The organism is Pseudomonas sp. FW300-N2A2, from assembly GCF_017351735.1.
Lineage (GTDB): Bacteria > Pseudomonadota > Gammaproteobacteria > Pseudomonadales > Pseudomonadaceae > Aquipseudomonas > Aquipseudomonas migulae.
Map to the genome: position 1 here is coordinate 1 of NZ_JACNDU010000010.1, position 57,671 is coordinate 57,671.

The window sequence follows — 57,671 nt, forward strand, 5'->3', positions numbered from 1 at the left end:
TATCTGCGTATGCAGGTAGGGGTTTTGTTTTAGTAGAAGTCACCAATTTTGCTGGCACGTTACAACGTAACGGGCTGGTCACAGAATTTCTTGACGACCATAGAGCATTGGAACCACCTGATCCCATCCCGAACTCAGCAGTGAAACGATGCATCGCCGATGGTAGTGTGGGGTTTCCCCATGTGAGAGTAGGTCATCGTCAAGATTGAATTCCGAAACCCCTGTCTGCTAACGCAGACAGGGGTTTTGTCGTTTCTGGCTCGCTAATATCCCGATAGGCCGCCTTCAAGAAACAAAAAAGCCAGCCCCTGAACATCAAGGGCTGGCTTTTTTGTATGCCGAGTATTTAGAACTGGTAGCTCACTGTGGCGGTTTTCGATCAGTTGCCCACCTGGCGCACAAATTGATTGAGCACATCGCTCAAAGCTCCGGCGGCAATGTTGTAGCGCTGGCTGCTGACTGCCGCTCCAACGTCACCCACCATCGGGTTCGGTAGCGCAGTTGCACTGGCAAGGTTTGCGGAAGGATGGCCAGCAGTTTGTCGGTGTCCTCCAACCGGAAGACACCGGACAGCCGCAAGTCGGCGATATCTGTTGCGCACGTCAGATAACCAAGGCGGTAGCGCCCGACCTCATGCAGGAAATCGCCAAGACGCATGTTGCGGGTGACGATCAGACCGTCGACCCAGGCGCCGACATCCATGGCCTGCGGTGGTGCCAAACGTGCCCGCTGATGATCAATCACATAGTTCTGACCGGCCTGCACCTGAATCGGCATGCCATCGGCAGGCAGTGGTGAATGGATCGCGACCATGCCGCTGGTCACGCTGAGCCGCGTGCAGTCCGCTTCCAGGCGAAGGATGAAACGTGCGGCGACGCCCTCATACACACCGTGGTGACTGTGCACGCGTAGCGGTCGATCCAGTGAAGATCCTTCATCGGCCCCGCCGCACGTCACGATGATTTCGCCACGGGTCAGTTTGATCAGGCGCTGGTGCGCGGTGTAGTCCAGATCCACTGAGCTGGCGGTGTTCAGTTCCAGTCGCGTGCCATCCGGCAGCTGGAAACCACGGCGCTCGCCCGTAGCGGTGGCGAAATCCGCGGTCCACTGTTGCCAACCCGTCAGATCCCTGCCGAGCCATGCTGCCGATCCCATCAACAACGCACCCGACAACAGTTTCAAGGCCTGACGCCTGCCCAGTCCTTGAGCACTGTTTTCCAGCGTGTTGAAGGCAACGTGGGCACCGGGTACCGCATACAGATTGTTGCTGAGTTCAGCGTGCAGCGACTGCACCCGTTGCCAGGCCAGTTCGTGCTCCTGATGTTCTGCCCGCCAGACATCGCATTGCTGGCGCAGCCTGGAATTGCTCGCGTTGTTTCGCAAGCGCAGCAGCCAGTGGATGGCTTGTTTGACCACCTGTTGATGAGGTTCGCCACGCCGACCCAGTGCAGGATTATCCACAGGCATCATGTTGGGTACCGCAGCAGGTAGCAGTGATAGAGCGCATCAGCGACATAGCGCTCCACCGAACGTCACAAATGATAATTACTCGCATTGTTGTCAAGGGTCGGGGAATTTGCAACTGCCGCTCGAACAACCGTCATCACACCAATGCTACTCAAGCGCTCTAGCACGCCGTTCGGCGGGTATCTGACGGAAATACCGGTCATTTCGTACATGCCCCTAAGATTTATCCCGCCTGTGCCGACAGACTGGTGAGACATGCGTGCACCAAAGTAGAGCGGCCATAGAGCCGCTTGAGCTGTACATGGAATGTTGCAACCCGGAACGCATCCCCACTTTCTGCATAGAAGCCCTATGAAATGAATCTCAAGTTCAGCCATAAAATCCTGTTGGCCGCCTCCGGCGTCGTGGTGCTGGCTTTTGCGTTGTTCACTTTGTACAACGACTATCTGCAGCGAAATACCATTCGGCAAAACCTCGAATCCTCCGTTCAACAAGCCGGCGACCTGACCGCCAGCAGCGTGCAGAACTGGATGAGCGGCCGCGTGCTGGTGCTGGAAAACCTCGCGCAAAACGTCGCTCATCAAGGCGCCAATGCCGATCTGCCGGGGCTGGTTGATCAGCCGGCCTTCACCTCCAACTTCCAGTTCACGTACGTCGGCCAGACTAATGGCGTGTTCACTCAGCGCCCTGACGCGAAGATGCCGGATGGCTACGATCCGCGTCAGCGTCCCTGGTACAAGCAAGCGGTTGTCGCTGACAAAACCATGCTGACCCCGCCTTACATGGCGGCCGTCGGTGGGTTGGTCGTGACCATCGCCATGCCGGTGAAAAAGAATGGCGAGTTGCTTGGCGTGGTCGGCGGTGACCTGAGCCTGGAAACCCTGGTGAAGATCATCAACTCGGTGGACTTCGGCGGCATTGGCCATGCGTTTCTGGTCAGTGCCGACGGCCAGGTGATCGTCAGCCCGGACAAAGACCAGGTCATGAAGAACCTGAAGGACATCTACCCCAACGCCGGCCTGCGCATCGAGAAGGGCAATCAGCAAGTCACCCTGAACAATCAGGAACGCATCCTCTCGTTCACCCCGGTCAACGGTTTGCCGAATGCTGCGTGGTACATCGGTCTGTCGATCGATAAGGACAAGGCCTACGCACCATTGAGCCAATTCCGCACCTCGGCGTTGATCGCGATGTTTATCGCTGTCACCGTCATTGCGGTGCTGCTGACCCTGCTGATCAACGTGCTGATGCGCCCGTTGACCACCATGGGTCGTGCGATGCAGGACATCGCCCAGGGCGAAGGCGACCTGACCCGTCGACTGTCCGTGGAAAGCAAAGATGAATTCGGCGAACTCGGCGGCTCCTTCAACCAGTTCGTGGAGCGAATTCACGCGTCGATTTCCGAAGTGTCCTCGGCAACCCGGCAGGTCCATGACCTGTCGCAACGGGTGATGGCCTCGTCCAACGCGTCGATCGTCGGTTCCGACGAACAAAGTGCGCGCACCAACAGCGTGGCGGCGGCGATTAACCAGTTGGGCGCCGCCACCCAGGAAATCGCCCGCAACGCCGCCGACGCTTCGCAGCATGCAAGCGGCGCGAGCGAGCAGGCCGATGACGGTCGTCAGGTGGTGGAAAAAACCATTCTGGCCATGACCGAGCTGTCGCAGAAAATCAGCCTGTCGTGCACGCAGATCGAAACCCTGAACGCGAGCACCGACAACATCGGGCACATTCTCGATGTGATCAAAGGCATCTCCCAGCAGACCAACTTGTTGGCGCTCAACGCCGCCATTGAAGCGGCACGCGCCGGTGAAGCCGGTCGTGGTTTTGCGGTGGTGGCGGACGAGGTACGCAACCTGGCGCATCGCACGCAGGAGTCGGCCGAGGAGATTCACAAGATGATCACGTCGCTGCAGGTCGGCTCACGAGAAGCGGTGACCACCATGAACGCCAGTCAGGTCTCCAGCGAAGAGAGCGTTGAAGTGGCGAACCAGGCGGGTCTGCGTCTGGTCAGCGTGACGAAGCGCATTGGCGAAATCGATGGGATGAACCAGTCGGTGGCGGCAGCGACCGAGGAGCAGACGGCGGTGGTGGAAACCCTCAACGTCGACGTTAACCAGATCAATCTGCTGAATCAGCAGAGCGTGGCCAACCTCAATGAAACGTTGAAGGATTGCGATGCATTGTCGTTGCAGGCGAATCGGTTGAAGCAGTTGGTTGATAGCTTCAAGATCTGATTCAGGTTTGTCAGACCGCGTTATCGTTCAATCGCGAGCAGGCTCGCTCCCACAGGGATCATCATTGTTCATATGGGCTGTGTTCAATGAAGGTCCAATGTGGGAGCGAGCCTGCTCGCGATAGCGATGGATGAATCACCGTCGAAGTAAAGTCCTACGCAAACAACTTCAACACATTATTCATCGCATCATCGGCAAACCCCTGCACAAAATCCTTGAACCCCGGCAGCGCCTCGGCGCCACCCTGAGCCGGCTCGGCGATGATGGTCCATGTTGCTCGGGACTTGCCTTCACCCAGCACCTCAACCGTCATCGCCGCCCACAAATTGGCCACGCCCAAGGTGTTGTAGATCGTGGTCCAGGTCATGCTCCGCGCCTGGTCATCCCGCGAATTGAGTTGCTCGACCACCAGGTTGCCGTCCTTGAAAAATTTCTTGCGCAGCGATGACACGCCTTCGCCGGTCGTCTCGATGTGCGACAACGCCGGGATGAATTGATCGAAGCCGGCAAAGTTGCCGACCACCGCCCAGACTTTTTCGGCCTGCGCCGGCACGTCCACCGAAGACACGACGAGGCAGCCTTGCGGGTTTTTGATCAGGGTATCGGGTTGCAGGTTTTTCATGGTTTTGCTCCGCTTGAGTGATTCAGATGAAGTTGATTTCTTTGAGGTAGTCGCAGCCGCGACGCAGCAGCGCCGGGGATTTTTCCGGGTAGTGCGCGCCCATCTGCCGCACGCCGGCCTGAGCGTTGTCATGGCCGATCATCGAGATGTCGCCGATGTCTTCTTCGAAGCCGTTGAGGTAAAAACCGAGCACGCCGAACAGCGCGTTGTCGCTATCGACCCGGCCCAATTGCTGCTGCCAGTCGGAGACGCTGACCATGGAGAATTCCCGACCCGCCTCACGGAAGGACGCGACGTAATCGTCCCAACTCAGCGGCTCGGGGTTGTGCAGGTTGAACACCGCTTTTTCCGCTGAATATCGGCTGGCGTGGAAGGCGATGAAACGGGCGAGAAAGTCCACCGGCATCAGGTCGAAATTCAACGCGAACTCCGGCACCTGGCCGAGCTGGATCGAGCCTTTGAGCATCAGCATCAAACGGTTTTTGTGCGGCTGGCAGACGCCGCTCAAGCTGTTGAAACTGATGTTGCCGGGGCGGTACAGATTGACCCGAACCCCGCGCTCCCGAGCCCTTTCCAGGATCCGTTCGCCGACCCACTTGGACAGGTTGTAGCCATTCTTGATGTAGATCGGCGGGGTCTGCGCGGCGGGCAGTTCGAGCACCCGGCCATCCGCGGAAATCGTGCTCGAAGCCGACAGCGTCGAGACGAAATTGAAGATTTTTTTACTGCGTCCTTCGCACAGGCGCAGGCACTCGAAGATTGGCTCGACGTTGTCCCGCGCCAGCGACTCGTAATCCAGCACGTGATTGACGTTGGCGGCGTTGTGCACCAGCGCGCCGTACTCGCGATCCAGGCGCTCATAAACATCCACCGCAAGCCCCAGCGAGGGCTGTGTGATGTCCGCCGAGTAAACCCGCACCCGGCTCAAATCCAGATGCTCCAGGCGGTTTTCCCGCAACGCGTGGGCGAAGCGTTCCGCCGCCGATTGCCCGCTGCCATCGCGCACCAGACACGCCACTTCGCTGGCGCCCCACGCCAACAACGCTTCGACAATATGCACACCGACAAAACTGTTGGCGCCGGTGACGATCACCTTGTGTACATCACCCATGCGACTGACGGGCAGCGGCTCGATATCCAGCTCGCGGAAGGCATCCGCCATGGCCTGTTCACTCAGCACTTCCTCTGTGCCGGAGCCGCGCACCAGTGTCGCCAGTTTCGCGATGGTCGGCAGTTCGATGAAGCGGTTGATCGAGATGCTGCGACCGAACTCTTCACGCAGGCGCAACAGCATGCGCGACAGCAGGATCGAGTGGCCGCCCAAATTGAAGAAACTTTCGTCGGTGGAAATGTCGCTGGACGGCAACTCCAGCAGCTCGGCCCAGATCTCCAGCAGCAGCGCTTCATCGGCACTGGCCGGCAAGCGTCGCTCGGTGTTTTCGGCGATGCTGACGGGCAGCTCCAGCAGGGCCTTACGATCGACCTTGCCGTTGCTGGCAAATGGCATGCTCGCCAGTTCGGTCCAGGCGGTGGGCTGCATGTAGTCCGGCAGAAACTGGGTGGCGTGTGCTTTCAGCGCTTCACGCGCCGCGCCGGGTAGCGCTTCCTGAGGCTGGGCGAGGAACGCCAGAATCCGCCGTTGGTTGTCGATGACCACGGCCACCTGGCGGTACAGCTGACTGTCGCGCAGGCAACGTTCGATCTCCTCCGGCTCGACCCGAAAGCCGCGAATTTTCACCTGATTGTCCCGGCGTCCGCACAACTCGATGCCAGCGTCGGTCCACTTCGCCATGTCGCCGGTGCGGTAGGCCCGCAGGTGCTCACCGCTCGGCAGGCTCACGTTCAAATAGCGCTCGGCGGTCTGTTGCGGGTTGTTCAGATAACCCAGGCACACACCGGGCCCGACGATGTACAACTCGCCGACGGTCTGTTCGACCACCGGTTGAAAATCCTCGTCGAGAATCAGCACCTGACTGTTGGCAATAGGCGCGCCGAGGGTGCGATTGGTGTCGCCGGCGCGCAGTTGTCGCGCGGTGATCAGCACCGTCGCTTCGGTCGGGCCATAGAGGTTGTAGAGGTTGCCCTGGCGGGTGAGCTGCTCGATGACATAGGGCTCGCACACATCACCACCGGTCATCACATGATCCAGCACCTGCAACTGCTCCAGCGGCAGAATGCTCAACAAGGCTGGTGGCAGAAACGCGTGGCTCAAGCGTTGGTGGCGGATCAGTTCCACCAGTTGCAGCGGATCACGGCGTTGATCGTCGCTGGGCACGATCAGCTCGGCGCCCTGCAACAGGGTCGGGAAAATATCGATCAGCGACGAGTCGAAACTCAACGACGAAAACTGCAGCGCCCGGCTCTGCTCCGTCAGTTGCACATAGTCGGCGTACCACGCGGTGAAGTGCGCGAGGTTGGCCTGGCTGAGCAACACGCCTTTGGGATGGCCGGTGGTGCCGGAGGTGTAGAGCGCCATGCACGGCGCATCGAGGTCCGGGCGCTGGCGCATCAATGGTTGGTCGAGATCCACGCTGTCGATGGCGATCGCGCTGATGTCCAGGCTGAGCATCTCGGATGCAAGAGGATGCTGCCCGTCGTGCAGCAGCAACACCGCACCGGCATTCGACAGAATGTAGTGCTGACGTTGCAGCGGATGGCTCGGCTCCAGCGGCAGATACACCGCGCCGCTGCCGAGAATCGCCAGAATCCCCGCATACAACGCGCTGCATTTCGGCAGGCAAATGCCGATCACCCACGGCCCGTCGAGTTGTTCGAGCATTGGCTGCAAACGCTGCTGGATGGAGCGGCTGTGAGCATGCAGCTGGCGATAGCTGAGGGACGTGCCGGCAAGGTTCAGCGCCGGTCTTTCGGCGGACTGCATGAAGCGCTGCTCAAGCCGCTCGATCATCGGCACTTGCGCGAGTTGCAGCAACCGAGGATCAGCGGTGGAATTGAGCCGATGGACGAAGGCCAGGCGCTCCAGGAACCGCAGGCTTTCTAGCCGCTCGAAATGCACCGGGGTCGCTGGCTCGGCCAATAGAAAATAGTCGGCGTCCCGCGAAAAACGACTGACCAGCAGCGCTACATGATCTACCAGTTCCGCTACCGCCCGCACACGCAATGCCTGGCCGTTGCCCGAAGGTTCGTCGGCAATCGGCACGCGCGTGAGCAGCGTCGAACCGTGCAGGCATAGCAAGTCCAACGTCACAAGACCTGAAGTTTGCGGTTCGCCGATGCCCAGTTGCAGCGTCAGTCGCGATGTCGCGCCGAAGTCCTCTAACGGCAGGCTTGTGTCGTCGATCAGCAAATCGAACGGTCCCGCCGCAGGCTGACCAACTGCCTCAAGCCGCATCAGTGAATGACCGTGTTGTTCGAGCTCCAGCGCCAGGTCGGTCAGGGCCTGGCTCTGCCCGATGAGCAGAATGTCGAGACGTCTCATGATGTGCTCCTCGTTAAACCAGGTAGTCGCTCAGGGCTTCTTGAACGCACGGCGAATCGAGCAGCGAACTGCTGCGGAAAAACCGCACGATGTTGGCGACCAACGGGTGATGGCGGTTGATCGGGAAGGCCAGTCCCGACACCTCGCGCTTGAGTGCGGCGCGCGCGGCTTCGCTGATCTGCAAGGAATCGATCAGGCGGAAGTCGAACGACTTCTGAATGTCGTTGGTCAGGTAATGGCCGATGAACACCGGCAAAATCTGCGCGATGCATTGGCGGTCTTCTTCGCTTGCGGTGTGCCAGTAGATGCGCACCAACCGCGCCCAGAAGCCGGAGTGACGACCCTCGTCGAGCAGATGGTCAGCCATCAATCCCTTGATCGATTGCTTGACCGTGTCGTCCTTGGCAAACGCCGCCACGTCGCCGGTGACGGTGTTTTCGGCGATGGCTACGCAGATCAATTCCACGGCACTGCGCAGGTGTTCCGGTGCGAGTGCCACGGCGGCCGGAATCGCCCGGCTCAGTTCGATTTCATCCGGCAGGTCGATGGGTGTGATGCCCGTCATGGCGACGGTTTGCTGCATGAAATCCATCGCCACCAGCGCGTGGTAATCCTCGTCCACCACCACGGTCATGGCGTCGTACCGGCAGGCGAACGGGAAGGCCACGGCAAAGCGGTTCTTGGCGATGCTGCGCGCGGTTTTGTCGACGATCTCGGTTTCGAAAATCACCACGTCGTTGATGAATTTGTAGAGCGTCTGCACCAGGGCGAAATCCCGTTGCTCCGGGCATTCGCGCAGAAAGGTTTCGCTCAATACCAGCGGTTGGCGACTGAGCGGGTAGATCAGCTTTTCGTCGTTCTCCAGCACGCGGCGCGGTCGGGTGCGGATGGTCGCGCGGCTTTCCCAGGCGTCGGCGAAGGATTGGTAGTCGGCGGCATTCATGCGTTCACCTCCGCCAACGGCTCGCTCATGCTCAGACGCAGGCCGTCCCACAGGGCAATGCGGCTTTCCACGGCGGCGAGGGCGCTGGCGTAGACGTCTTCTTCGCGTTGCGGATCGCCATTGACCAATCGCGCGAGGAGTTTTTCCGCTGCCGGGCCGTGGTCTTCGGAATCGACTTCGATGTGCCGTTCCAGGTAGTAACGAAAGGTCGGCGCTTGCTCAATGCCGATGCCCCAATCGTCGAGAATCCGCTGGAACATCTGCGGAATCACGCTCTCACGACCGTGCAAAAATGCCGCTGCAACACTGTGGCCGGGTGCATGCAGCGCGGTGTGCAAGGTGTGGCGCACGAACTGCGCAGCGGCCGGGTCAACGTCCACGCTCTGCAATGCCACGTCATAACTCACGCCTTCTTGCTGCAGCGCCACGAAGCGTTCGATGACGGCCGTGCTGGCCCCCACTTCGCGCATCGCATCGAGGTACAACTCGAAATGGCTGTAATGGCCGTGGGCCGGACGATCATCGGACTCTTCACCAAGCACGATCTCGTTGATCAGGCGCGCCGCTTGCGGATCGCTCGGCGGCAGCCAGGGCAACTGAACGCAGGTCAGTTCCTGTTGCAGGCGCTTGGTCAGCGACATGAAATCCCATACCGCAAACACATGGGATTCCATGAAGCGTTGAAGTACCGAAAGCGAATGTATTTCAGAGAAAATCGGGTGCGCGCTAAGTTCTGCTTTCTTCTGATTAAGACGGTCTTTAGTCGATTTCATGGCGAGCCTATAAGTGGTCCGGAGTGAGGTGTGATCAATAACTAATGAGTGCTTTAAGAAGTCTGATGGCGAGCGGATGCCTCAAATGAATTGATCGGTATTAGTTGCATGTAAGTCTTATGGCTAAGGGGTTGCAGCCAGTAGCCAGTAGTGGCGGAGAAAAACTAATACACGAATAAAGTGCTGGGCAAGTTATTTTTATACTATTTTAAAGTTTAACTTTTTCGAGCGTGACAAGTTTCAATAAGACTTTTTGAATAAGTTTTATTTGGGCGTAGTTGCTCCTTTCGGCTTATATAAGTCGAAATCGAAATAAAGAGTGAATGCCTCACTCGAAGCAACTTTCTAAGGGTGATCGTTAGTGTGATTTGAGGGGTGGAAGTTGGCCGGGACGCCGATGCTTCCTTTCCCGTGGCAAGACTCCTTCCTTAGGTTCTTGATGCGGGGACTGCGCCGCTCATGCGGTGCGTCGCCCGTTTGTTATTCGTTGGCAGCCCAAGAGTGAGCGTAAATCAAGGCAGCCGCTATCACCGACGCGTCATAGGGTCAGTGCAAGGGGCGGGTTTGGCAGAAAGGATGTGCAGGCGCGGCAAGCGCGGGCGAGCAGGTCGACCTGCTCGCGCCGTTGCCGGGGTGATTTATTTCGAGGTTTTTCTGCTTTGTGCTTCGGGGCTTTCGAGATAGCGGGTGATGACCTCGACGCCTCGGTTGAGGTGATGTTCGAGCAGCTTCACCGAACGCTCGATGTCGCGGTCTTCCACCGCCCGCAGCAGCGCACGGTGATCTTCCTGGGACAGTTTGCCCAGGCCCATGGCTTCCAGGTTGAAGCGCAGGAAGCGTTCCTCTTCGTTCAGTCCGTCTTCGACCAGCCTCAAGAGCCGACGGTTAGGCGCCTTGCAATACATCGACATGTGGAACAGGCGGTTCAGCCGGCCGATTTCGGTGTAATCGTGTTCCGTTTCCAGTTCGTCGATGTAGCGGGCGGCCTGCTCGAAGTCTTCGTTGGTGAGCAAAGGGATCGACAGGCGCAGGGCTTCGGACTCCAGAAGGATGCGCAATGCGTAAGTCTCGACGGCGTCGCCCTGAACCAGTGGCGCGACCACCGCACCTTTGTGGGCGACCACGTTAAGCAGCGCATGGGCTTCGAGCTGGCGCAAGGCTTCACGGACCGGCATGCGGCTGACACCGAACAGGTCGGCCAGGTCTTGTTGGCGAAGGGCCGTGCCGCAAGGAATGCGACCATCGAGAATGGCGGCACGCAGGGTCTCTTCGATGACCGAGCGGGCCAAATGCGCGGGAATCGGCCCGTTGACCTTGATACTGCTGAGAGGGTTGGGCTTCTGTGTCACTACAACGCACCCTGAATGACTGAGATAATTTGGATCCAAGAGGACACTAGTGACTGCCTGACAGGTTGTCAAACGCACACAGGGTCACACTTCAAGTTTAGTCGGCCCGCAGTGATCTCACCGTGCCATTGTTATTTAACAGGCTAACCTTCAACATCAATCGATTCCACCTGCCCACCCTGGATGCCTCGCATTGGCGGCACGTTTCGCGATCCCTCGGACCTTGCGCTGGTTGTGCTGCGCGTTGCTGCTGGCCGGTGTCATTTCGGGCGGCCTGCACGCCGACTGGGATTTTTCCCTGATCAGCCGTCGGGCGCAGGCGTTGTACGGGCCATTGGGCGAGGGTCAGCAGCGCATCGATGCCTGGCAGCAATTGTTGGCAACGCAGAAGCAACTCAGTGAGCTGGACCAGCTCAATGTGGTCAACCAATTCTTCAACAAACAGATGCGCTATGAAGAGGACATCGACCTGTGGCACGAGGTCGATTATTGGGAAACCCCGATCGAAGCCCTGTGGAAAGGCGCCGGTGATTGCGAAGACTTCGCCATCGCCAAGTATTTCAGCCTGCGCCGCCTCGGCGTTTCCAGTGACAAGTTGCGCATTACTTACGTAAAGGCCCTGAGCCTCAATCGCGCGCACATGGTGCTGACCTACTACGCCAGCCCCGACGCCATGCCGCTGGTGCTCGACAGCCTGATCGATGCGATCAAGCCCGCCAGCCAACGTACCGATCTGTTGCCCGTCTACGCTTTCAATGCCGAAGGCTTGTGGTTGCCGGGTGCCAAGGGCAACAAGAAAGTGGGCGATACCAAGCGGTTGTCCCGTTGGCAGGATGTGTTGAAGAAAATGCAGGCGGAAGGATTCCCGGTCGAAACGATTAACTAGGAGCACGCGCTCAGATGTCTTTGTTCAAACAGCTATTGATCGCTATTTGTCTGTTCCTGGTGGTCGCCTTCACCGGCAGCTTCATGGTCAGCCTCGAGAGCTCGCGCACCCAGTACGTCAACCAGTTGCGCTCCCACGCCCAGGACGCCGCGACGGCGTTGGCGCTGTCGTTGACGCCGAACATCGATGACCCGGCGATGGTCGAGCTGCTGGTCAGCTCGATCTTCGACAGCGGTTACTACGCGAGCATCCGCGTGGTCGATCTGTCGAACGACAAGACGCTGGTCGAACGCAACGGCATCCCGGCGGTCACCAATGTGCCGGACTGGTTCATCAAACTGATCGGCCTGGAACCGGCGGGTGGCGATGCGATTGTCAGCCGTGGCTGGGAGCAGGCCGCGCGGGTCGAAGTGGTCAGCCATCCGATGTTCGCGCTGGCCAAGCTTTGGCAGAGCGCACTGGGCAGTCTCGGCTGGTTGCTGCTTTGCGGTGCGGTGAGTGCGGCGCTCGGTGCGTTGCTGTTGCGCCGGCAATTGAAACCGCTGGACTACATGGTCCAGCAATCCCACGCCATTGCCCGCCGCGAATTCCTCAGCCTGCCGGACCTGCCGCGCACACCTGAATTGCGCCGGGTGGTGCAGGCCATGAACCAGATGGTCGAGAAGCTCAAGGCGTTGTTCCAGGAGCAGGCCGAACGCAGTGAAAAACTGCGCGCCGAGTCCTATCAGGACAACCTGACCGGGTTGGCCAACCGGCGCTATTTCGAGATGCAATTGAACGCGCGGGTGAGCAATCCGGAGCAGGCGAGTTCGGGTTATTTGCTGCTGCTACGGGTCAAGGACCTCGCCGGGCTGAATCAGCGCCTAGGTGGTCAACACACCGATGATTTGTTGATAGCGGTCGGCGAGCAACTGTCCCGCGAGTGCGCCAAATACCCCGAAACGCTGAACCTTGTCACGCGGATCCGTGGTGGTGAATTTGCCGTGCTGGCGCCGGGATTGCTGCGCGCAGAAGCGCTGCAACTGGCGCAAAACCTCGACAGCGCCTTGGTCACCCTGCATGCGACCGGCGCCACCGACGTGGCCGCCGTGGCTTTCATCGGGCTGGCGCCGTTTGTGTATGGCGACGCCCCGCAAGCGGTGCTCGGGCTGGCGGATCAGGCACTGGCGCAGGCCGAAGGCCAGGGCGATTCCCGATGGGTGTGCCTGGACCGCGCAACGTCGGCCCCTGTCGGCGATGATCATCATGCCTGGCACAGCTTGCTCGATCTGGCGCTGAGTCAGCAGCGCTTCGAGCTGTATTTCCAGCCGGTGGTGGCCAGCCAGGACACGACGCTGGTGCTGCATTACAAAGTGCTTTCACGCCTGATCGACGAGCAGGGCCAGGCGATCCCCGCCGGCCGGTTCTTGCCGTGGCTTGAGCGTTTCGGCTGGGCCGCGCGCCTGGACCGCCTGATGCTGGAGCGGGTGCTCGAGCAGATGGCCGACCATGAAGCGTCGTTGGCGCTGAACCTGTCCTCGGCGACGCTGGCCAATCCGCAGGCGCTGAGTCAACTCTTCGATATTTTGCGGGCTCATTCCAGTTTGGGGTCGCGGCTGACGCTGGAGATCGGCGAGGAACAACTGCCGGAGCAGACTGAGCTGGAAGAGCTGACACGGCGACTACGTGAACTCGGATTCTCGTTGAGCCTGCAACACTTTGGCGGGCGCTTCAGCATGATCGGCAACCTGGCACGGCTCGGGTTGGCGTATTTGAAGATCGACGGCGTTTACATCCGCGCGATTGATCAGGAGAGCGACAAGCGTTTGTTCATCGAGGCGATTCAGCGGGCGGCGCACAGCATCGACTTGCCGTTGATTGCCGAGCGGGTCGAGACGGACGGGGAGCTGGCGGTGATCCGCGAGATGGGGATTTACGGTGTGCAGGGGCAGTTGTTTGGTGAGCCCAAGCCTTGGGAGTGATCAGATCTGAAGATCGCCATCGCGAACAACCCGGTAAACACTGTAGGAGCCGGCTTGCCGGCGATGGCGTCAGCACAGAAAACGACAAAGGTTGGATCAGATCAACCCCGAATCATCCTCATCCACCAGATTACTCAACCCACCCAACGCTTCCCGGGCCTGTGACCGGTCCATCAGTTTGGCCTGTGCGGCGGCCGGCAGGTCGGTGACGCGGATCACGCCCTTATCGGTCAGCACCTGAATCAGGTCGTCGAGTACCCGGATCATGTCCAGGTCACTTTGCCTCAATTGCTTGAGTTGTTTGATTTGCTGAAGTTGTTTGTGGCTGGTCGCCATGACTTCGCTGGCAAACCAGGCTTGAAGATCGGGATGGTCGGCCGGGAGTATTTCGGTAGACCCGGCATAGGCCTCGGTTTCCACGCGCATCAGTTGGCCGTCTGCATTGCGTTGCACGTAGAACATTGAGCATCCCTCATGAATGACCCGCATAGGTCTGTCAGCAGCATAGCCAACGGAGCGGTGCCTTGATGTCAGGCCGTGGCAAAACATGCTTATGAACTAAGTAACTAATTGATTTAAAAGATATATACGAAACAACTAAACGTCTGTTCGTTAATTGCCAGGGTAAATGGTCCGCTTATTGCTCCGTTGTTACTTGTGTTCGTGATGTTGTCAGCGACTGAATGAGCCTGCCATTCGGCGCCAAAATGAGCGGCCGTTCAGGCTTGAGTGGATAATCGCGCGCCGTCCGGTCGAGCCGTTTTTTCGGTGAATGCATGCATAGATCTGCAGCCAAAAAAACAGCGCCAAGTCAAAAAAATGGCGATTAAAAAATAATTTTGATCGCGATTAAGTATTACGCTAGTGTAGTTCAAAATATTGACGATATCATTTTAGTGGCTCACCTCGACGGACCGTCACGAGCTTCGTGTTCTATCTCAGTAAGCGCCTCGGGCAGTCTATGAATCGTACAGACGATATATCGAACCTGTTCAACAGGTTCGGGGCAAGTGCGGACAGCTATCTCGAATTCGATAGCCATTTTGACTACAAAGAAAAGCCGTTGGCGCTGGTGCCGACTACGCCTGTGTCCGTGGTGATTGAAGCCCCTCAGGCCGCTATTGAGGTGGTTGAAGCCGCACCGGTCGAGCGCGCGCTCCATGACGAGGCTGAACTGCCGCCCGTCAAAATCCCCCAGGTTGCTGCGCCGCTTCGCCATTTACTGGCCGAGGTCGCGCTGGCGCGTCAGGCAGAAGCGCAGGCACGCAACGAAGAGGCGCTGCGCCAGGTGCTGCCTCATGGCCGTCCGAGCAAAACCAAGGCGCATGTCATCGCGTTGATATCGGGCAAGGGCGGTGTTGGCAAAAGCACCCTGGCCTCGGCGCTGGCCACCCTGTTGCGGGTTGAGCACGGTCAGACGCTGGCCATCGACCTCGATCCGCAAAATGCCTTGCAGCATCACCTGGGTGCCGAGCCGGATGTAGCGGGCATGGCCAACGCCAGCCTGCAGGGTGAAAACTGGAATTCACTGCTGTTGGCCGGGCCGGCAGGCTCATTGTTGCTGCCTTATGGTGCGGTCACTGAAGATGAGCGCCGGACGCTGGAACGCTATCTGGAAAACGATCGATTCTGGCTGGCCCGTCAGCTGGCGAACATGGCGCTGGGCGAAAACGACGTGGTGATTCTCGACACACCACCGGGTCGTACGGCTTACCTGGACCAGGCCTTGATGGTGGCTGATCAGGTGCTGGTGGTGGTGACCGCCGACGCCGCGTGCTTCCTGACACTGGACCCGATGCAGCGCTTGCTCGACGAACGCAAGGCCCGGGGGCAGGCTCCGCAGTGCAATTACTTGATCAATCAGTTCGACGCCTCCCGAGCGTTTTGCCGGGATATGCAAGAGGTGCTCAAGCGCCGTCTCGGTAATGATCTGCTGGGGGCCGTGGCGCTGGATCACAGCATCGGTGAGGCGTTGGCGTACGGTCAAAACCCATTGCTGGAACCGGGCTTTTCCCCGGCCTGCCGAGACATGCGAGTCCTGAGTGACACGCTCAAGGTGCAATTGAAATCGATGGATATCGCGGAGTCGTACGCTTCGTGATTACAGCCTCAGCTCCCGATACCGAAGCCCTGACGCGATCGCAGCGTTGGGCGCAGGCGCTGTCCGAACGCGTGGACAGTTTGCCCAAGGCATTGCGTCGAGCGTTGATCCTCGGCGTCACGCTGATGTGCGCGCTGATGGCTGTTTTTATCATCACGGTGCCGTTCGATCTGTATTCGCAGTGCTTCTTTGCGGCGGGTTGCTTCGCCACCGCGTTGGTGCTGCGCAAGATTCCGGGGCGCCTGACGGTGATGGTGCTGATCGGTTTGTCACTGACGGCATCCCTGCGCTACCTGTACTGGCGGCTGACGTCCACCCTCGGTTTCGAAGGCTGGCTGGACATGCTGTTTGGCTACGGCCTGGTCATGGCCGAGCTGTACGCGATGATCGTGCTGGTGTTCGGTTACATCCAGACCGCCTGGCCACTGCGCCGCAAACCGATATTGATGAGCGGCCCGCCCAGTGAATGGCCGACGGTCGATGTGTTCATCCCGTCGTATAACGAAACACTGGATATCGTCAAAGTCACGATCTTCGCCGCTCAGGCCATCGACTGGCCTCGCGACAAGCTGCGCGTGCATGTTCTCGATGACGGGCGCCGCGAAGACTTCCGCGAGTTCTGCGGGCAGATCGGCGTCAACTACATCGTTCGTGACAACAACCGCCACGCCAAGGCAGGCAACCTCAATGAAGCGTTGAAGGTCACCAGTGGCGAGTTCGTGGCGATTTTCGACGCCGACCACGTGCCCACGCGCTCTTTCCTGCAGGTGAGTATCGGCTGGTTCCTCAAGGACCCGAAGCTGGCGATGCTGCAAACGCCGCACTTCTTTTTCTCCCCTGACCCGTTCGAAAAAAACCTCGACACCTTCCGTTCCGTGCCGAACGAAGGCGAGCTTTTCTACGGCCTCGTACAGGACGGCAACGACCTGTGGAACGCGACCTTCTTCTGCGGTTCCTGTGCCGTCATCCGCCGTGAACCGTTGCTGGAAGTTGGTGGCGTGGCCGTCGAGACCGTGACCGAAGACGCCCACACGGCGCTCAAACTCAACCGTGCTGGCTACAACACTGCGTACCTGGCCATTCCTCAGGCGGCGGGCCTGGCGACGGAAAGCCTGTCGCGCCACATCAGCCAGCGGATTCGCTGGGCACGGGGCATGGCGCAAATTTTTCGCACCGATAACCCGCTGTTCGGCAAAGGCCTCAGCCTGGGCCAGCGTCTGTGCTATGTGAACGCGATGCTGCACTTTTTCTATGGTTTGCCGCGTCTGGCGTTCCTCACCGCGCCGCTGGCCTTTCTGATTTTCGACGCGCGGATCTACCACGCTTCGGCCTTGATGATTACCGCTTATGTGCTGCCGCACATCCTTCACGCCAGCCTGACCAACTCCAGTATTCAGGGGCGGTTCCGCCATTCGTTCTGGAACGAGGTCTACGAGACGGTACTGGCCTGGTACATCATGGGCCCGGTGCTGATGGCGCTGGTCAATCCCAAGTTCGGCGGCTTCAACGTGACCGACAAGGGCGGGATCATCGACAAGAAGTACTTCGAATGGAAGCTGGCGCGCCCCTACATCATCCTGCTGAGTTTGAACGTCGTCGGCATGATCATCGGTGTGGTGAAGCTGATGGAGGGCGCGGACGATGCGGCGACCACGATCCTGATCAACCTGGCCTGGACCGTTTACAACATCATCATCACCAGCGCCTCGGTGGCGGTGGCCAGTGAAACCCGGCAGATGCGTTCCGAGCCGCGGGTTGCGGCGGCGTTGCCGATGCGCCTGACCCGTGCCGACGGCAGTGTCATCGAAGGCACCACTCTCGATTTCTCGCAAAAAGGCCTGGGCTTCCGTTTGCCTGACGGGGTGACGGTTCCCCAGGGCGAGCGGGTGCAGATCTCGCTGTTTCGCAATCAACACCTGAGCGTGTTCCCGGCGGTGATTGTGTTCAGTCGCGGCACCGTTTTGGGCGCGCAGTTCGATCAGTTGACGCTGCGCCAGCAAAGCGAACTGGTGCGCCTGACCTTCTCGCGCGCCGACACCTGGGCGTCGACCTGGGGCAGCGGTCAGGTCGACACGCCGTTGGTGGCGTTGCGTGACGTCAGTGCCATTGGCCTGCGCGGTATCTACGAACTCTTCAAGGCCACGGTCCTGGAAGCGCGGGCCTGGCTGCGCAACCGTCGTCCACCCCCACCCCTCTTAGAAAACGTTCTGGACAAGTGATGAACTCGAAGTCTTTCGCTGTCGGTAACCTGCGCGGCGTTCGCCGTGTTCTGGCTCGTGCGACCTGCACCTTGCTGGCGTTGGGGAGTGGTGTCGCGGCGTTCGCCGAAACGGTGCCGGCGACCAGTGCCACGGCAGGTGCCGGCAACTACAGCCTGACGCTCAAGCAGCTGGGCCGGAATTATCCGATGACCCTGCGCGGCGTCGAGTCCGCCGACAGCGTCAACTTCGACGTGCGCGCCGATGCGATCGTGACCGGCGCACACCTGACGTTGCAATACACCTATTCCCCTGCGCTGCTGGCCGACCTTTCGCAGATCAACGTGATGGTCAACGATGAGGTGGCTGCCAGCCTGCCATTGCCCAAGGAAAACGCCGGGGCGATGCAAAAACAGGTGGTGGAGATTCCCGCTCACCTGATCACCGAGTTCAACCGTTTGAGCCTGCAGTTCGTCGGCCACTATTCGATGAGTTGCGAAGACCCGCAGCACTCCAGCCTGTGGGCCAGGATCAGCAACAACAGTCAGCTCGACATTCAAGTGTCGCCACTGACCTTGCCGGACGATCTGGCGATCCTGCCGTTGCCGTTTTTCGACCGTCGGGATGCGCGTCAGCTGAGCTTGCCGTTTGTGTTTGCCGCTGCGCCAGACAACAGCACCCTGGAAGCCGCCGGCGCACTGTCGTCGTGGTTCGGCGCCCAGGCCAGCTATCGCGGCGCGGTGTTTTCCTCGCGCTTCAACCAACTGCCGGCCAGCGGCAATGCCGTGGTGCTGCTCAGTGGTCCTGATGCGCTGCAACTCGGTGGTTTGACGCTGCCGGCGGCGACAGGGCCGACCCTGACGCTGATGAGCAATCCCAACGATGCGAACGGCAAATTGCTGGTGATCACCGGTCGCGACGGGGCGGAACTCAAGCGCGCCGCGACGGCGTTGGTGCTGGGCAGTCAGGCGTTGTCGGGCAGCCGCGTGGTGATCGACCATCTCGACAACGTGCAGCCACGCAAGCCGTACGATGCACCGAACTGGTTGCCCACCGATCGTCCGGTCAAGCTGGGTGAGTTGATTGCGGCCAAGCAATTGAATGTCGCCGGCTACAACCCCGGCGAGATCACCGTGCCGCTGAATTTCCCGCCGGACCTGTTCACCTGGCGCGACGAAGGCGCACCGCTGGACCTCAAATACCGCTACACCCCGCAGGAGAAATCCTCCAACTCGTCGTTCATTGTCAGCTTCAACGACGGGCTGATTCAGTCTCGCAATCTGCCGTCCCAGGACAAACTCGACAGCGGTGTGCTCAGCGCGCTGAAGACCAACGACAGCCTGGCCCGCGAAGTTCGTGTGCGCCTGCCGTTGAACTCGGTCGCCCTGCAATCGCGCCTGCAACTGCGCTACATGTTCGATTACATCAAACAGGGCGAGTGCGGCGACATCATCATCGACAACATGCGCGGCAGCGTGGACCCGGAATCGACCCTGGACCTGCGCGGCTACGACCACTTCATGGCCATGCCCAACCTCGGCGTGTTCAAGGATGCAGGCTTCCCGTTCACCCGTTTGGCCGACCTGTCGCAAACCGCCGTGGTGCTGCCGGACAACGCCGGGGCTACTGACCTGGATGCCTACCTCACGGTGCTCGGACGGTTTGGCCAGTCCACCGGTTACCCGGCCACCGGTGTACAGGTGACGCAAGCGGCGCAGGTCGCGACGGCTGCCGACAAGGATCTGCTGGTGTTGGCGTCCGGTGCCAACCAGCCGTTGCTGACCCAGTGGGCCGACCGTCTGCCGGCGGCCGGGAATGACGGTAAGCAACGTTTCGAACTGTCCGACTTGCCCATGCGCGTACGGGATTGGTTCAGCCCCGACCCGGATGCCAACCAGCGCAAGGCGCGGCTGGCCATGGCGTTTTCCGGTGGGCAGCGCAGCACGTACCTGACCGGTTTCGAGTCGCCGCTGAAGAGCGGTCGCAGCGTCGTGGTGATTGCCAGCGACCGGCCGGAAGGCCTCACCGAAGCGACCAAAGCCTTGGTCGGTGGCGAAGAGTACACCCAGTCGATCCAGGGCAGCCTGGTGGTGGTTCGCGGCAAATCCATCGAGGCGCTGGTGGCGGACGAGCAGTACTACGTCGGCGAACTCGGGCCGTTCAAGTACGTGCAATGGATGTTGTCGCGGCATGTGGGCTGGATGTTTGCGCTGACCGGGCTGGCCATCGTGCTGCTCAGTGGTCTGGCGTACGTGTCGCTGCGTGCCCGCGCCAAACGACGTCTTGAGGTGTGATGAGCGTGCCCGCCTTCGCCCGTAAACGCCCGTGCCGTGCCGCCGTGATCGCGTTGTCGACGCTGCTGCTGGCATGGCTGCTGCCCGCCACCGCCCAGGCGCAACGTTGCGAGGCATCGACCTGGCCGTTGTGGCAGACGTTCGTCGAGCACTTTGTGCAACCCGACGGGCGTGTGCTGGACGCCAGCACGCCGCAACGTCACAGCTCGTCTGAAGGTCAGTCGTATGCCATGTTCTTCGCCCTGGTGGCGAATGACCGGGTCACCTTTGACAAGCTGTGGCGCTGGAGTCAGGACAACCTCGCCCAGGGCGATATCAAGAACAATCTGCCGGGTTGGTTCTGGGGCCTGGACGAGCAGGGCCAATGGCGCCTGCTGGACAGCAATTCGGCGTCAGACGCCGATCTCTGGTTCGCCTACGCGTTGCTCGAAGCCGGGAGGCTTTGGCAGAGCGACGCCTACACCCAGGCGGCGCGCCAGATCCTGCACAACGTCGCCACCCAGGAGGTCGAGGACCTGCCGGGGCTTGGCAAAATGCTGATGCCGGGAAAATTCGGATTTATCAAACCCGACCTCAACAAGCCTGAGCTGTGGCAGCTCAACCCCAGCTATCTGCCGATTCCGGTGCTGCGCCGATTCGCCGACATCGATCGCAACGGACCGTGGGCGGAAATCGCCACGAACACCGCGACCCTGATCAAGGCCGTCAGCTACAAAGGCTTCGTTGCCGATTGGGTCAGTTATCGCCGCACCGGGCCGGGCAAGGGCGAGTTCATCGTCGACCCCATCAAGGGTGAATTGGGCAGTTACGATGCGATCCGCACGTACCTGTGGGCGGGCGTGATGCCCGTCAAGGACCCGCTGCGCAAACCGCTGCTCGGCAGCCTGGGCGGCATGCTCGCCGCCACGCTCGCCGACGGTGTGCCGCCGGAGAAAGTCCAGGTGCTCAGCGGTCAGCACAGCGGTGCCGGCCCGTTCGGTTTTTCCGCCGCGCTGCTGCCGTATTTCAAAGCACTGGGCAATCCGTCGCTGCAACAGCAACAGGCCTTGCGCGTGCAGCAACTGATGGCCCAGACCCTGACCCCCGAAGCGGTCCAGGCAAAGCAGCCACCCTATTACTTTTTTGTACTGAGCCTGTTTTCGCTGGGCTACATGGACAACCGCTACCACTTCCTCGATCACGGGAAGTTGCAACCGATGTGGGAGAAGCAATGCCAGCGCGCCGTCACGCCATAGCCTTCGGGGTTTTCGCCGCCCTGATCCACAGCAGCAGCTTTGCCGAGCTCAATGGTGCCGGCAAGGCGCTGCTGCAACAGGGGCAATACTGGCAGGCACAAGGTGACCAGGTCCGGGCCACCGAAGCCTGGAAAAAACTGCTGCTGATCGATCCGCAGCAAGCCGATGCGATTTACGGTCTGGGCTTGCTGGAGCTCAAGGCCAACCGTCCTGCGGGTGCCAATCGCTACCTGGATCAGCTCAAGCAATCCCATCCCGGCGAATCGCAAACGTTGTTGCTGGAACAGGCCATCGCCTTGCAGAGCGGCAACAATCTCGATCAGTTGGAGCAGGCGCGCCTGCTGGCAACGGCGGGCGAACTGGACAAGGCCATGCCGATTTATCGGCAGATTTTCGCGGGCAAGGCACCTCAAGGGGAGCTGGGCCTGGAGTTCTACAACTACCTCGGTTACTCGACCGGTGGCTGGGCCGAGTCGCGCCAGGGCCTGGAGCGTTTGCTGCAACAAAGCCCGGACAACGCCAAGATCAAACTGGTGTTGGCCAAGCTGCTGCTGCGTAACGAAGCGACACGTACCGACGGTATTCGTCGCTTGGGTCAGCTGTCGACCTTGCCCGAGCTGGGCGGTGAGGCTACTGAAAGTTGGCGCGAGGGTCTGGTGTGGCTGGGTTCGCCACGAGCGGCGGAGATCCCGCTGTTCGAGGAGTATCTCAAGGCCAATCCGGATGACGCCGAGATTCGCACGCAAATGAACAGCCGTGGCACGGCCGCCGTGGCTGCCCAGCAGAATCCGAACCTGGCACGCGGTTTCAAGGCGCTTCAGGACAACCAGCTGAATGTCGCCGAGCAAGCCTTTCTGGCACGACTCAAAGAACAAGCGCAGGACGCCGACGCGTTGGGCGGCCTGGGGATCGTTCGTCAGCGTCAGGGCCGCTTGAGCGATGCCAATGAACTGCTAAAGCGTGCCGCCGGCCGTGGCGGCAACCCGCGCTGGCAAGCGGCGCTGGAGAGCAATCGCTACTGGGATCTGCTGGGCCAGGCTGACAAGGCCAAATCCGACCATGACCTGGTGCGGGCGCGCAGCCTGTTGCAACAGGCCATCGCCAGCAAGCCGCGACAAGTCGAAGGCTATGTCGCTTTGGGTGGTGTGCAAGCGGAGCAGAACCAGTTGGACAATGCCGAGGCGAGCTATCGTCAGGCACTGACCCTGGACAATGACAACCCTGCGGCCCTGCTGGGGCTGATCACCGTGCTGGCGCAAAACGGTCAGGCCAGCCAAGGGTTGCGAATGATCGAAGGGCTGAACCCGGCCCAGCAAAAACGCCTTGGCGATTTGCGGCCATTGCGTGCCGCCGTCGCGGTCGGCCAGGCGAAAAATGCCGAGCGCAGCGGCGACCTCAACGGCGCGATTGCCGCGCAACAGGAAGCCGTGCGCAACGACCCGCAGAATGTCTGGACGCGCTATGACCTGGCGCGTCTGTACGTGCAAGCGAAGGCCCCGGACAAAGCCCGACAGACCATGGCGGAGCTTCTTAAGGCCGATCCGCAGCGTGTTGATGCGTTGTACGTCAGCGCGCTGCTACTGAGCCAGTTGGGCGAGTGGTCGAGCGCGCAAAGCACGCTGGATCGCATCCCGGTGAGCCAGCGCAGCACGGCGATGCAACAACTGGCCAACGAGGTTCAAGTGCAATCCCTGGCCAGCCAGGCCTCGACCCTGGCCAAACAAGGTGACCGCAGCCAGGCCATCACCTTGCTGCGTCGTGCCGAACTGGCCGCCAACGGCAAACCCGAATCATTGGGCATGCTGGCTTCGGCGTACGTCGATGCCGGTGATACCGAACACGCGTTGTCGATGCTGCGCAACGCCATGGCACAAAGCAGCACACCGTCGGCGTCGCTGCGCCTGGCGTACGCCGGCGTGCTGCTGAAGACCGGTGACGACGTGCAGGTCAATCAGATCCTGCACGAGCTGCAAAGCCAGCCATTGGCGGCGGCGGATCAGCGCAGTTACGACCAATTGTTGTACCTCTACACCGTGCGTCAGGCCGATTTGTTGCGGGAAAAGGGCGACCTCGTGGCGGCCTACGACACGCTCGCGCCGGCCTTGGCTCAGCGTCCGAATGACCCCTTGGCGGTTGGCGCGCTGGCGCGCATGTACCTGGCCAACAACAACGCCAAAAAAGCCATCGAGCTGTATCAACCGCTGCTCGACCAGGCACCGAATGATCCGCAGCTGCAGATCGGCATGGCCCAGGCCTTGAATCAGTCCGGCGATTATCGCGGCGCCGAGAAAGCCATGGACAAGGCGCTGGAACTGGCACCGAACGATGCGCCGATCCTCGCCACCGCCGCCAGTCTGTATCGCGCCCAAGGCAAGAACGCCAAGGCCGCACAGCTGTATGCGCGCGCCCTGGCACTGCAAGCGCCGAGCAAGGAAGACGCCAATCCGTTTGCCGGGACCGTGGCTGCCAACCCGTTCGTGGGCAAGGCCGGCCAGCGCAGTCAATCGCGGCTGGCCGAGGCTACGCTGTCGCAAATTCCGGCGCCTGCACAGGTGCAAGTTGCGCAGGCTGCGGATGAGGCCGAGCCGGCCCTATCGAATGCCCTGGCGAGCAATGGCAGCGCTGGCGCTTACGCTGTGCAACCCGCGCGGGCCCCAGCCAAGCCGACGGACCCGCAGGCAGAAGCCCGCCAGGCGATGCAAAGTGCGCTGGACCAGATTGATCAGGAACGCAGCCCGCGTGTCACTCAAGGCGTGACCATCCGCAGCAATGACAGCGAGTCGGGCCTGAGCAAAATCACCGACGTCGAAACGCCGCTGGAAATCAGTGTGCCGCTGGGTGATGACCGTCTGGCGCTGCGCGTTACGCCGGTGTCGCTGAACGCCGGTGGCATCAGTGATCCTGCCAAGTCGCGCTTCGGTGGTTTCAATGAGCAGCAGATGGCCGCGTTGCAAGCCCAGTTGGCGAACAACACGAACCCGGTCCAGACCGATTTTCTGCGTAATCAGATCAGCGGCCCGATCGGGCGCCAAAAGGACACGGGTGTCGGCCTGGCCGTGGCTTACGAGAACCCGTCGCTGGGGCTGAAAACCGATCTGGGCGCAAGCCCCATGGGTTTCCTCTACAGCACCGTGGTCGGTGGTATCAGCATTGATCGCTCGTTCACCGAAGGCAGCGATTTCCGCTACGGCCTGAGTCTGTCGCGGCGCCCGGTGACCGACAGCCTGGTGTCTTTCGCCGGTGCGCGAGACGCCCGCAGCGGTCTGGAATGGGGCGGCGTCACCGCCAATGGCGGGCGTTTGCAGCTCAGCTATGACAATGGCGATTACGGCGTCTATGGCTACGGTGGCCTGCACAAACTGGTGGGCAACCACGTCGAATCCAACAGCCGTGCCGAGGCCGGCACCGGTGTCTACTGGTACTTGCTCAATGACGACAGCCGTCAGCTGACCGCCGGCCTGAGCCTCACCGGCATCAGCTACGACAAGAACCAGGGCAACTTCACCTATGGCAACGGCGGTTACTTCAGCCCGCAAAACTTCTTTTCCATCGGCGTGCCGATCGGCTGGTCGCAACGCACCGATCGCTTGAGTTACTCGATCAAGGGCTCGGTCGGCGTACAGCACATCGAGCAGGATGCGACGCCGTACTTCCCGAACGACAACGACATGCAAAGCGTGCTGAGTCAGGTTTCGCAGCAGTACGCCACGGCCGGGATCATTGTGCCGACCCAGTACTCGGGACAGAACAAGACAGGCGTCGGCTACAACCTGAATGCAGCCGCCGAGTACCGTTTTGGCGACAACGTCTTCCTGGGCGGCAGCTTCGGCCTGGACAACGCCCAGGACTACAAGCAATTCACCGGTGGTTTGTACCTGCGGTACATGTTTGAAGACTTCACCGGTCGCATGGCGATGCCGGTCAGCCCTTACCGTTCCCCTTATTCGAATTAAGCAGCAGGAGTTTGCACCGTGGCAGTATCGATTCTGGCAGGCATGACCATTTTGATGATTGGCGACAGCCACCTGGCAACGCCTGACTATCTGATTTCCTCCCTGCACGACAGCCTGGTTGCCCAGGGTGCGACCGTGCATACCTTGGGTATTTGCGGCGCCAATGCCGGTGACTGGCTCAAAGCCACGCCGGGCACCTGCGGTGGTGCCGAGCGCCGTGGCACGGAAAAAACCGTGGTGCTGGGCGGCAAAGCCGCGACCTTGCCGATCAGCCAGTTGCTGGCCACCGACAAACCGGACCTGGTGCTGATTGTCATGGGTGACACCATGGCCAGCTACACCAAACCGGCGTTCCCGAAAGCCTGGTTGTGGCAGCAGACCACTGCGCTGACCAAGGAAATCGCGGCCAACGGCACCCGTTGCGCGTGGGTCGGCCCGAACTGGGGCACCGAAGGCGGCAAGTACGGCAAGACGTTTGCCCGGGTCGAGATGACCTCCAAGTTCCTCGCCGCCAACGTGGCGCCGTGCAGCTACATCGACTCGCTGCAGTTCTCCAAGCCGGGCCAATGGGCCACGGTGGACGGTCAGCATTTGACCGCGCCGGGCTACAAAACCTGGAGTGCTGACATCAGCAAGGCTCTGCTGGAAGCCCCGGCCGTCAAGGAAGCCAAGAAATGATCAAGCTGTTCGCGGCGCTCGCGGCCGTCCCGGTGTTGTCGATCAGTACCCTGGCCCACGCCGAAGTGGCGCTGTACCCCACCGGCCCGGCCGAAGATTCGGCGTTCATCCGCTTCGTCAACACCGGCACCGCGCCGCTGGACGTGATCGCTCAGGCCGGCCAACCGCCGCTGCGTCTTGAAGTGGCCGCACCGGTATCGTTGTTTTTCCCGGTGCAGGCCAGCAGTCCGATCAAGGGCAGCCTGGTCAGCGGTGCGCAAAAACTGGCCATGGATTTGAAAGTCGAGCCCGGTGAATTCGCGACCGTGCTGGTGTTGCCGGACGGTGCAGGCATCAAGCAAGTGGCGGTGCGCGAGCAGCCGGACGACTTCAACGGCCTGAAAGCGTCGCTGGCGTTCTTCAACGTCGACGCTTCGTGCGCCGATGCTAGTCTGCGTCCTGCCGGGCGTACCGCCGACCTGTTCAAAGCGGTGCCGGTCGACAGCTTGCAACGTCGCTCGATCAACCCGGTGAGCCTGTCGGTGCAACTGGTGTGCGCCAACGCCAACGTCGGCGGGCCGCTGGATCTGGGGGAACTCAAAGCGGGTGAGCGCTACAGCGTGCTGCTGGTGCCGTCGCCCGCAGGACCGCGTCTGTTGAACGCCACGGACTCGTTGTCCCACTGATCGGATCTCTGCGCCACCATGGTCTTCGCCTCATTAGAGTTCCTGACATTGTTTTTGCCAGCGTTTCTGCTGGTCTACGCTTTGGGCCGACCGGCCTGGCGCAATGTCATCCTGTTGCTCGGCAGTTGGCTGTTCTACGGCTGGCTGAGCCCGTTGTTCCTGACGCTGCATATCGTGCTGACGATTGTGGCGTGGGTGGGCGGCCTGCTGGTGGCCCGCGCACCGGACGGCTCCCGTGGGCGAGTGCGGCTGTTGATCGCGTTGATCGTGTTCAACACAGCGGTGTTGTGCTGGTACAAATACGCCAACATCCTCGCAGGGACCTGGAGTGAGCTGATCACGTATTACGGGGCGATGCCGCTGGAATGGCAGCGGGTGGCGCTACCGGCGGGCCTGTCGTTCATCGTGCTGCAGGCGATTTCCTATCTGGTGGACGTGCATCGGCATACCGTGCCGGTGGAGCGCAGTTTCATCAATTACGCCACGTACATTTCCATGTTCGGCCACTCCATTGCCGGCCCGATCATTCGTTATGACTGGGTGCGCCGAGAGCTGACGCAGCGGTATTTCAGTTGGCAGAATTTCTCCCTCGGTGCACGTCGATTCATGATCGGCATGTGCATGAAAGTGCTGGTGGCCGACACGTTGTCGCCGCTGGTGGATGTCGCGTTCCACCTGGAAAACCCGTCCTTTGTCGACGCCTGGATTGGTTGCCTGGCCTACTCGCTGCAACTGTTTTTCGACTTCGCCGGCTACAGTGCCATGGCCATCGGCCTGGGCCTGATGCTGGGCTTTCACTTCCCGGAAAACTTCAACCGGCCGTACTTGGCCAGCAGCATCCAGGACTTCTGGCGGCGCTGGCATCTGTCGCTGTCGAGTTGGCTGCGCGACTACCTGTACATCGCCCTTGGCGGCAACCGCAACGGTGCGTGGAAGACTTATCGCAACCTGTTCCTGACCATGGCCATCGCCGGTTTGTGGCACGGCGGCGATAGCTGGAATTACCTGTTGTGGGGTTCGGCGCATGGGGTCGCATTGTGCGTTGACCGCCTCTGGTCCCGTTCCCGTTTGCCGAACATTCCACCGTTGCTCTCGCACAGCCTGACGCTGTTGTTCGTGTTCCTCGCCTGGACGCTGTTCCGCGCGCCGGATTTCCATTCGGCGATGACAATGTATGCCGGGCAGTTTGGCCTGCATGGCTTTGCGTTGGGTGATGCGCTGGCGGTGACCCTGCGCCCGGTGCATGGGCTGGCAGCGTTGCTCGGCGTGGTGTGCATCCTCGCGCCGCTCCTGCAAAGCCGTGTCGAGCAGCGGTTCGCCCGTCACGCCTTGTTCGTTCCGGTCACGGCTCTGTGGCCGGTGGCGGGGTTCCTGCTTTCGTTTGCGTTGATCGCGAGCCGTGAAGCCGTACCCTTTCTGTACTTTCAGTTCTGATGGCCGCGCCCATGACTTCTTCGTCTCCCGCATCGGCTCAACCCTGCGAACGTACCGCCCGCATCAGCAAGCTGTCGGGCGTCGTGTTCGTGGCTTTTCTGGCGCTGGGTTTCGCCTCTTGCGCCTGGCTGCTGGCGAGCGGCAAAGTCGAGTTCGTGCCGCCCAAGCTCACGCGTCAGGCCGCACTGGAAGGCGACATCACCCACAAGATCGCCAAGCAGTTGTCGCAGGCGTCGGTGCCTGAGCAGGCGGCGAATCTGGAGCGCGGCGCAAGCTGGCTGGCGCTGCACGACACCGGCCCGCGTGTGCGCTCGGGGTGTGCCGGCTGGTTGTTTCTGACCGATGAGATGCGCATCAACCGTCACGCCGGCGCCAATGCCGATACCAAGGCCGGCGTGGTGCGTGAACTTCAGCAACGCCTCGCCAAACGCGGCGTCACGTTGCTGGTGGCGGTGGTGCCGGACAAGAGCCGCATCGCCCAGATGCAATTGTGCGACCTGCGTCGCCCGGCGATGTTGCAGGACCGCGCTGCGACGTGGGTCGAGGGGCTGAACAAGGCCGGGGTCGCTGCTGTGGACCTGGCGCCGAGCCTGCAACCGTTGGGCGCTGACGCGTATCTGCGCACGGACACCCACTGGAGCGAAACAGGCGCCGCCGCCGCGGCCAAAGCCGTGGCCGCGCAGGTGCAGCGCATGGGCATCAGCGCCACGCCGCACAAAGATTTCGAGGCGCAGCTGCAAGAACCGGCGCGCCGTCCGGGTGACCTGGTCAGGCTTGCCGGCCTGGAATGGCTGCCGGTGGCACTGCAACCGGCCCCGGAAACCGTGGCGGCCACCCGGATCAGCGAGAAAGCGGCCGCAGCGCAAAGTGGTGGCGATAACCTCGATGACCTGTTTGGCGATGACAACCTGCCGAACGTGGCGCTGATCGGAACCTCGTTCTCGCGCAACTCCAACTTCGCGGGATTCCTGCAGCAGGCGCTGGGTGCGCCGATCGGCAATTTCGCCAAGGACGGGGGCGAGTTTTCCGGTGGCGCCAACGGCTACTTCAACAACCCGGCGTTCAAGCAGACGCCGCCCAAGCTGATCATCTGGGAAATCCCCGAGCGGGATTTGCAGACGCCCTACAGTGAAGTGATCGATTGGGCGAAGTGAGGTGGGGCTGATGGCCTCTTCGCGAGCAAGCCCGCTCCCACAGTTAACCGAGTAGTCCTGACGGACACGGTCAAGGTGGGAGCGGGCTTGCTCGCGAAGGCTGCCTGACAGACAACACAATTCAAAAGCCATATCGTTATTCGCTAACGGTATTTAAATTTCAATTCTTATATCTATAAAGTCACTCTCCTGCGTACCTGCCGACCAATCGGCGCGCCGCACGAAACGAACCAACACGGGACCTCCGTGAGTTTCTGATCGACGCGCGCGCCCTTGAGCGTGCCGTGCGTGGGAGTGATTTTTTATGTCAGCCGTCTCTGCATCACCTGCAATCGCACCGCAAACCTTCGAGATTCGCCCGTTCAGCGGTGCCGTCGGAGCCGAAATCATCGGCCTGGACCTGTCCCGCCCGATCAATGATCAGGACTTTGCCCGCATCCACCGCGCGCACCTGGATCATCACGTCGTGGTGTTCCGCGACCAACGCATTACCCCCGAACAGCACATCGACTTCAGCCGCCGCTTTGGCGTGTTGCAGATCCACGTGCTCAAGCAGTTCCTGCTGACCGGGCACCCAGAAATCCTCATCGTTTCCAACATCATCGAAAACGGCCAATCCATCGGCCTCGGTGACGCCGGCAAGTTCTGGCACTCCGACCTGTCCTATAAAGAATTGCCGAGCCTGGGCTCGATGCTGCACGCCCAGGAATTGCCGTCCGAGGGCGGCGACACCTTGTTCGCCGACATGCACAAAGCCTGGGACAACCTGCCTGAAGCGTTGCGTAAAGCGGTCGAAGGTCGCTCGGCGGCGCACTCGTACACGGCGCGCTACAGCGAGACCAAATTCGAAGGCAACTGGCGTCCGACCCTGACGCCGGAGCAACTGGCCCAGGTTGCCGAAGTCGTCCACCCCATCGTGCGCACGCACCCGGAAAACGGTCGCAAGGCGTTGTTCGTCAGCGAGGGTTTCACCACCCGCATCGTTGGTTTGCCGGACGACGAGAGCAAGCAACTGCTCGACGAGCTCTACGCCCACAGCGTGCTGCCGCACAACATCTACCGCCATCAATGGCAGCCCCACGACCTGGTGTTCTGGGACAACCGTTCGCTGATCCACCTCGCCGCCGGATGCCCAAGTCATCTGCGCCGCAAGTTGTATCGCACCACCATTCAGGGCGACGCGCCTTTCTGATTTGTCGGAGATTGAATCATGTCCAAACGTCTTCCCTTTGCACCGTTGGCTGCGGCCATCGGCCTGGGTTTCAGCCTGATTGCCGGCAGCCTGGTGGCGCCGACTGTGGCTCACGCCGAAGGTGAAATCCGCATCGCCGAACAGTTCGGCATCGTTTACCTGTTGCTCAACGTGGTGCGCGATCAGAACCTGATCGAAAAGTACGGCAAGCAGGAAGGCATCGACATCAAGGTCGACTGGACTCAGCTGTCCGGCGGCGCAGCGGTCAACGATGCGTTGCTTTCCGGTTCGATTGATATCGCCGGTGCCGGCGTCGGTCCGCTGCTGACCATCTGGGACCGCACCCACGGCAAGCAGAACGTCAAAGCCGTGGCTTCTCTCGGCAACTTCCCGTACTACCTGGTGAGCAACAATCCGAAGGTCAAAACCATCGCCGACTTCACCGAGCAGGACCGCATCGCGGTGCCGGCCGTTGGCGTGTCGGTGCAGTCGCGCTTCCTGCAATACGCGGCCGCCAAGCAATGGGGCGACAAGGAATTCAATCGCCTCGACAAGTACACCATCGCCGTTCCGCACCCGGACGCCACGGCCGCGCTGATTGCCGGCGGCACCGAGTTGACCGGGCATTTCTCCAACCCGCCATTCCAGGATCAGGCGCTGGCCAACCCCAACGTCCATGTGGTGTTGAACACCTATGACCTGCTCGGCCCGAACTCGCCGACGGTGCTGTTCGCCACCGAGAAATTCCGCAACGAGAACCCGAAAACCTACAAGGCCTTCGTCGAAGCGCTGACCGAAGCGGCGCAATTTGCGCAGAACGATAAAGGCGCTGCCGCCGATACCTACATCCGTGTGACCAAGGCGAAAATCGATCGCGCCGCGCTGCTGAAAATCATCGATAACCCGCAGTTCGAATTCAGTGTCACGCCGAAAAATACCTACCCACTGGCCGAGTTCCTCTACCGCGTCGGTGCGATCAAAAACAAACCGGATTCATGGAAGGATTACTTCTTCCAGGACACCAAACCGCTGCAAGGGAGCTGACCGACATGAACGCCCCTTTGCAAGGCCACACGGTCAGCAAACCGAACGTCGCAGCTCAGGCGCTGCTGTCGGTCGACAACGTCAGCCTCGAATACCGCACGCCGCAGCGTGTGGTTCGAGCGACCCACCAAGTCAGTTTTGAAATCGACCCGGCGGACCGCTTTGTGCTGCTCGGTCCTTCCGGTTGCGGCAAATCCACGTTGCTCAAGGCGGTCGCCGGGTTCATTCAGCCCGTTGAAGGCGAGATTCGCCTGCAAGGGCAAACCGTCCATGCCCCGGGGCCCGACCGGATCGTGGTGTTCCAGGAGTTCGATCAGCTGCCGCCGTGGAAAACCGTCAAACAGAATGTGATGTTTCCGCTGCTGGCGTCGAAAACCCTCAAGCGCCAAGAGGCCGAAGAACGGGCGCTGCACTATCTGGACAAGGTCGGACTGGCGGCATTTGCCGATGCTTACCCGCACACCTTGTCTGGCGGCATGAAGGCACGCGTTGCCATCGCGCGGGCATTGGCGATGCAGCCGAAAATCCTCCTGATGGACGAACCCTTCGCCGCCCTCGACGCCCTTACACGCCGCAAGATGCAGGAAGAATTGCTCCTGCTGTGGGAAGAGGTGCGTTTCACGTTGCTGTTCGTCACGCACTCCATCGAAGAAGCGCTGGTGGTGGGTAATCGCATCCTGCTGCTGTCGCCGCATCCCGGTCGGGTACGGGCGGAAGTCCACAGCCATCAGTACGATTTGCACAGTCTTGGCGGCGTGGCGTTTCAGGAGTCGGCGCGGCGGATTCATCGGTTGTTGTTCGATGAAGGCCAGTCACCGGAAACCGAGCGCGAGCTGGATTTTTCCGACATTCGCATCGCTTACTGAGCCATTGAGAGGAGTGCCCGATGAGCCAGTTATCATCTGCGCGTGAAGAGTTCGAAACCGTTTTGCAGCCGTTGACCAGCGTCCCGCTGGAGCGTGAGTTGCCCCTGGGTCAACGCCTGTGGCAACAGGGCTGGATTCGCAAAAGCCTGATCCTGATTTTGCTCGCGGTGCTGTGGGAGGTGGTTGCCCGCATTCAGAACAACGACCTGCTGCTGCCGAGTTTTCTGCAAACCGCCGTTGCGCTGTATGACGGCCTGCTCAGCGGCGAGTTGCTGGGCAAGGTGTGGATTTCGCTGGTGGTGTTGCTGAAGGGGTATTTGATCGGCATCGTCCTCGCGTTTGCCCTGACCACCTTGGCGGTGTCGACGCAGTTCGGTCGCGATCTGCTGAGTACGCTGACCTCGATGTTCAACCCGCTACCGGCCATTGCGCTGCTGCCGCTGGCGCTGCTGTGGTTTGGGTTGGGGCAGAACAGCCTGATTTTCGTGCTGGTGCATTCGGTGCTCTGGGCGTTGGCGTTGAACACCTACGCGGGGTTCCTGGGTGTCTCGGAAACCTTGCGCATGGCCGGGCGAAATTACGGTTTGAAGGGCATGCGTTTCGTGTTGTTCATCCTGATTCCGGCGGCGCTGCCGTCGATTCTCGCCGGGCTGAAAATCGGCTGGGCCTTTGCCTGGCGCACGCTGATCGCCGCTGAATTGGTGTTTGGTGCCACCAGCGGCAAGGGCGGTTTGGGCTGGTACATCTTCCAGAATCGTAATGAGCTGTACACCGATAAGGTGTTTGCCGGGTTGGCGGTGGTGATTCTGATCGGGTTGCTGGTGGAGAACCTGGTGTTTGATTCGTTGGAGCGGGTGACGGTGAAGCGTTGGGGGATGCAGCGCTAGATTTTTGTTGCCTGATCGGGCCCCATCGCGAGCAGGCTCGCTCCCACAGGGGATCTCCAGTGGAAGCAGATTTTATACACAACGAAAAACCAATGTGGGAGCGAGCCTGCTCGCGATGGGGCCTGAGCTGGCAACACATCATTTGTGGGATGTTTGCTAGCATTGCGTCTGAATCAATCCAGATCAGGCAAGAGTGCTCAGCATGCAACTCCCGGACATGAATCTTCTGGTCGCCCTCGACGCCTTGCTCGACGAAGGCAGTGTGGTGGGCGCCGCGCGCCGCATGAACCTCAGCCCGGCGGCCATGAGCCGCACGCTCACACGAATCCGCGAAGCCATCGGCGATCCGATTCTGGTGCGCGCCGGCCGCGGCCTGGTGCCCACGCCCAAGGCATTGGCGTTGCGCGAGCAGGTGCGGGAGGTGGTGGAACAGGCCGCGTTGCTGTTCCGTTCCGCCGATGACGTGGAGCTGGGCAGTTTGCGCCGACGCTTCAGCATTCGCGCCAACGATTTCTTTGTCGGTGTCTACGGCGGCAAGCTGTTCGACACTATGGAGCGTCAGGCGCCGCACTGCGAATTGCGCTTCGTTCCGGAGGGCGATGGGGATGACGAAGCGTTGCGTGAAGGGCGCATCGATCTGAGCGTCAGCAACAATCGGCCGCTGATGCCGGAAGTGAAGGTCCAGAACCTGTTCTCCACCCATTTTGTCGGCCTGGTGCGCGAAGACCATCCGCTGTTCGACGAAGAAATCACCGCCGAGCGTTTTGCCGGGTTTTCTCACATCAGTATGTCCCGGCGCGGGATTGCTCGCGGCCCGATCGATACCGCGCTCAATGCCTTGGGCCTGGAGCGGCGAGTGGCGGTGATCGCGCCGAGTTTCCATGCGGCGATGTTTGCCTTGCCTGATTCCGATCTGATTCTGCCGGTGCCCAAGGAAGCGCTGCTGAGCGTGCGGCGGCTGGGCTTGAAATTGCGCTCGTTCACCCTGCCGATCCCGTTGCCGACCCTCATGCTGACCCAGGCCTGGCACCCGCGTTTTGACAAAGACCCGGCGCATCGCTGGATGCGTGAAACCCTCAAGGCGTGTTGCGATGCGACATGGCTGGCCGCGCAACCCACATCAGACTGAACACGGTCCCCTGTAGGAGCCGGCTTGCCGGCGATAGCGGTGTATCAGGCGCTGAAGATGTTGATTGAAAAATCGCCATCGCCAGCAAGCCGGCTCCTACAGGGGTTTGTATTGCTGCGTGGAACGCACTTATAACCTGCCAATAAGTTGATTTTCGTCAGGTCCCGCGCTTCTTAAAATGCTCCGACATTCACATCCCGGAGCTTGCAGTAATGACTTCCCTCACGGCCCCGGCACCTCTCGCCGTGGCCAGTCCAACGGTCGCCGTGACGCCACCGGTCTTCGGTCCGCGAATCATCATTGGTCTGGTGGGTGTGTTGCTGGCGGTGCTGGTGTCGGGCCTCAACGAGATGGTGACCAAGGTCGCCCTCGCCGATATTCGCGGCGCATTGGCCATCGGCTATGACGAAGGTACCTGGCTGGTCGCCAGTTACACCGCGACCTCGGTGGCCGCGATGGCGTTCGCGCCGTGGTGCTCGGTGACGTTCTCGTTGCGGCGCTTCACACTCTGCGCGATCAGCGTGTTCACGTTGTTGGGCGTGCTGTGTCCGTTCGCCCCGAACTACGAAAGCCTGCTGCTCATGCGCACCTTGCAAGGCCTGGCGGGCGGTGCCTTGCCGCCGATGTTGATGACCGTCGCCCTGCGTTTTTTACCGGCCAACGTGAAGCTCTACGGTCTGGCCGGGTACGCCCTCACGGCCACTTTCGGTCCGGGGCTCGGCACGCCGCTGGCCGGGTTGTGGACCGAGCATGTCGGCTGGCAATGGACGTTCTGGCAAATCATCGCGCCGTGCCTGCTCGCCATGGCGGCGGTGGCCTACGGCTTGCCCCAGGACCCGCTGCGTCTTGAGCGTTTCAAGCAGTTCAACTGGCGCGGATTGCTGCTGGGTTTTCCGGCGATCTGCATGCTGGTGATCGGCATCCTGCAGGGCAATCGGCTGGACTGGTTCGAATCGACTCTGATCTGCGGACTGCTCGGCGGCGGGCTGGTGTTGCTGGTGCTGTTCCTGATCAACGAATGGTCGCAGCCGACGCCTTTTTTCAAGATGCAGATGCTCGGCATCCGCAACCTGTCGTTCGCCTTGCTGACCCTGGCCGGTGTGCTGGTGATTTTGCTGGCGGTGATCATCATTCCGTCCAGTTACCTCGCGCAGGTCCAGGGTTATCGCCCGGTGCAGACTGCACCGGTCATGTTGCTGGCGGCGCTGCCACAGTTGCTCGCGCTGCCGTTGGTGGCAGCGCTGTGCAACCTGCGCCGGGTGGATTGCCGCTGGGTGTTGGGGATCGGCCTGAGCATGCTGGCGCTGTCGTGCATCGGTGGCTCACAACTGACGTCAGCGTGGATTCGCGACGATTTCTACGTGCTGCAACTGCTGCAAATCTTCGGTCAACCGATGGCGGTGTTGCCGCTGTTGATGCTCTCGACCGGCAGCATAAGCCCGATGGAAGGGCCGTTCGCTTCGGCCTGGTTCAACACCGTCAAAGGCCTGTCGGCGGTGATCGCGACTGGCGTAATCGACGCACTGACCACATCGCGGCTGCATTTTCATTCGACCATGTTGGTGGACCGCCTCGGCAACTCGCCGCTGGCCGACAGCGACAGCGCGGGCCTTGCCCATCGGCTGCATGAGCAAGCCGTGGTGCTGACCGCCTCGGACCTTTATCTGTGCATGAGCGGTGTCGCGCTGGCGCTGATCCTGCTGATTTTCTGGCTGCCGACGCGGATCTATCCGCCGCGTGCGCCGACATGAATGTTTCACTGAAACAGAAGGTTTTTATGACGACTCAATCCAAGCAAAAAATCGCCGTCGCAATTGCCTCCGTGGTGGCGGTCGGCGTGCTGGTGTATCTGCTGGCGCCGGGGATTTTTGGCAAGCGTACGCAACAGAACACCAATGACGCCTTTGTCTCTGCCGACTTCACGTTGGTCGTGCCCCGCGTCGCCGGGTTCATCAAGGAGGTGCTGGTGGAAGACAATCAGCAGGTCAAGGCCGGGCAGTTGCTGGCGCTGATCGATGACCGCGACCTGCGCGCTGCCGCTCAAGCCGCCGACGCCGAAACGCTGGTGGCGCGGGCGCAACTGCAAAACGCTCGGGCGACCCTTGAGCGCCAGACATCAGTGATTGCGCAGGCGCAAGCCACGGTGGTGTCGGCGAAGGCTGAAATGGCGTTCGCCGAGCATGAATTGAACCGCTACAACCACCTTGCCGGCGTTGGCGCGGGTACGGTTCAGAATGCTCAGCAAGCACGTACGCGTATTGATCAAGCCCGCGCCCGGTTAGCCAATGCCACGGCGGTGCTGTCGGCGGAGCGCAAGCAAGTGGAGATCCTCACCGCCCAGCGTGACGCCGCCGACGGTGGATTGAAACGGGCGCTAGCGGCCCTGGAAATGGCCAGCTACGAGCTGTCCTATACGCGCATCGTCGCGCCGCAGGATGGCATGGTGGGCGAGCGTGCGGTGCGTGTCGGTGCGTATGTCACGCCGGGCAGCAAGCTGCTGGCCGTGGTGCCGCTGGCGCAAGCGTATGTGGTCGCCAATTTCCAGGAAACCCAACTGACTGAGGTGCAGCCGGGGCAGGGTGTGCAGGTGCACGTCGACAGCCTTGGCGGCGAAGCGTTGCGCGGTCGCGTCGAGAGCATTGCGCCGGCCACCGGGGTGACGTTTGCGTCGATCAAGCCGGACAACGCGACCGGCAATTTCACCAAGGTTGTGCAGCGGATACCGGTGAAAATCGTCCTCGATCCGGGGCAGCCTTTGGCTGAGCGATTGCGGGTGGGGATGTCGGTGGAGGCGAGTATTGATACGGCTGAAACTGGCAAGCATGAGGTTGCTCAACGATGAAGATGTTTGTTAACCGGGCTGGCCTCATCGCGAGCAGGCTCGCTCCCACAATGGATCTGCGCAACGGCCACATTCTCAGCACAAAAGAAGACCCCTTGTGGGAGCGAGCCTGCTCGCGAAGAGGCCATCTGCTTCGACACAGTATTTGTGCCTTGCTCGTCATGAGCCTCACCGCCTGCACCGTCGGCCCTGATTTCCAGAAGCCTCAAGCCCGGCAAGTTGCCGAATGGTCGAAACCGTCGAAAGCCGCCGCCAGTGAAGTGATAACCGCTCATATGGACGAGCGCTGGTGGGAAGTTTTCCAGGACCCGAAACTCTCGGCCCTGACCCAACGCGCTCTGACCGACAACCTCGACCTGAAACTCGCCAGCAGCCGTTTGCAGCAAAGCCGCGCCGCGCGCCAGGTGATCACCGCCGAACGCTATCCCAACACCGCCGCCACCGGCAGCTACGGGCGCAAACGCAACAGCGGTGAAGGCCTGAGCGATCCGTCGGGGCACCACGGTGACTCGGCGTTCAACCTGTGGGACGCAGGTTTCTCGGCCTCCTGGGAACTGGATTTCTGGGGGCGTGTGCGACGCGAAACCGAAGCGGCTGATGCCACCCTTGAAGTCGCGGAAAACGACCAGCGCGGTGTGCTGCTGTCGGTGCTCGCCGAAACCGCCCAGGACTACATTCAACTGCGCGGCGTGCAAAGCACACGAGCCGTCACCGAGCAGAACCTCGACGTCGCCCGCCACAGCCTGAAGCTGTCGCAACTGCGCCTGGCCGACGGTGTCGCCACCGACCTGGATGTCGCCGAAGCCGCCGCGCAAGTCGCGGCCATCGAATCGCGCTTGCCGGCACTGGAGCAGCGCCAGTCGCAACTGATCAACGCGCTGAGTCTGTTGATGGGCGAGCCGCCGCAAGCGCTGCACGCCGAGTTATCCACAGACGCGCCGGTGCCACAAACCCCGCGTCAGGTCGCCATCGGCCTGCCGTCGCAACTGGCCGAGCGCCGCCCGGACATCCGCCAGGCCGAAGCCCGCTTGCATGCCGCCACCGCAAACATTGGCGTGGCCAAGGGCGATTTCTATCCGCGCATCACCCTGTCAGGCAACCTCGGTTCGCAGGCCATGCAACTGAGCGACTTCGGCTCATGGGGTTCGCGTACTTTCGGCATCGGCCCGCAATTCAGCCTGCCGCTGTTCGACGGCGGTCGCCTGCGCGGTGTGCTGAATTTGCGTGAAGCGCAACAACAGGAAACCGCCATCGCCTACCAACAAACCGTGCTGCGCGCCTGGCACGAAATCGACGATCAACTGACCGCCTACAACGCCAGCCAACTGCGCCGCGACAGCCTCGCCGAAGCCGTACGCCAAAACCAGATCGCCCTGCGCACCGCGCAACAGCAGTACGTGGAAGGCGTGGTGGATTTCGTCAACGTACTCACCGTGCAAGGTGAATTGCTGGCGACTCAGCAGCAATGGGTCGAAAGTTCGACCGGAGTGTCGCTGGCGATGGTCGGGTTGTACAAGGCGTTGGGTGGGGGATGGGAGTCGGTGTATCCGGTGGGGGAGATGGCGCAACGCTAATGTGCATTTGGAAAAACGAAAAAACCGGCCGGAGCCGGTTTTTTCACCCCTGACTGCCAGCGAATTTAATCGCTGCGTACAGGGTTCAGTGGTAGGGAGAGATTAAAAGCTGAGTGTTGAGGGTTGCAATAGTTGATTGGCAGCGGATGACGTAGGACACGTCTCGATTGCCCGTAAGGAAATGGTTGCTAGCAATAACACACGCTCTATCAGGTAAAAACTCCCACCCACTTGACGCTCACCCACGCTGTCATAGACTCCGCTCATCCGTCAGGGAGTTACGGTTATGCGACGAGTTCGTGTGTGGGTTATCGGATTGACCATTTTAACGTGTACCGCTCAGGCGCAAACGCCCGTGCCAGACGATCCGCTGTTGGACAGCAGCACCGTCGGCAGCAGCGGTTCGGCAGCCAGCACCGAGGCCCGTGGCGTGTTGCGGGCCAGGGATCAGGCGATGCTTGCCAGTGAGTTGTCCGGGCGGATTGTCGAGTTGCCGTTCAGTGAGGGCGAGTCGTTCAAGAAGGGCGATACGCTGGCGCGTTTCGATTGTTCGGCCTATCAGGCGCAGCTCAATGCGGCGCAGGCTGCGAGCCGTGGGGCCGGTGAGGAGTTGGCTCACAACAAACAACTGGCGGCGTTGAATTCGGTCGGGCGCTTCGAAGTGGCGCGGGCCGAGGCCCGGCTCAGCGAGACGCAGGCGCAATCTCAGGTGTATCAGGTTCAGGTCAAACGCTGCAGCGTGGTTGCGCCGTTTGATGGCCAGGTGGTGGAGCGCAAGGTTCAGCGTTTTGAAAGCGTTGCTGCCGGCGCGCCGTTGCTCGATGTGGTCGACAACCGCACCCTGGAAATCCATTTGCTGGTGCCGTCGCGCTGGATGGGCAAACTCAAGCCCGGCCAGACGTTCAGTTTTGTCCCCGATGAAACCGGCCGGCCACTGGATGCCACGGTCAAACGACTGGGGGCGCGAATTGACGAGGGCAGTCAGACCTTGCTGTTGGTCGCGACGTTGCCCAACGCCTCTGGCTTGTTGGCCGGCATGAGCGGCACGGCGCGTTTCGCGGAGCTCAAGTGAACGCTCCGGTCAGCGGCGGTGCGGAACAGGTCTTCGCCCGCTTTCTCGATCTTGAGCGCCAGACCCGCGCCGCACGCACTCCGTCGCAACTGGCCTACAGCCTGGTCAATGACGCTCAGGGCTTGTTCGGTTTTCGTCATGCCGCGTTGTTGATTGCCGGCAAGGTGCACGCGGTGACGGGCGTGAGCACCGTCGACCCGAACGCGCCGTTCGTGGCGTTTGTCGAGCAGGCCGTGGCGCAGTTGTTCAAGCGTGATGTGCTGAAGCAGGCGCGGGTGATTGCGCCCGATCTGCTCAGCGAATCGATTCAGGCGGACTGGCAAAGTCTGTCCGCCGCCCAGGTGTTCTGGCTGCCGCTGATCGATCACCAAAGCGAAGTGTTCGGCGGGCTGTGGCTGGCCCGGGATTTACCGTGGAACCCGGCCGAACAAGTGCTGCTGTCGCAACTCGGCGACACTTACAGTCACGCCTGGCTGGCGCTGCAACCGCACAAGCCCTGGCGACTGCGCTGGACCCGAAAACGTCAGGTCGCATTGATCGCGCTGCTGGTGCTCGGAATGTTGATCCCGGTGCGCCAATCGGTGCTGGCGCCGGCCGAAGTGGTGCCATTGGGCGGGCGCGTCGTGGCTGCGCCGCTGGACGGCGTGATCGCCGAATTCCTGGTCAAACCCAACCAGACGGTGAAAACCGGCGACCCGTTGCTGCGCTTCGAAGGCACCACCCTCAAGGCTCAGGCTGATGTGGCCGAACGCGCGTTGGGCGTTGCCGAAGCTGAATTGAAAGCCAATTCCCAGCGCTCGTTTGCCGATGCCGAGTCCAGTTCGAAGATTGACTTGCTGGCGGCGCGCGTCGAGCAAAAACGCGCCGAACGGGACTACGCCCGTGAATTGCTCAAGCGCAGCGAAGTACGGGCCGAGCGCGACGGCATCGCGGTGTTCGCCGACGCCGAGCGCTGGACCGGCAAACCGGTGCAGACCGGCGAACGGCTGATGGAAATCGCCGACCCGAGCCAGGCCGAACTGCGTATCGAGCTGGCGGTGAGCGATGCGATCTCCCTGGAGCCGGGTGCGCAAGTCGCGCTGTTCCTCGACAGTGATCCGTTGCAACGGCATTCGGCCCGGCTCGAGCGCGCCGCATACGAAGCACAACCCACCGCCGGCGGGCAGTTGGCCTATCGGCTCGATGCCAGTTTCGATCAGGCGCCGCCGCGCATCGGCTTGCGAGGGACGGCGAAAATCTTCGGCGATCGCGCGCCTCTGGCGCTGTACCTGTTACGTAAACCACTGGCCGGTTTGCGCCAGAGTGTGGGCCTGTAAATGAGCCTGCCGAGCCTGCGTGCGGATTTGCAACTGACGCCCGCTTCACCGGCGCTGGACGGCTCGCCGCGCTGGACGTTGGCCGACCCGGTGCGCGGTCGCTATTTCAAGCTCGGGGTGGCGGCGATGCGCTTGCTGCGACATTGGTCCCTGGGCGATCCCGAAAAAATACTGCGCGCCGCCAATCGCGAGCCGGGTTTGCCGTTGGCCGGCAGCGATCTGGAGCAAATGCTGAGCTTTCTGCGCAGCCACGATCTGATCAGCGCCCTCGACCCGCAGCAGCGTGAAAGTTACAACTTGAAAGCCGCCGCCCAGCATCAGTCGTGGTGGCAGGTCTTGTTGCATCAGTACCTGTTTTTCCGGATTCCTCTTTGGCGGCCGGATGCTTTTCTCAATCGCGCCTGGCCCTGGCTGTCGCGATTCGGTCCGCAAACGCTGCGCTTCGGATTGCCGGCAACACTGATCCTGGGGGTATTTCTGGTGTCCCGGGATTGGCAGCGATTCATCGCGACTTTCCCCCATTTGTTCAGCCTGGGTGGCGCACTGGCCTTCGGCGTGGCGTTGTTCTTTGCCAAGCTGTGCCACGAATTCGGCCACGCGTTCATGGCCAAGCGCGCGGGCTGTCGGGTGCAAAGCATGGGCGTGGCGTTCATGGTGCTGCTGCCGATGTTCTACACCGATGTCAGCGATGCCTGGCGGGTCAATGATCGACGTGCCCGCTTGCTGATCGGGGCCGGTGGCGTGTTGGCCGAACTGCTGCTGGCGAGCATCGCGCTGCTCGCCTGGTCGCTGTTGCCCGACGGACCGGCGCGCACGGCGGCGTTCATGCTCGCCAGTGCCACCTGGATTACCACGCTGGTGATCAACCTCAACCCGTTCATGCGGTTCGACGGCTACTTTCTGCTCAGTGATTTCTGGGACGTGGAGAACCTGCAAGGGCGAGCCTTTGCCCTGTGCCGCTGGCATCTGCGTGAGACCTTGTTCGGCTACGGCGCACCGGCTCCGGAACCCTGGACGCCGACGATGCGGCGGCGTTTGCTGGTCTGGGGTTATGGAACGTGGTTGTGGCGTGCGGTGCTGTTTTTCGGGATTGCGCTGGCGGTGTACCACTTGTTCTTCAAGCTCTTGGGGATTTTCCTGATGCTGGTGGAGCTGGTGTGGTTCATCTTTCTGCCTATCGTGCGCGAGTGGCGCGAGTGGTGGAGCCAGCGTGAGCACGCCCATGTGTCGCGGGTGTTGTTGAGTGCGTTGGGGCTGGCCGCTTTTGTGCTGTTTCTGGCGCTGCCCTGGCGCAGTGCCGTGGAACTGCCGTCGATGCTTGAGGCCGGGCGCGTCAGTACCTTGCATGCGCCGGTGGCGGCGCGGGTCAGGCAGGTGAATGTCAGTGACGGTCAGGTGGTGGCTCAGGGCGATGTGCTGATCGAATTGGTGTCGCCGGATCTGGATTCGCGCCAGGCCATCGTCCGTCGCGAAATCCAGATCCAGCAATTGCAGATGCGCCGCCAGGCAAGTCGCAGCGAAACCGCCGCCGATGCGGGCATTGTCGAGCAGCGCCTGGCGGAGGCCGTGGCCGAGTACCGTGGGTTGGCTGCGCAACGGGAGCGGCTGCTGATTCGGGCGCCGCAGGCGGGCAAGGTGCGAGATCTGTTGCCGCAGTTGTCCGCCGGTCGCTGGTTGTCGCCCAAAGATCCGTTGGCGCGGGTAGTGGAGGACGGCGCACGGCTGCGGGGTTATCTGGCCGAGGCTGAGTTGTGGCGTGTTGCCCCGGGCGCCAGTGGGCGGTTTATCGCCGATGATCCGATGCACCCGGCGATCGCCGTGCAATTGACCGAAATCGACACCAACGGTGCGACCTATGTCGATCAGGAGGCATTGACCTCCGATCACCACGGGCCGATTGCCGTGCGCCGGGATGCCTCGCAACGGGCCGAGCCGGTACAGGGACAATACGGCGCGCGGCTGAACACCCTCGAGGCCACCCCGACGCCGCTTCAACCTTTGCGTGGCGTGGTGGTGTTGCAGGGGAGCGGCGAGTCTTTGCTGGGCGTTGCCTGGCGGCGGATGGCCGCGTTGGGTGTCAGGGAAAGCGGTTTCTAGGGAGAGCAGCGATGGCGAGCACGGATGCTGTGGTGGCCGACGGTTTGGTGGTGCGGCCGTCGCGCGTTAACGATGGACCTTTTCTGCACAGGCTTTATCAATCGGCACGACCGGATCTGCAATGGATCGACGGCGAGCGAGAGGTGGTTGAGCAGGTCGTCGCCCAGCAATTCCAGGTACAGGAACAAGGGCTGGGAGAGCACTTCCCCAATGCGATGCACTACGTGATCGAAAAACTCGACACGGCCATCGGTGCGTTGACCACTGATTTTGGTCCCAATGAAATCCGCGTGCTGTACCTGGCGTTCATCCCGCAGGCTCGTGGACAGGGTTACGGTCGGGCGGTGCTGCAAGGGGTGCAGAAAGCTGCGCAGCAGATTCGCTGCCCGGTGGCCACGGTGGTCTGGGCCAACAATGCCCACGCGCGCCAGCATTACCTGGCGCTGGGGTTTCAGGTTGAAGAGCGTAATCCGGCGGCGGAGCGGTTGGTGTGGTATCCCAATGGCTGAATACAACCATGACCCTGTGGGAGCGAGCCTGCTCGCGATAGCGGTGGATCATTCAGCAGTGATGTTGAGTGTGAAGGCCCCTTCGCCGGCAAGCCGGTCTCGCTCCTACATTTTGATCCCTGTGAATCAGTTGAATGCGATGTAGAAATATCCCACGCCCGGATCACGCCCCATGGCGGGCACCCGCGAGACAAAAATATCCTCTACGTAGCCAAGTTCCGGTAACTCCAGCGCACACAACCCATCTACGAACTCTGTGGGTTGCAGGCTGTTGAACTCGACCCGGAACGGCATGCGCTCGCTATTCGGCATCCGCGATCGGGGTGATTCTTCAAGGCTGTCGATATGGATCGGCAGCTCACTGCCATCCGGCAACCGCAGCGTCCCCGTCTTTCCCAGAAGCGCCTGAAAGTGTTGGTGTTGAACCTGTTGCAGCATGGCGTCACTCCCAAAATGAAAGTGACCGGGGGCGTTGAATCCCCCGGCCGGATTTCAACCGCGCGAAGGGAACAGCCCTTCCAGGGCAATGCTGAAGTTCAGCACCAGGAACGGGTTCATCGTTGCCATGGGCAGGCCGTTGCCGGCGGACGAGATTTCCCCGGTGACCGTCGTGGCCACACCCTTGAGCGGCACGGCCGCCGCACCTTGCTGATCGGAGTAAATGCTCGCCGAGCCCGGTCCGCCGCCGGAAGCGCCGATGTACGAGTTGGTCGCGGTGGGGGTGGTGACCGGGTTGCTCGCCGGGCTGGCCAGTTGCAGGGTGGTAGTGGCCGTCAGCCCGGACAGGGCGTGGGTGTGATTGGGCAGGTTGGTGATGGTCGCGGTGACGTTCTCGGTCCCGGAGAACTCGCCGATGACGCGTGGAGTCAGGTTCAGCCCGTTACCCATGCACACCGGCATTCGGCCTTGCAGGTTGGGCAGCATGAAGTTGGAGACGCCATTGCCTCCGAAGTTGACGCCCAGCAGCGCGAACAGTGCGTTGTATTGCTGGACAGAGAGCGTCTGGCCATTACACAAGGCCCAGCCGCTGGGCGCGTAGTTAAAGGCGAAAGGCTGGATAGTGCCGATGAATACTTCCATAGTTCCTCATCCCTCAGGTTAGTTGTCTGGCGCGCCACAAGCGTGGCCCGGACGTCCGGAACCATCGTTGCGATCAGCCGACTCCATTCATTTCCCTGGCTGAGTCACGCCAAACCAGAGCGTAGTTGATGCGCCTCACGGCCGAATGTCGCTGGTCGCAAAACCGGCATCGACGACGAACCGGCGCCGTCCTAAAGTGATCAAGAGGCAGGGTGGTCGAGGGCTGTTTCAGGGGGGGTAATGGAGGCGCGCAGAGAAACACCGTTTGGCGGCACCCATGAGCCGCACGCAGCACCCGGCATCTGGGCGATCGTTCAGCGCTGGTTGCGCTGGGCGCAGGAGCACTGGCTGTTGCCGATCCTGGCGTTGGCGGCGCTGGTGCGTTTCTACGACCTGACGGCAGCCGCCATTTGGGGCGATGAAGGGTCCAGCCTGCTGCTGAGTCAGTATTCACTGTCCGACATCTGGGTCCATGCGGCCCATGACGTGCACCCTCCGCTGTATTTCCTGCTGTTGCATGGCTGGGTCGGGTTGTTCGGCGACGGCATTTTTTCGATCCGCTGCCTCAGCGCCTTGCCCGGCATCGTCACGGTGTGGCTCGGCGTCTGGCTGATGGATTTGCTCGCCACTCGCCGTGCAGCGCTGCTGGCCGGTTTCCTGTTGGCACTGTTGCCCACGGCGGTGCGCTACAGCCAGGAAGTGCGCATGTATTCGCTGCTGGGGTTGTGGCTGATCGGCGCGACGATTGCCCTGGCCTACTGGATCAGGCGCCCGCATCGCAGGCGATATCTGGTGGCGTATGCGCTGTTGATGACTGCTGCGTTCTACACCCACTACTTCACGGCCCTGTGCGTGCTCTGCCACTGGCTGTATCTGGGGCTGATCCGCGTCCAGCCGGGGCATCGCTTGCGCCATGTTCAACGCCCCGGCTGGTGGCTGGCGAATGTCGCGATCGTGTTGTTGTACCTGCCGTGGGCGCCGAGCCTGATCGATCTGCTCCAGCACCTGGATCAGCTCAAGGCCAACGGCGACGTGGGCTGGGAAACGCCTGTCACGTTCGGCTCGTTGCCTTCGATGTTCTGGTCGTTCCTGATCCAGGACGATGGCGAGAACCTGCCGACGCTGATGTTCATCGCGATGCCGCTGGCGTTACTGGCCATTGTGGGGGTGGCGCTGGCGCGGGACCGCAGTGTCTTTCGTGGCAGCGCTCTGCTGGTGATCTACACGGCGTTGCCGTTGCTGCTGGTGTTCGGGGTTTCGTTTATCACGCCGGTGTTCATCGAGCGCTACCTGACGGCGTATGCCCTGGGGCTGCCGATGATTGTCGCGTTGGCGGTTGATCGTCTGTATTCAGGCTTTCGGGTGCTGGCCGTGACGGTGCTGGTGCTGTTTGTCGGTGTTGAACTGGTGGGTTTGAAGAACAACGCCACGGTGGACACCAATGATCAAATCAACGTCATGGTCGACTACGTGAACCAGCACTTCGTGACCGGTGACCGGATCGTCACCAGCGACATGCTCTGGTACCTCAGTTACGTCTATTACAACCGCACCGAGGCCAAGCCGCTGCTGTTCACTCCGCCGCTGGCCAATGGCGCTTCGAGCCGGCCGAACGCCTATGGCTTTGGCACATTGGTGACTCAGGACACGTACCTCGACAGTCTCGACCGCTTGCCCAAAGGCAGTGGCCGGGTCTGGCTGATTGGCACCGTCGATGTTCCGGACGAATTCGCGCCGTTGCCATCAGGCTGGCAGCGCTCGGGCGAAACACAGGCGGGAGGCGCCACTGCGCGATTGTTCGTACTGCATTGAGCCGGTGGAGTGCTTAAACGATTCACCTCACAAGCAGTAATAAAAAACGCGTTTTAGTCAGCGCCGTAACTTCGATTTGATATCAAAACACCACTACTTCTAAGGCCATTCATGGTCTACGCTCCGTCATACATAAAGGACTTATGACTAGGGTGAAGGGATTGCAGCAGTTCCATTTTATTTCCGGCTTGCCGCGCTCGGGCTCGACGCTGCTTTCTGCAATCCTTTTGCAGAACCCGCGTTTCCATGCCGGCATGACCAGCCCTGTCGGCTCACTCTTTTCCGGTGTCCTCGAACAATGCAGCGCCGGCAGCGAGTTCGGCGCGGTGATCGATACCGACCTGCGCCGCCGTTTGCTTCGCGGCCTGTTTGACTCCTTCTACGCCGACAAGGCCGACAAACCGGTGGTGTTCGACACCAACCGCTTGTGGAGTTCGCGCCTGCCGGCCATCAGCGATCTGTTCCCGCAAGCCAAGGTCATTGCCTGTGTGCGCAACGTTGCCTGGGTCATGGACAGCATCGAGCGTCTTTATCGCGCCAACCCTTTTGAAAACACCAAGCTGTTTGGCGATGCGGTCGAACGCAACACGGTCTACAGCCGCTGCGAAACCCTCGCCCAACGCAATCGCCTGGTCGGTTTTGCCTGGGCGGCGCTCAAGGAAGCCTATTACGGTGAACACGCCGACTCGCTGCTGATCGTCGATTACGACCTGCTGACCCAAGCGCCTGACCGGGTGATGCGGTTGGTCTACGACTTCATTGGCGAACCCTGGTTCGAGCACGATTTCGACCACCTGGCCTACGACGCGCCGGAGTTCGATCAAGCCCTCGGCGTGTCCGGCCTGCACAAGGTCAAACCCAAAGTCGAGTTGCAATCGCGGCGCACGATTTTGCCGCCGGATTTGTTCAAGCAGTACGCAGAATTGTCCTTCTGGCTCGATGGCTCTGCCAGCGCCGCCAATGTCATTCGTATGAAAGCCGATGCCGCGATCAGTTGATCGCGGCGTTTTCGTTTACGCAGAAAAAACGTTCGAGTCCGGGTGAGTAACATGTGGTGGAGCAACGGCAAGTCACGGATTACCAAAGGCGCACGAGCGCTGGCCTCTCCAATGATCATGTCCCTGGAACCGCGAATGCTGTTCGACGGCGCGGTAGCGGCCACGGTGGCCGATAGCGCCCAGGCTGACAGCCACACCACGGCCGACGCGGCCAAGCCGCCCGTTGCGGAGAAACCGGTCGCCAGCCAGGACACCCACGGCCAGGCCGATGCCACGCCCGCCGTGGCGCCCGTTGCCGTGCCGGGACAGAGCGTGGTGTTCGTCGATTCCCGGGTCAAGGATGCCGACAGCCTGCTCAAAGGTGTGGCGCCCGGTACTCAGGTGGTTCAACTCGATGGCACCAAGGACGGCTTGCAGCAGATTGCCGATTACCTGGACACCCATCAGGGCATCAGCTCGGTACAGATCATCGCCCACGGCAATGCGGGCGATCTGTGGCTGGGGAACAGTTACCTGTCTGCCGACAACGTCGCGGCCCGCAGCGCGGTGCTGGCGGAAATCGGCAAAGACATGAACGTCGGCGGCGACATCCTGATCTACGGCTGCTACACCGCCGAGGGTGAACGGGGTTTGAACTTCGTCGATTCCTTGGCGCAATTGACCGGCCGTGATGTAGCGGCGTCCAGCAACCGTACCGGCGTGGGTGGCGACTGGGATCTGGAGATCGCCACCGGCAATATCGAAAGCGCCAACGTGCTGTCGAAAATGGCCATGAGCGACTATCAGTGGGGCCTGGCGAGCTGGACGGCCACCAACAACGCCAACACCGGCGTGGGCTCGTTGCGTGCCGCCATCGCTTCGGCGCAGAACGGCGATACCGTCACTTTCAGCACCGGCATGACGGTGCAGTTGACCTCCGAACTGCTGATCAACAAGAACATCATCGTTGATGGCGACTTGAACAACGACGGTGTGGCGGATGTGACTCTCGACGGTCAGTACAGGACCCGGGTGATTGAAATTGCGGCGGGCAAAACCGTGACGCTCGATGGTCTGGTGATCACCCGTGGGCTGGTGTCGGGCACGGGCGGCAACGGTGGCTACGGCGCCACGGGCGCGATGGCCGGGGGGATTTTCAACGCAGGGGTCTTGACGCTGAACAACGTGACCGTGACCTCAAACGCCGCATCTGGCGGCGGTGGCGGCGGCGGTGTCACAGGGGCGTTTTACGGTGGTGGCGGTGGCGGCGGTGGTGGTCTGGGCGGCCAGGGTGGCGGGCACGGCGGTTCGGCCGGGCCGGGCACCGGCACGTTGGGCGGCCAGGCAGGCAGCGGTGGCGTTGGTGGTTACGGCGGCGGTTACGACGCGACCCACATGGGCGGTCGCGGCGGCACCAGCACTGGCGGGGCTGGCGGCGTGGGCGTTTCCTACTACAGCAACGGCGGTAACGGTGCGACGGCCACCAATGGCACGATTTCCATTGGCGGCGGTGGCGGCGGCGCCGGTTGGGACAAGGTCGGTGGCGCCGGCGGCAACGCGGCGGGCGGGATCTACAACGCAAGCTCCGGCGTTATCACCATCATCGGCACGTCGAACATTACCAACAACATCGGTGCCGGTGGTGGCGGCGGCGGTGGCGGTGGCCAGGGCAGCAACGCCTCCAACGGCGGCATCGGCGGCCGGGGCGTCGGTGCGATCTGGAACAAGGGCACATTGCTGATCACCGCCGCCAACTTCGCGGCCCTGGCCGGTAATGCCGCGGGCAGCGGTGCCGGTGGTACTGCGCAGGGCGGGGGGACAATTGGCACCTCGCCGACCGCCGTGGCGGCAATCTACAACGACGGCGGGATACTCAACACCGCCTATGCACCGCCGCCGACCGCAACCATTCTGGTCGCCGATACCACGTTGAGCATCGGCGAAACGAGCCTGGTGACCATCACCTTCTCCGAAGCGGTGACCGGTTTCACCAACGCGGACCTGACCATCGCCAACGGCACCTTGAGCGCAGTGAGCAGCAGCGACGGCGGTATCACCTGGACGGCAACGTTCACGCCAACCGCCAGTATTTCCGACACGACCAACGTCATCACCCTCGACAATACCGGGGTGATCAACGGCCTGGGTACTGCTGGCGTCGGCACCACCAATTCCAATAACTACGTCGTCGATACCGCTCGCCCGACTGCGGGTATCGTGTTTGCCGACACGGCGCTCAAAGCCGGCGAAACCTCGCTGGTGACCATCACCTTCAACGAGGCCGTAACCGGTTTAACCAATGCCGACCTGACGATTGCCAACGGCACCTTGACGGCGGTGAGCAGCAGCGATGGCGGCATCACCTGGACGGCCACGTTCACTCCGACGGCCAGCATTACTGACTCGACCAACCTGATCACCCTGGACAACACCGGTGTCAGCGACCTGGCGGGCAACGCCGGCAGCGGCACCACCGACTCGAACAACTACGCCATTGATACCGTGCGTCCGACCGCGACCATCGTCGTGGCCGACACGGCGCTGAGCATCGGCGAAACCTCGCTGGTGACGTTCACCTTCAGCGAAGCGGTCAGTGGTTTCACCAACGCCGACCTGACCATCGCCAACGGCACATTGACGGCGGTGAGCAGCAGCGATGGCGGCATCACCTGGACTGCAACCTTCACCCCGAACACCAGCATCAATGACACGACCAACCTGATCGTCCTGAACAACACCGGCATCAGCGACCTGTCGGGCAACGCCGGCAGCGGCACCACCGATTCCAACAATTACGCCATTGATACCGTGCGTCCGACCGCGACCATCGTGGTGGCCGACAATGCGCTGAAAATCGGTGAAACCTCGCTGGTGACCATCACCTTCGCCGAGGCGGTGAGCGGTTTCAGCAACGCCGACCTGACCATCGCCAACGGTACGCTGACGGCAGTGAGCAGCAGCGACGGCGGCATCACCTGGACGGCGACCTTCACCCCGACCAGCGCTATCACCGACAGCACCAACCTGATCACCCTGGACAACACGGGTGTCAGCGACCTGTCGGGCAACGCGGGCAGCGGCACCACCGACTCCAACAACTACGCCATCGACACCGTGCGGCCAACGGCAACCATCGTCGTGGCGGACACTGCGCTGAGGATCGGTGAAACCTCGCTGGTGACCATCACCTTCAGTGAAGCGGTCAGTGGTTTGACCAACGCGGACCTGACGATTGCCAACGGCACCTTGAGCGCCGTCAGCAGCAGCGATGGCGGCATCACCTGGACTGCGACCTTCACGCCGAGCGCCAGCATCAACGACACGACCAACCTGATCACCCTGGACAACACCGGCATCAGCGACCTGTCGGGCAACGCCGGCAGCGGCACGACCGATTCCAATAATTACGCCATCGACACCGTGCGTCCGACCGCCACGATTGTGCTGGCCGATACTTCACTGACCGCCGGCGAAACCTCGCTGGTGACCATCACATTCAGCGAGGCGGTCAGCGGTTTCACCAATGCGGACCTGAGCATCGCCAACGGCACCTTGAGCGCGGTGAGCAGCAGCGACGGCGGCATCACCTGGACCGCGACCTTCACGCCAACGGTAGGTGTGAACGATGCGACCAACGTCATCACCCTGAACAATACCGGTGTGGCCGACCTCTCCGGCAACACAGGCAGCGGGACTACCAACTCCGGTAACTACACGATTGATACCGTGGCACCGACAGCCACCATTGTCGTCGCCGACACCGCACTGAGAATCGGCGAAACCTCGCTGGTGACCATCACGTTCTCCGAGGCCGTGACCGGTTTCAGCAACGCCGACCTGACGATTGCCAACGGTACCTTGAGCGCGGTGAGCAGCAGCGACGGCGGCATTACCTGGACCGCCACCTTCACGCCAACCGTCAGCATCACCGATGCGACCAACCTGATCATCCTGGACAATAGCGGCGTGCAGGGGGGCAGCAGCGGCAACGTGGGCATCGGCACCAGCAATTCGAACAACTACGCCATCGACACCGTGCGTCCGACAGCAACCGTCGTCGTGGCGGATACTGCGCTGAGGATCGGTGAAACCTCACTGGTGACGATCACCTTCAGCGAGGCGGTCACTGGTTTCACCAACGCGGACCTGACGATTGCCAACGGCACCTTGAGCGCGGTCAGCAGCAGCGATGGCGGCATCACCTGGACCGCGACCTTCACGCCGAGCGCCAGCATCAACGACACGACCAACCTGATCACCCTGGACAACACCGGCATCAGCGACCTGTCGGGCAACGCCGGCAGCGGCACCACCGATTCCAATAATTACGCCATCGACACAGTCCGGCCTACCGCGACCATCGTCGTGGCCGACCCAACCCTGACCGCCGGCGAAACCTCGCTGGTGACCATCACCTTCAGCGAGGCGGTCAGCGGTTTCACCAATGCAGACCTGAGCATCGCCAACGGCACCTTGAGCGCGGTGAGCAGCAGCGACGGCGGCATCACCTGGACCGCGACCTTCACGCCAACAGTGGGTGTGAACGATGCGACCAACGTCATCACCCTGAACAATACCGGTGTGGCCGACCTCTCCGGCAACACAGGCAGCGGCACCACCAACTCCGGTAACTACACGATTGATACCGTGATTCCGACGGCCACCATTATCATTGCCGACAACGCGCTGAAAATCGGCGAAACGTCCCTGGTGACCATCACGTTCTCCGAGGCCGTGACCGGTTTCAGCAACGCCGACCTGACCATCGCCAACGGCACCTTGACGGCGGTGAGCAGCAGCGATGGCGGCATCACCTGGACGGCGACCTTCACCCCGACCAGCGCCATCACCGACAGCACCAACCTGATCACGCTGGACAACAGCGGTGTACAAAACGGCTCGGGCAACACCGGCATCGGCAGCACCGACTCCAACAACTACGCCATCGACACCGTGCGCCCGACGGCGACGATCATTGTGACTGACCCCTCGCTGGCGGTGGGTCAAACCTCGCTGGTGACGATCACCTTCAGCGAGGCGGTCACTGGCTTCACCAACGCCGACCTGACGATTGCCAACGGCACCTTGAGCGCGGTCAGCAGCAGCGACGGCGGCATCACCTGGACGGCCACTTTCACGCCGAGCGCGAGCATCAACGATGCGACCAACCTGATCACGCTGAACAACACGGGGATCGCGGACCTGGCCGGCAACTCGGGCTCAGGCACCACCGATTCCAACAACTACACCATCGACACAGCCCGGCCCACCGCGACCATTGTGGTCGCCGACAGCACCCTCAGCGCGGGCGAAACCACGCTGGTGACTATCACGTTCAGCGAAGCCGTGAACGGTTTCGACAACAGTGACCTGAGCATCCCCAACGGTACGTTGAGCGCGGTGAGCAGCAGCGATGGCGGCATCACCTGGACCGCCACGTTCACACCGACGGTTGGCATCAAGGACACCAGCAACCTCATCACCCTGAACAACACCGGGGTCACCGACATCGCCGGTAACACGGGCAGCGGAACCACCAACTCGGCGAACTTCACGATCGACACTGTGCTGCCGACAGCCACCATTGTGGTCTCCGACACGGCGCTGAAGGCGGGTGAAACCGCTACGGTGACCATCACCTTCAGCGAGGCGGTGAGCGGTTTCTCCAACGCCGACCTGACGATTGCAAATGGCACGCTCAGCAACGTGTCTTCGGGCGATGGCGGTGTCACCTGGACGGCAACGTTCACCCCGACGTCGAGCATCACCGACACCAGCAACCTGATCACCCTCGACAACACCGGCGTGGCCAACGCCTCGGGCAACAGCGGTGTGGGCACCACCGATTCCAACAATTTCGCCATCGACACCGCGCTGCCGACCGCCACCATCGTGGTTGCCGACAACCGCCTGGGCATTGGCGAAACCACCACGGTGACCATCACCTTCAGTGAAGCGGTGAGTGGATTCGATCTGTCGGACATCAGCGTGGCCAACGCTGTGCTGTCGAACCTGACCAGCAGCGACGGCGGTATCACCTGGACCGCGACCCTGACGCCGACCGCCGGCATCAACGATGCGACCAACCTGATCGTGCTCGACACCGGCACCTTGCAGGACCTCGCGGGGAATGCCGGCGCGAGCATCGCTATTTCCAACAACTATGCCCTGGACGTAACCCGGCCAACGGTGAGCATCGTGGTCGCCAACCCGAGCATGGCTGCCGGCCAGAGCACGGTGGTGACGTTTACCTTCAGCGAGGCCGTGAGTGATTTCGACCTGTCGGACCTGAGCGTGACCAACGGCGACTTGTCCAACCTGAGCAGCAGCGACGGCGGCAAGACCTGGACCGCGACCTTCACGCCAACTGCCAATGTCAGTGACCCGAGCAACTTTATCGCCCTCGACACGAGCAATGTCACCGACCTGGCGGGTAATGCGGGGGCCACGGTGTCGGTCTCCAACAACTACGCGATAGGCGTCGTGGCGCCGACACCGGCACCGACACCGGCTACGGTGCAGGTGACCCCGGATCCGGAGTTCCTCAGCAGCGACCCGGTGACCGTGACCGATCAACCGAACGTGCCACTGCAACCAATCATCTTCGCCCCGCCCTCTGGTGATCTCGGCTCGCCGCTGACGTTTGCCCCGTTGTTCGAGGACCGGGTGATCGGCAATGGCATTCGGCCGTTGGGCGACATCTTCATGAACAACGGCGCGCTGGCGCAGAGTTTCATCGCGCAGGTGTTCAGCAGCAGCGACAGCGGCGGTGAAGGTGCAGGCCACGGCTTCCTTGGTTTCGGTGGTGGCGATGGCGGGGTTTTCAGCACCAGCACGTTGTCGAGTCTGTTTAATCAGGAGTCCGGTAACGAGCGAGACTCGCTGAGTTCCTTTGGCAACCATTCGATCAAGGCCGGTGATGTTTCACAGGGGCTGCGCGGCGTGTTTGGCGCGCCGAGCCTCGTCCAGCAATTGCAACAGCTCAAAGACACCGAGCAACGGCAGGTCAACGACCTGGCCGCTGCTTTGAAACAGGCCGGCATCAGCGAAATGCAGGCCTGAAATACTTAAAGCAGTGCGTCACCCAGGGGCAGTCAAGGATGAAGAGAAGTCAGCAGTTGTTTGTCGCCAGTCTGCTCGCGCTGGCGATCAGTGGATGTGCCGTCAAAAGTGAACCGATCGAACGCAGCGTCAGCGAACAGCGCGCCCGAAGCGATCTGCAAAGCATGTACAAGGGTCAGGAACCGCTCAGCGGTCCGCTGACCCTGCATCAGGCCATGGCCCGCGCGGTGAAGTACAACCTCGAAGGCCGGCTCAAGATCATGGAAGAGGCCTTGGCCAAGCGCCAACTCGACCTCGCCAGTTTCGACATGTTGCCGCGCATGGCGCTGGACGCTGGTTATGTCGGCCGCAACAACGTCAGCGCCTCCAGCAGCCAGAGCGTGCGGACCGGCACCCAGTCGTTGGAACCGTCGACTTCACAGGACCGCGATCGTGAAGTGGCAGACCTGACCATGGTCTGGAACGTGCTCGATTTCGGCGTCAGTTACATCAGCGCCAAGCAACAGGGCGACCAGCGGCTGATCGTTCAGGAACGCCGGCGCAAAGTGATCAACACCATCGTTCAGGACGTGCGCTCGGCCTATTGGCGAGCCATGGCCGCCGAGCGCTTGCTCAAGCAGATCGACAGCCTCATGTCCCGGGTCGAGACCGCGCGCGGCAACAGCCAGAGCATGAGCCAGCAGCGCATCGGCGATCCGATCCAGGCATTGGGATATCAACGCTCGCTGATCGAAGCCACGCGCCAACTCGAAGAACAGCGCCGCGCCCTGTCGCTGGCGAAAACCGAACTGGCGACCCTGATCAATCTGCCGCTGGGTACCGAACTGACCCTGGCGACCCAGGACGACTACGTCATCCCGGAACTCAAGGTCGACCTCGCCAGCCTGGAGCAGGAAGCCCTGACCAGCCGCCCGGAACTGCGTGAGCAGGATTACCAGAGCCGCATCAGCGCCGCCGAAACCCGCAAAGCCATGCTGCGTCTGCTGCCGGGGCTGGAGTTCTCCGCTGGCGGGCATTACGACAGCAACTCTTTCCTGGTGGAGCAGGGTTGGGCCGACTACGGCGTGAAGGTGACCTGGAACCTGTTCAACGTGATCTCGGCACCGGCGGCGATCAACGTCGCCAAGGCCGGTGAAGAAGTGGCTACGGCGCGCCGTCAGGCCATGTCGATTGCGGTGCTGGCGCAGCTCTATGTGGCCAACGCCAACTACCGCGAGGCGCTGCGGCAATTCAAGACCAATCAGCAACTGTCGGACATTGACGGGCAGATTGTCGGCCAACTGCGCAATCGCTATCAGGCGGCGGGGCTGGGCGAACTGGACTTGATTCAGGGCGAGTTGAACACCTTGCAGGCCGATCTGCGCCGCGACCTGTCGTACGCCGATCTGCGCAACGCGTACGGGCAGATTTTTGCCAGCGCGGGGCTCGATCCGCTGCCGGACCAGGTGCAGTCCACCGAAGTCCAGTCCATCGCCACCGCGTTGGCCAATCGCGAATCAGCGTGGGCGGCGGGCGACATCACGGTGCCGGTGACGCATGTCCAGACTCAATAACCTGCAGGCGCCGACGGCGAGCATCAGCCGGGCACAACGTGAAGCCCGCAACGGCCATCGCGGCACGGTGATTTTGCTGACCGGTTTGCCGGCAGCGGGGAAGTCGACCCTGGCCCAGGCGCTGCACGCCGAATTGTTCGAACGCGGCGTGCAGAGCGTCGTGCTCGACGGCGATGGGCTGCGGGTCGGGCTCAATCGTGATCTGGGTTTTGCTGACAGCGATCGCCAGGAAAATATTCGCCGTGCCAGCGAAGTGGCGGCATTGCTGGTGGAGAACGGGCACATCGTGATTCTGGCGATGATCGCGCCGTTGCTGGAGTTGCGTGAGTTATTTGCCACGCGTCTGGGCGAGGATTACCGCGAAGTCTGGTGCAGCGCATCACTGGCGGTGTGCGAGCAGCGTGACCCCAAAGGTCATTACGCCCGCGCACGTCGCGGTGATTTGGCCGGGTTTACCGGGGTTTCCGCGCCTTATGAACCGCCCCCGTCCGCTGCGCTGGTACTCGACACCGGGGCGCAGTCGGTCGATGCCTGTCTCGACCGTTTACTGACCTGGCTCGGCGAGTGCGCCGTGTTGCCCAAAGGCTGATTGTTCAAGGTTTCGACAAATCCGCCATGCCTTTGAGCAGCTCGATGGGCAGTGGAAAAACGATGGTCGAACTCTTGTCCCCGGCTATCGAACTCAGGGTCTGCATGTAACGCAGCTGCATGGCGCCCGGCTGACGGCCAAGCATTTCGGCGGCCTGCATGAGTTTTTCCGAGGCTTGCAATTCGCCTTCGGCGTGGATGACCTTGGCCCGACGTTCCCGCTCGGCTTCGGCCTGCTTGGCGATGGCGCGGACCATCGATTCGTTGAGGTCTACGTGCTTGATTTCGACGTTGGCGACCTTGATGCCCCAGGCGTCGGTCTGCGCATCGAGCACTTGCTGGATATCGATGTTCAGCCGTTCGCGCTCGGCCAGCAGTTCATCGAGTTCGTGTTTACCGAGCACCGCGCGCAAGGTGGTCTGGGCCAGTTGACTGGTGGCCATCAGGAAATCTTCGACCTGGATGATCGCCTTCTGCGGGTCGAGCACGCGGAAGTACAGCACCGCATTGACCTTGACCGAAACGTTGTCGCGGGTGATCACATCTTGAGGTGGCACGTCGAGCACCACGGTACGCAAGTCGACGCGGACCATTTGCTGGACCACCGGAATCAGCAGGATCAGGCCGGGGCCTTTGACTTGCCAGAAACGACCGAGCTGGAACACCACCCCGCGCTCGTATT

At 61.4% G+C, this 57,671-nt stretch carries 39 protein-coding genes and 1 rRNA gene (1 of these 40 running past the window's edge); 30 read left to right on the forward strand and 10 right to left on the reverse strand.

The annotated features are described in order from the left end of the window. The first annotated feature begins 89 nt into the window (after window positions 1-89). Window positions 90-205 (forward strand): 5S ribosomal RNA (gene rrf / locus J4E42_RS15040). A 215-nt stretch (window positions 206-420) separates the two neighbouring features. Here the strand turns inward: rrf and J4E42_RS15045 are convergent. Continuing rightward, window positions 421-1,467, reverse strand: a complete 1,047-nt coding sequence (locus J4E42_RS15045; protein ID WP_207285607.1) for a FecR domain-containing protein — start codon at window positions 1,465-1,467, stop codon at window positions 421-423. A gap of 356 nt (window positions 1,468-1,823) precedes the next feature. Here J4E42_RS15045 and J4E42_RS15050 point away from each other — a divergent pair, with 356 nt between their 5' ends. Further along, the gene (locus tag J4E42_RS15050; RefSeq protein WP_008024479.1) at window positions 1,824-3,704 is read left to right on the forward strand and encodes a methyl-accepting chemotaxis protein; all 1,881 of its coding nucleotides are present in this window, start codon (window positions 1,824-1,826) and stop codon (window positions 3,702-3,704) included. Window positions 3,705-3,858: 154 nt separating this feature from the next. Here the strand turns inward: J4E42_RS15050 and J4E42_RS15055 are convergent, their stop codons facing one another. From J4E42_RS15055 to J4E42_RS15075, 5 genes are all read right to left on the reverse strand, one after another. After that, window positions 3,859-4,326 carry an SRPBCC family protein gene (locus J4E42_RS15055; protein WP_008039596.1) on the reverse strand — a complete coding sequence of 156 codons (468 nt, stop codon included), beginning with the start codon at window positions 4,324-4,326 and terminating at the stop codon, window positions 3,859-3,861. A 22-nt stretch (window positions 4,327-4,348) separates the two neighbouring features. After that, window positions 4,349-7,765 carry a non-ribosomal peptide synthetase gene (locus J4E42_RS15060; RefSeq protein ID WP_207285537.1) on the reverse strand — a complete coding sequence of 1,139 codons (3,417 nt, stop codon included), beginning with the start codon at window positions 7,763-7,765 and terminating at the stop codon, window positions 4,349-4,351. A gap of 13 nt (window positions 7,766-7,778) precedes the next feature. Continuing rightward, window positions 7,779-8,708, reverse strand: a complete 930-nt coding sequence (locus J4E42_RS15065) for a diiron oxygenase (RefSeq protein ID WP_207285538.1) — start codon at window positions 8,706-8,708, stop codon at window positions 7,779-7,781. After that, entirely contained in the window at window positions 8,705-9,481 is a 777-nt protein-coding gene (locus tag J4E42_RS15070; RefSeq protein ID WP_008039599.1) for a DUF3050 domain-containing protein, read from the reverse strand. The genes J4E42_RS15065 and J4E42_RS15070 overlap by 4 nt, the downstream gene beginning before the upstream one ends. 638 nt (window positions 9,482-10,119) lie before the next feature. Further along, the gene (locus J4E42_RS15075) at window positions 10,120-10,830 is read right to left on the reverse strand and encodes a GntR family transcriptional regulator (protein WP_008039600.1); all 711 of its coding nucleotides are present in this window, start codon (window positions 10,828-10,830) and stop codon (window positions 10,120-10,122) included. A gap of 193 nt (window positions 10,831-11,023) precedes the next feature. On the opposite strand from J4E42_RS15075, the gene lapG reads away from it, so the two are divergent. Both lapG and lapD read left to right on the forward strand, forming a co-directional pair. Continuing rightward, on the forward strand, window positions 11,024-11,716 hold the full coding sequence (gene lapG / locus J4E42_RS15080; protein WP_192226605.1) for a cysteine protease LapG: 693 nt from the start codon (window positions 11,024-11,026) through the stop codon (window positions 11,714-11,716). Between the two features lie 14 nt (window positions 11,717-11,730). Then, a complete protein-coding gene (gene lapD / locus J4E42_RS15085) occupies window positions 11,731-13,677 on the forward strand; it encodes a cyclic di-GMP receptor LapD (RefSeq protein ID WP_207285539.1) in 1,947 nt (648 codons plus the stop codon). 96 nt (window positions 13,678-13,773) lie between these two features. Here lapD and J4E42_RS15090 read toward each other — a convergent pair whose 3' ends face one another. Then, entirely contained in the window at window positions 13,774-14,139 is a 366-nt protein-coding gene (locus tag J4E42_RS15090; protein ID WP_192226609.1) for a tryptophan synthase subunit beta, read from the reverse strand. A 499-nt stretch (window positions 14,140-14,638) separates the two neighbouring features. On the opposite strand from J4E42_RS15090, the gene bcsQ reads away from it, so the two are divergent. From bcsQ to J4E42_RS15195, 21 genes are all read left to right on the forward strand, one after another. Then, window positions 14,639-15,778: a cellulose biosynthesis protein BcsQ gene (gene bcsQ / locus J4E42_RS15095; RefSeq protein ID WP_207285540.1), complete on the forward strand. Its 1,140-nt coding sequence runs from the start codon at window positions 14,639-14,641 to the stop codon at window positions 15,776-15,778. Next, window positions 15,775-17,997 (forward strand): UDP-forming cellulose synthase catalytic subunit, encoded by a 2,223-nt coding sequence (gene bcsA / locus J4E42_RS15100; RefSeq protein WP_207285541.1) that lies wholly within the window; start codon window positions 15,775-15,777, stop codon window positions 17,995-17,997. The genes bcsQ and bcsA overlap by 4 nt, the downstream gene beginning before the upstream one ends. Continuing rightward, complete coding sequence (gene bcsB, locus J4E42_RS15105) at window positions 17,997-20,270, forward strand: cellulose biosynthesis cyclic di-GMP-binding regulatory protein BcsB (protein ID WP_207285542.1); 2,274 nt, start codon at window positions 17,997-17,999, stop codon at window positions 20,268-20,270. The genes bcsA and bcsB overlap by 1 nt, the downstream gene beginning before the upstream one ends. Further along, entirely contained in the window at window positions 20,270-21,505 is a 1,236-nt protein-coding gene (bcsZ, locus tag J4E42_RS15110; RefSeq protein ID WP_207285543.1) for a cellulose synthase complex periplasmic endoglucanase BcsZ, read from the forward strand. The genes bcsB and bcsZ overlap by 1 nt, the downstream gene beginning before the upstream one ends. Further along, window positions 21,481-25,458: a cellulose biosynthesis protein BcsC gene (locus J4E42_RS15115; protein ID WP_207285544.1), complete on the forward strand. Its 3,978-nt coding sequence runs from the start codon at window positions 21,481-21,483 to the stop codon at window positions 25,456-25,458. Before bcsZ ends, J4E42_RS15115 begins: the two co-directional genes overlap by 25 nt. 54 nt (window positions 25,459-25,512) lie before the next feature. Beyond that, entirely contained in the window at window positions 25,513-26,136 is a 624-nt protein-coding gene (locus J4E42_RS15120; protein ID WP_207285608.1) for an SGNH/GDSL hydrolase family protein, read from the forward strand. Further along, a complete protein-coding gene (locus tag J4E42_RS15125) occupies window positions 26,133-26,801 on the forward strand; it encodes an alginate O-acetyltransferase AlgF (RefSeq protein ID WP_207285545.1) in 669 nt (222 codons plus the stop codon). Before J4E42_RS15120 ends, J4E42_RS15125 begins: the two co-directional genes overlap by 4 nt. Before the next feature lie 18 nt (window positions 26,802-26,819). Beyond that, window positions 26,820-28,235, forward strand: a complete 1,416-nt coding sequence (locus J4E42_RS15130) for an MBOAT family protein (protein ID WP_192226622.1) — start codon at window positions 26,820-26,822, stop codon at window positions 28,233-28,235. Window positions 28,236-28,246: 11 nt separating this feature from the next. Next, a complete protein-coding gene (locus J4E42_RS15135; protein WP_207285546.1) occupies window positions 28,247-29,389 on the forward strand; it encodes an alginate O-acetyltransferase AlgX-related protein in 1,143 nt (380 codons plus the stop codon). A 304-nt stretch (window positions 29,390-29,693) separates the two neighbouring features. After that, the gene (locus J4E42_RS15140; RefSeq protein WP_008024496.1) at window positions 29,694-30,581 is read left to right on the forward strand and encodes a TauD/TfdA family dioxygenase; all 888 of its coding nucleotides are present in this window, start codon (window positions 29,694-29,696) and stop codon (window positions 30,579-30,581) included. An 18-nt stretch (window positions 30,582-30,599) separates the two neighbouring features. Continuing rightward, complete coding sequence (locus J4E42_RS15145; protein ID WP_008039621.1) at window positions 30,600-31,625, forward strand: ABC transporter substrate-binding protein; 1,026 nt, start codon at window positions 30,600-30,602, stop codon at window positions 31,623-31,625. A gap of 5 nt (window positions 31,626-31,630) precedes the next feature. Further along, window positions 31,631-32,491 carry an ABC transporter ATP-binding protein gene (locus tag J4E42_RS15150; RefSeq protein ID WP_008024500.1) on the forward strand — a complete coding sequence of 287 codons (861 nt, stop codon included), beginning with the start codon at window positions 31,631-31,633 and terminating at the stop codon, window positions 32,489-32,491. A 20-nt stretch (window positions 32,492-32,511) separates the two neighbouring features. Beyond that, a complete protein-coding gene (locus J4E42_RS15155; RefSeq protein ID WP_207285547.1) occupies window positions 32,512-33,378 on the forward strand; it encodes an ABC transporter permease in 867 nt (288 codons plus the stop codon). A gap of 202 nt (window positions 33,379-33,580) precedes the next feature. After that, a complete protein-coding gene (locus J4E42_RS15160; protein WP_192226630.1) occupies window positions 33,581-34,507 on the forward strand; it encodes a LysR family transcriptional regulator in 927 nt (308 codons plus the stop codon). A 212-nt stretch (window positions 34,508-34,719) separates the two neighbouring features. Next, complete coding sequence (locus tag J4E42_RS15165) at window positions 34,720-36,258, forward strand: MFS transporter (RefSeq protein WP_207285548.1); 1,539 nt, start codon at window positions 34,720-34,722, stop codon at window positions 36,256-36,258. Window positions 36,259-36,284: 26 nt separating this feature from the next. After that, window positions 36,285-37,349: an HlyD family secretion protein gene (locus J4E42_RS15170; RefSeq protein WP_207285549.1), complete on the forward strand. Its 1,065-nt coding sequence runs from the start codon at window positions 36,285-36,287 to the stop codon at window positions 37,347-37,349. Further along, entirely contained in the window at window positions 37,346-38,923 is a 1,578-nt protein-coding gene (locus J4E42_RS15175) for an efflux transporter outer membrane subunit (RefSeq protein ID WP_207285550.1), read from the forward strand. Before J4E42_RS15170 ends, J4E42_RS15175 begins: the two co-directional genes overlap by 4 nt. 286 nt (window positions 38,924-39,209) lie before the next feature. Then, window positions 39,210-39,995 carry an efflux RND transporter periplasmic adaptor subunit gene (locus J4E42_RS15180; RefSeq protein WP_008039635.1) on the forward strand — a complete coding sequence of 262 codons (786 nt, stop codon included), beginning with the start codon at window positions 39,210-39,212 and terminating at the stop codon, window positions 39,993-39,995. Then, on the forward strand, window positions 39,992-41,311 hold the full coding sequence (locus J4E42_RS15185; protein ID WP_207285551.1) for an efflux RND transporter periplasmic adaptor subunit: 1,320 nt from the start codon (window positions 39,992-39,994) through the stop codon (window positions 41,309-41,311). Before J4E42_RS15180 ends, J4E42_RS15185 begins: the two co-directional genes overlap by 4 nt. Further along, window positions 41,312-43,408, forward strand: a complete 2,097-nt coding sequence (locus J4E42_RS15190; RefSeq protein WP_207285552.1) for an efflux RND transporter periplasmic adaptor subunit — start codon at window positions 41,312-41,314, stop codon at window positions 43,406-43,408. Window positions 43,409-43,419: 11 nt separating this feature from the next. Continuing rightward, the gene (locus tag J4E42_RS15195; RefSeq protein WP_207285553.1) at window positions 43,420-43,917 is read left to right on the forward strand and encodes an N-acetyltransferase; all 498 of its coding nucleotides are present in this window, start codon (window positions 43,420-43,422) and stop codon (window positions 43,915-43,917) included. Between the two features lie 126 nt (window positions 43,918-44,043). Here J4E42_RS15195 and J4E42_RS15200 read toward each other — a convergent pair whose 3' ends face one another. Both J4E42_RS15200 and J4E42_RS15205 read right to left on the reverse strand, forming a co-directional pair. Further along, window positions 44,044-44,355: a DUF6916 family protein gene (locus J4E42_RS15200; protein WP_207285554.1), complete on the reverse strand. Its 312-nt coding sequence runs from the start codon at window positions 44,353-44,355 to the stop codon at window positions 44,044-44,046. Between the two features lie 54 nt (window positions 44,356-44,409). Next, the gene (locus J4E42_RS15205) at window positions 44,410-44,997 is read right to left on the reverse strand and encodes a phage tail protein (protein WP_008039652.1); all 588 of its coding nucleotides are present in this window, start codon (window positions 44,995-44,997) and stop codon (window positions 44,410-44,412) included. A 240-nt stretch (window positions 44,998-45,237) separates the two neighbouring features. Here J4E42_RS15205 and J4E42_RS15210 point away from each other — a divergent pair, with 240 nt between their 5' ends. From J4E42_RS15210 to cysC, 5 genes are all read left to right on the forward strand, one after another. Further along, a complete protein-coding gene (locus J4E42_RS15210; RefSeq protein ID WP_008039653.1) occupies window positions 45,238-46,809 on the forward strand; it encodes a glycosyltransferase family 39 protein in 1,572 nt (523 codons plus the stop codon). A gap of 152 nt (window positions 46,810-46,961) precedes the next feature. Continuing rightward, window positions 46,962-47,807, forward strand: a complete 846-nt coding sequence (locus tag J4E42_RS15215; protein ID WP_404943250.1) for a sulfotransferase family protein — start codon at window positions 46,962-46,964, stop codon at window positions 47,805-47,807. Window positions 47,808-47,858: 51 nt separating this feature from the next. Continuing rightward, entirely contained in the window at window positions 47,859-54,848 is a 6,990-nt protein-coding gene (locus J4E42_RS15220; protein ID WP_207285555.1) for an Ig-like domain-containing protein, read from the forward strand. 38 nt (window positions 54,849-54,886) lie between these two features. Then, window positions 54,887-56,401: a TolC family protein gene (locus J4E42_RS15225; protein WP_008034717.1), complete on the forward strand. Its 1,515-nt coding sequence runs from the start codon at window positions 54,887-54,889 to the stop codon at window positions 56,399-56,401. Continuing rightward, window positions 56,385-56,990: an adenylyl-sulfate kinase gene (gene cysC / locus J4E42_RS15230; protein WP_207285556.1), complete on the forward strand. Its 606-nt coding sequence runs from the start codon at window positions 56,385-56,387 to the stop codon at window positions 56,988-56,990. Before J4E42_RS15225 ends, cysC begins: the two co-directional genes overlap by 17 nt. 4 nt (window positions 56,991-56,994) lie before the next feature. Here the strand turns inward: cysC and J4E42_RS15235 are convergent, their stop codons facing one another. Continuing rightward, window positions 56,995-57,671, reverse strand: the 3' portion of a protein-coding gene (locus J4E42_RS15235) for a slipin family protein (protein WP_008034707.1). Its footprint extends 79 nt past the window's final position; 677 of the gene's 756 nt are visible here — the last part of the coding sequence; its start codon lies off the right edge, out of view — the gene reads right to left on this strand; it ends in the stop codon at window positions 56,995-56,997.

Coding starts and splice junctions, on each gene's coding strand:
- J4E42_RS15200 (WP_207285554.1), bottom strand. CDS start 44,355: ATGCTGCAACAGGTTCAACACCAACACTTTCAGGCGCTTCTGGGAAAG.
- J4E42_RS15115 (WP_207285544.1), top strand. CDS start 21,481: ATGCCAGCGCGCCGTCACGCCATAGCCTTCGGGGTTTTCGCCGCCCTG.
- J4E42_RS15190 (WP_207285552.1), top strand. CDS start 41,312: ATGAGCCTGCCGAGCCTGCGTGCGGATTTGCAACTGACGCCCGCTTCA.
- J4E42_RS15175 (WP_207285550.1), top strand. CDS start 37,346: ATGAAGATGTTTGTTAACCGGGCTGGCCTCATCGCGAGCAGGCTCGCT.
- J4E42_RS15195 (WP_207285553.1), top strand. CDS start 43,420: ATGGCGAGCACGGATGCTGTGGTGGCCGACGGTTTGGTGGTGCGGCCG.
- J4E42_RS15145 (WP_008039621.1), top strand. CDS start 30,600: ATGTCCAAACGTCTTCCCTTTGCACCGTTGGCTGCGGCCATCGGCCTG.
- J4E42_RS15210 (WP_008039653.1), top strand. CDS start 45,238: ATGGAGGCGCGCAGAGAAACACCGTTTGGCGGCACCCATGAGCCGCAC.
- lapD (WP_207285539.1), top strand. CDS start 11,731: ATGTCTTTGTTCAAACAGCTATTGATCGCTATTTGTCTGTTCCTGGTG.
- bcsZ (WP_207285543.1), top strand. CDS start 20,270: ATGAGCGTGCCCGCCTTCGCCCGTAAACGCCCGTGCCGTGCCGCCGTG.
- J4E42_RS15140 (WP_008024496.1), top strand. CDS start 29,694: ATGTCAGCCGTCTCTGCATCACCTGCAATCGCACCGCAAACCTTCGAG.
- J4E42_RS15155 (WP_207285547.1), top strand. CDS start 32,512: ATGAGCCAGTTATCATCTGCGCGTGAAGAGTTCGAAACCGTTTTGCAG.
- J4E42_RS15220 (WP_207285555.1), top strand. CDS start 47,859: ATGTGGTGGAGCAACGGCAAGTCACGGATTACCAAAGGCGCACGAGCG.
- J4E42_RS15205 (WP_008039652.1), bottom strand. CDS start 44,997: ATGGAAGTATTCATCGGCACTATCCAGCCTTTCGCCTTTAACTACGCG.
- cysC (WP_207285556.1), top strand. CDS start 56,385: ATGTCCAGACTCAATAACCTGCAGGCGCCGACGGCGAGCATCAGCCGG.
- J4E42_RS15050 (WP_008024479.1), top strand. CDS start 1,824: ATGAATCTCAAGTTCAGCCATAAAATCCTGTTGGCCGCCTCCGGCGTC.
- bcsQ (WP_207285540.1), top strand. CDS start 14,639: ATGAATCGTACAGACGATATATCGAACCTGTTCAACAGGTTCGGGGCA.
- J4E42_RS15090 (WP_192226609.1), bottom strand. CDS start 14,139: ATGTTCTACGTGCAACGCAATGCAGACGGCCAACTGATGCGCGTGGAA.
- J4E42_RS15125 (WP_207285545.1), top strand. CDS start 26,133: ATGATCAAGCTGTTCGCGGCGCTCGCGGCCGTCCCGGTGTTGTCGATC.
- J4E42_RS15060 (WP_207285537.1), bottom strand. CDS start 7,765: ATGAGACGTCTCGACATTCTGCTCATCGGGCAGAGCCAGGCCCTGACC.
- J4E42_RS15070 (WP_008039599.1), bottom strand. CDS start 9,481: ATGAAATCGACTAAAGACCGTCTTAATCAGAAGAAAGCAGAACTTAGC.
- J4E42_RS15225 (WP_008034717.1), top strand. CDS start 54,887: ATGAAGAGAAGTCAGCAGTTGTTTGTCGCCAGTCTGCTCGCGCTGGCG.
- J4E42_RS15150 (WP_008024500.1), top strand. CDS start 31,631: ATGAACGCCCCTTTGCAAGGCCACACGGTCAGCAAACCGAACGTCGCA.
- J4E42_RS15165 (WP_207285548.1), top strand. CDS start 34,720: ATGACTTCCCTCACGGCCCCGGCACCTCTCGCCGTGGCCAGTCCAACG.
- J4E42_RS15170 (WP_207285549.1), top strand. CDS start 36,285: ATGACGACTCAATCCAAGCAAAAAATCGCCGTCGCAATTGCCTCCGTG.
- J4E42_RS15160 (WP_192226630.1), top strand. CDS start 33,581: ATGCAACTCCCGGACATGAATCTTCTGGTCGCCCTCGACGCCTTGCTC.
- bcsB (WP_207285542.1), top strand. CDS start 17,997: ATGAACTCGAAGTCTTTCGCTGTCGGTAACCTGCGCGGCGTTCGCCGT.
- J4E42_RS15120 (WP_207285608.1), top strand. CDS start 25,513: ATGATTGGCGACAGCCACCTGGCAACGCCTGACTATCTGATTTCCTCC.
- J4E42_RS15180 (WP_008039635.1), top strand. CDS start 39,210: ATGCGACGAGTTCGTGTGTGGGTTATCGGATTGACCATTTTAACGTGT.
- J4E42_RS15045 (WP_207285607.1), bottom strand. CDS start 1,467: ATGCCTGTGGATAATCCTGCACTGGGTCGGCGTGGCGAACCTCATCAA.
- J4E42_RS15130 (WP_192226622.1), top strand. CDS start 26,820: ATGGTCTTCGCCTCATTAGAGTTCCTGACATTGTTTTTGCCAGCGTTT.
- J4E42_RS15135 (WP_207285546.1), top strand. CDS start 28,247: ATGACTTCTTCGTCTCCCGCATCGGCTCAACCCTGCGAACGTACCGCC.
- J4E42_RS15065 (WP_207285538.1), bottom strand. CDS start 8,708: ATGAATGCCGCCGACTACCAATCCTTCGCCGACGCCTGGGAAAGCCGC.
- J4E42_RS15055 (WP_008039596.1), bottom strand. CDS start 4,326: ATGAAAAACCTGCAACCCGATACCCTGATCAAAAACCCGCAAGGCTGC.